We start from the raw sequence: 57,065 nt of genomic DNA on the forward strand, positions 1-57,065 counted from the left end.
CTTGTCAAAAAGTAAGCAAAAACCGCCTGCTCCTATCATCCGGCCCCTACGCTACGCTCCGGGGTTCCCTCGCTCCAGGCTTGCTCCCGGGAGGACCGCGCTGCAGGCCCCATCCTGGGGCCCAGCGCTTGACAGGCATCCATGCCTGTCACCTCCCTCCGCAAGCCCTGCGCTCGGCCTCCTGAAGTCGCGATCTGCGGCGCCTGGACGACCGCGCGCTTAGAAGCAAGAGCAAGAGCAAGAGCAAGAGCAAGAGCAAGAGCAAGAGCAGCGGCAGCGGCAGCGGCAGCGGCAGCGGCAGCGGCAGCGGCAGCGGCAGCGGCAAGGATTAAAAGCCACTTTGGCTACTTGATCAATGCCTCCGACTCTAGCTGCGGCAAACGCCGCCCGTCCGGCAACATGATCTCAACTGTCGTCTCGGTAACCCGCCGCTCAGGCTGCACCGCCTGTTGCTGCGCGTTGCGCGCTTCAACCCTGCGCTCGATCATGCTGGGATACCGAGACGCCAACATCATAAGCGCAGCAACAAACAGGAACACCAAAAGTATCGCACCTGCATCACCCTGAGCGCGACGCTTCTTCATCCTTGAACCACCGTGCAAATCCCTGCAAAACGCCCCCATCAACGATCCTTGAATTGCGCCTCACGCTTGGCGATGAACGCGGCCATGCCTTCTTTCTGATCTTCGGTAGAGAACGCCGCATGAAACACCCGCCGCTCGAATCGCACACCTTCGCTGAGGGTGACTTCGAACGCGCGGTTAACGCTCTCCTTGACCATCATGCTTACCGGAATGGACTTGGCAGCGATGGTGGTGGCCACTTTCAGCGCCTCCTGCAACAGCTCGTCCTGCGGCACGACACGCGCCACCAGCCCTGAGCGCTCCGCTTCCTCAGCACCCATCAGGCGACCGGTCAGGCACAACTCCATGGCTTTGGCCTTGCCCACCGCACGGGTCAAGCGCTGCGTGCCTCCCATGCCCGGCAACACCCCAAGGTTGATTTCAGGCTGACCGAACTTGGCATTATCGCCAGCCAAAATGAAGTCGCACATCATCGCCAGCTCACAACCACCGCCCAGCGCAAACCCCGACACGGCGGCAATGATCGGCTTGCGCCGGTTGGCGATGCGGTCGGCATCGCTGAACAGGTCGTCCACGTAGATTTGCGGGTACTTGAGCTCAGCCATTTCCTTGATGTCAGCGCCAGCGGCAAACGCCTTCGCCGAACCTGTGAGCACCACGCAGCCAATGCCAGGGTCGCGCTCGAGCTGATCCAAGGCCTGGTTCAGTTCGCTGACAATCTGCGCGTTCAAGGCGTTGAGCGCCTGCGGGCGATTGAGCGTGATCAGGCCAACCTTGCCATGAATGTCCAACAGGATGGTTTCAAATGCCATGTGGTCTGCTCCTTCAAAGATTGCGCGCAATGACCATGCGCTGAATATCGCTGGTGCCTTCGTAAATCTGGCAAACCCGCACATCGCGATAGATGCGCTCCAGCGGGAAGTCGCTCAGATAGCCATAACCGCCCAGGGTCTGCAAGGCGTTTGAGCACACCTTCTCTGCCATTTCCGAAGCAAAGAGCTTGGCCATGGACGCTTCCACCAGCGCAGGTTGCCCCGCATCGCGCAAGGCGGCAGCGTGCAACACCATCTGCCGGGCGACGGCGACCTGGGTTGCCATGTCCGCCAAGCGAAAAGCCACAGCCTGATGCTCGATCAGCGGCTTGCCAAAACTCTGCCGCTCCTTGGCATAGTCACGGGCCACTTCGAAGGCGGCGCGCGCCATGCCTACCGACTGGGCCGCGATGCCGATGCGCCCGCCCTCAAGGTTGGCCAAGGCAATCTTGTAGCCCTCACCTTCCTCACCCAGTCGGTTGGCCACAGGCACGCGCACGTTGTCGAACACGATCTGACAGGTATCGGAAGCATGCTGGCCGAGCTTGTCCTCGACACGGGCCACCTGATAACCCGGTGCGTCGGTCGGCACGATGAACGCGCTGATGCCGCGCTTGCCGGCCTGCGGATCCGTCACGGCGAACACGATCACCACCCCGGCATTCTGGCCGGAGGTGATGAACTGCTTGCTGCCATTGAGCACGTAGTGCTCGCCCTCACGGCGCGCGCGGGTTTTCAGGCTGCTGGCATCGGAGCCTGCCTGTGGCTCGGTCAGGGCGAATGCCCCGAGCATGGCGCCGGTTGCCAGGGGCGTTAGAAACGCACGCTTTTGCTGTTCAGAGCCAAAACGCAGAATAGGCACACACCCGACCGAGTTGTGCACGCTCATGATGGTCGAGCAGGCACCATCGCCGGCCGCGATCTCCTCCAGAGCCATAGCATAGGCCACATAACCGGTGTCGCTTCCGCCCCACTGTTCAGGCACCAGCATGCCGAACAGGCCGAGCGCTGCCATTTCCTCGATGGCTTCGCGAGGAAACCGATGCTCCTTGTCCCACTGTTCGGCAAAAGGGCGCAGCCGCTCCTGGGCAAAGCTGCGCACGGCATCGGCGATCTGTTGTTGTTCTTCGTTGACCAGCATGGTTTACCTCACTCCAGGCATTCGACAGCCATGGCCGTGGCTTCACCACCGCCAATGCAGATGGCCGCCACCCCACGACGCAGGTTGTTCTGGCGCAGGGCGTGCAGCAGCGTGACCAGGATGCGCGCCCCTGAAGCGCCGATCGGGTGGCCCAGTGCGCAGGCGCCGCCATGGATGTTGACCTTGCCGTGGGGCAGGTCCAGATGCTTCATGGCTGCCAGGGTCACCACGGCGAACGCTTCATTGATTTCAAACAGGTCGACATCGGCAAGCGCCCAACCCGTGCGTTTGATCAGCTTGTCGATTGCCCCGATAGGCGCGGTCGGGAACAGGGCCGGTGCATCGGCGAAGGCCGCATGGCCGTGGATAACGGCCATCGGTTTCAAACCTCGCTTGTGCGCCTCGGAGCGACGCATCAGCACGAGTGCCGCCGCGCCATCTGAAATGGAGCTGGCGTTGGCAGCCGTTACCGTACCGCCGTCTCGAAACGCCGGGCGCAATTGCGCGATCTTGTCCAGGCGCGCCTTGGGCGGCTGCTCGTCGTCCTTGACCAGACGGCGTTGCTTGCTTTCAGTCACCTCCACCGGGACGATTTCATCCGTAAAGCGACCATTGAGAATGGCCTGCTGGGCACGGGTAAGCGATGCGATGGCAAAATCGTCCTGGTCTTTACGGCTGAAACCATTGGCCTGGGCACAGTTTTCGGCAAACGTGCCCATCAAGCGACCCTTGTCATAGGCGTCCTCAAGACCATCCATGAACATGTGATCGATCACCTTGCCATGGCCCATGCGGTAACCGCCGCGCGCCTTGTCCAGCAGGTAAGGGGCGTTGCTCATGCTCTCCATGCCACCGGCGACCACCACGTCGGCGCTGCCTGCCGCCAGCAGGTCATGGGCAAGAATGGCAGCCTGCATGCCGGACCCACACATCTTGTTAAGCGTCGTACAGGTGGTGTGCTTGCCCAGGCCGGCGCCCAGTGCAGCCTGACGCGCCGGCGCCTGCCCAAGACCTGCCGGCAACACGCAGCCGAACAGCACCTGATCGACGCTGTGCACCTGCACACCAGCGCGCTCAATCGCGGCGCCAATGGCCGCACTGCCCAACTGCACGGCAGACAGGCTGCTAAGCTCGCCTTGCAACCCCCCCATCGGGGTGCGTACTGCGCTGACGATGACGATGGGATCTTCTCGGGTGTTCATGGGGGTTATCCTCACTTGGCTGCCATGCGCAAGGCACCGTCCAGACGGATGACCTCACCATTGAGCATGCTGTTCTCGATGATGTGGCGCGCCAGCGCCGCGTATTCCTCTGGACGCCCAAGGCGCGGAGGAAAAGGCACGCCCGCTGCGAGCGAGTCACGAACCTCGGGCGTCATCCCGGCCATCATCGGGGTTTCGAAAATGCCCGGCGCAATGGTCATCACACGAATACCGTAGCGCGCCAGCTCGCGCGCGGCGGGCAACGTCAGGCTGGCAACGGCCCCTTTGGACGCTGCATAGGCACATTGCCCGATCTGGCCGTCGTAGGCCGCGACGGAGGCCGTGTTGATGATCACGCCCCGTTCGCCTCCGTCGTCCGCCTCTGCGTCGGCCATCGCCTCGGCACATAACCTCAGCAAGTTGAAGCTGCCCACCAGGTTGATATTGATGACACGGGCAAAACTGGCCAGGCCGTGCGGGCCTTGTTTTCCCAATACCCTTTCAGCGCCCACGATGCCTGCGCAGTTCACCAGACCGTGCAGGCTACCGAACGCTGCAAGTGCTGCCGATACGGCCGCCTTTGCAGCTGCTTCGTCACTGATGTCGGCCACGCTGAAATGCGCGCGCTCGCCCAGCTCGCGGGCTTTGGCTTGCACGGCGTCGCCGTTGAGGTCCACAAGCATGACCGACGCGCCTGCCTCGATCAGCATGTGCGCGGTGGCGGCGCCTAGACCGGAGGCAGCGCCGCTGACGATGAAGTGTTTGTTGGCTATTTGCATGGTCGGTTTCCTTTCAAGCGCTGGCCGTGGTGGCGAGCTGCGCGTGTTGTCGAGCTATTTCCTGATTGCGCAGGATGAAGCGTTGCAGCTTGCCGCTGGGGGTCTTCGGCAACTCGCTGACGAACTCGACTTCTCTGGGGTAGGCATGGGCGTATAGGCGCTGGCGAACATGCTGGCGCAGCTGCTCTTCAAGCTCGGCGCTGGCGCCGTAACCCTTGGCCAGTACCACGAATGCCTTGATCACCTCGGTGCGCTCAGGATCAGGCTTGCCGATCACTGCAGCCTCAATAACGGCTGGGTGCTCGATCAATGCGCTCTCCACATCGAAAGGCCCAACCCGATACCCGGACGTGGTAATCACATCATCGCTGCGCCCGACGAAGCTGATGCTGCCGTCGGGGTTCAGTTCGACGGTATCGCCGCTCAGGTAGTACTTGCCGACAAAGGCCTTGGTCGGCAACCCGTGGTAACCGGCGAACCAGCATAAGGGCGATTGTTCGCGATCCACCGCCAGGATACCCGGCTGACCGGCGGGTAGTTCGCGTCCCTGCTCATCGAGCACCACAATCCGATGCCCCGGTATGGCAAAACCTGCAGATCCTACGTGCACCGGGTGGGCCAGGCCGTGATGGTTACACAGCACCATGCCCAGCTCCGTCTGCCCGTAGTGATCATGAATGGTTACCCCGGCATGCTCGGCGAACCAGCGGATCACTTCCGGGTTCAAGGGCTCCCCTGCACTGCTCACCACGCGCAGGCGTCCTTTGACTGGGGTACTGAACTGCTCACCGGCTGCAATGAGCATGCGAAAGGCCGTTGGCGAGCCGGCCAGGTTGTTGATGCCCAACTGGGTAATGACCTGCGTGCAGCTGTCGACACTGAAGGGGCCATTGTAGAAGGTGGTCGCGTGGCCCAATGAAAGCGGCCCGGTGACTGCGTAATACAAGCCATACGCCCAGCCCGGATCAGCCAGGTTCCAGAACCTGTCCTCGGGGCGCAGATCGATGGCATCACGCATGTAGCCTTGGAACGCTACGATGGCCCGTAGCGGTACTTCAAGGGGTTTTGCAGGCCCGGTGGTTCCAGATGTGAACATCAACAGGAAGGGATCGTCACCTGTGAGCATGACCGGCTCGCAATCAGGCGAGGCGCTTTCAAGACACCGCTGGAAGTCCGGTTCGCCATCGCGGGTATCGACCGTGATCGTGAGCGGGCAAGCTTTGACATCATCGAGCTTTATCCGATTACTGCGGTCAGTGACCACAACACGGGCCTGCGACTGGTGCAGTCGGTGCTCGATCGCAGCAGGCCCGAAGGCGGTGAACAACGGCTGATAAACGGCACCCAGGCGCCAGGTGGCGAGAATGGTGATCAGCAGTTGCGGGGTGCGAGGCAACAGCCCCGCTACGCGGTCGCCCACACTGACACCATGGGCACGCAGGACGCTGGCAAAGCGGGTGGCCAGCACTTGCAACCTATCGAAAGTCAGCTGCTCGTAGTTGCCTTCACTGTCCAGCCAGTGCAGGGCCACCTTGTCGACGCCCGTGTGGCGATCACAACACTCGACACAGGCGTTAAGGGCCTGCAGCTCGCCCTGCAAGGCCGCCTGCGCGGCACCAAGGTAATGGAACGAGCGAGCGGCCTCGGCGTAGTCACGCATCGTCAGACTCCTGCTTTTTTATTGTTGGAGTGCACGGTTAAGTCCGGACGATGTTCGCGCCGCTCAGGCGTAACCACAATGGCCAAACCATTCATTGTGGATGATCGGTTTGGCCACAACGGCGGTTAGCCCAATCCGCGTTCGCGCCCTAACAGCAATTGCCGGGTCAATTCAAATACTAGCGACTGGTCCTGAGCGGCCTGCTCGGTGTCCAGGCTGTCGAGCTGAAGCTGATAATCAACGGCATCCAGCGTTGATTGCCGCAAAGCCAATGCCGATCGACGTGCGGCGAACTGGGCCTGCAGTGCTTCAAACACCTCGGTATGCCGCTCGTGGATGTAACTGGCCCAAAACACACGTTGGGACAGGCTCATCGATAGCGCGTCAGGGGTCATCGCTGCCATCACCTCACGGTAGGCGTTCTCAAGCTGAATGCTGGTCAGCTCGGCAGCATCGGCGTAGAGCATGCTATGGGGCTGACACGGCAGGTTCAGGCGAGCCCGCAACCTCACACGGTAGGCCAGGCTGACGGCAGCTTGGTCCACCCTTTCCCGCGCGGCCAGGCGCTGCAATACATCGCGCCTGGCGACCTGCTCAAGCCGGTCCAGGCGAAACAGTTGCTGCCCGATACCCAATAGCTCATTGCCGCGCTCCGGCGCGACGTTGTGCTCAGCCCCATCGACGAGTGCTCTGAGTTGAAGCTCACTGAACCGATCAGCAACGCTGTTCATACAGGTCAATGGCAGACGAGCCAGGCTTTGAATTCGCTGCCTCAGTTGCTCGTTGCCATCAATGGCTTGGAGTAAAGCCCACACCCGCTCCGCCAACTGAAACGATGCAGTGTCGTAGTCACCGGTATCTTCAAGAAGCCCCAACAGCCGTACCAGGCCAGCGCTGTCCGAATCAGTCATCAGGCGCGCCCAGAGGGCCTGACGGCTTACACGCAATTGCGGATCGCCTGCATCGAGCCAAAGATCACAGGTCACCTGCGGGTCGATTACACGCCGCGGCTCGGGAAGATGAAAATGCTCGGCGATTGAATCAAGGGCAAAGAGCCGCTGCATCTCGACGCTGCTTAACCGGTTTCGCTCCACCATGAAGCTCATTCGGCGGGCGTGTGGCAACTGTAGAATTTCCGCAGGCACAATGTGCAGGAGGTTGTCACGCAGGTCGACGCGTTCTAAGGTGCTGCACAATTCCAACCCGTGAGGCCACCCACCCAACCTGCAGTGACGCAAGTTGAGTTCCACCAGGCGCGTCAACTGGTTATAGCGCATCCCAAATGCCCCCAGCGGGTTGTAGCTCAGATCCAGGTGAGTCAACTGCGGCAGGCGGGTCAGCGCGTTCAAGGCGTGATCGTCCAGCCGAATGCTGTTGCGTGCAAGGCGCAGGGTTCGCAACTCGACCAGGTAGGCAATTTCCGTAGGCACGCCCAGCAGACCGTTGCTGCTCAGGTTCAACTCTCTCAAACGGGTGAAGCATGAAAGGAATCCAGCGGGCATGTGCGTAATCGGCACGTCACTGATGACCAATGATCTTGTGAGTTCGAACTCGATATGGGCAGGCAGCTCGGGCAAGCTGCCCACATTCAGATTGACAAGGCTCAGCCGCTGACCGGCCGCCTCATCGCCCAGAGGTTCGCTCGTCTGTCGCCAGGCCCGGCGGATCTGGTCGGCGACCTGCCGACGGACCCGCTGACGAGCCGGATTGGACTCGAAGCCTGTCCAGCGGTTCAGGTGTCGCTCAAGATCAGCATGGTCCTCTTCCAGTTCCAGCAAGGCGTCATAGGCAGCCTGAGGGCCTTCGAGCAAACGCGCCAGGCGGTTGTCGATCGCACCATCGGCCAGACCAGGGTACAGATTGCGTAAGCGGTTCCTTAGCAGGCTGTCGGGGCTACGACGTCGAGCCGGACGACCGCTGAGTGGGTAGCCTACGCGACCGTCGGGCATACGCCGGCCTGGGTTGAACCAACGATCCTGTCGAGGCCAGCCAAGTAGTTGCTCGACCTCGGCATGCGTTTCAGGCATCTGTGCCACCAGGCGATCACGCAAGGTCGCGGCAGCGTGATCGCCATCCAGATTAAGCGCAGTGCGCTGGGCAGGCTCCAGCAATGCGAGCAGTGTCTGGTAGAAGTCGTGCGACTCGTCTATCAAAGCACCATAGCCTGCACTTGCCTCTTCGATGGCCCGGAAACGCCCCTCCTTGTGAACGATTTTGATCAGATTTGCATCCGGCGACTGATCACCTATCGTCGCAATCCGGTGCGCACCCGGGCCGTCTGTCCAGAGCTCTATGTGCAAGGCCGGCCATGCGTCCAATCGCTGCAGCAGGGCCAATGCGAGTTCGCCCGCTTCATCGCAGTAAGCGTTGGGCAGGTATACACCGCATATGGCCCGGGTCAACCTGGCAACACGCAGCAACGAAGCACCCTGGCGTAGGCACCGCAATGGCAGTTTTCCCGTGCTCAGGGCAAGATCACGCTCGGTTCGCCCAATGTCAGCGGCCAGACTTTGGACATAACGCTCGGGCAGACCCGGCATGTCGGATCTGATGACTGAGGACAATGGATCATCGCCCTTCGGTATCTGGCAGAGGTGCTTGAACATGAGCCCGCGTAAGCGACCTGCATCCTCAAGAAGGCGCTCATGCAACTGCGACCCTCCACCAGCAACGGTTTGCTCCAGGCACCACTGCATCAACGCTTCTTCGTTTCGTGGGCTTGCACCAGCTTGCAGGGTTGTAAAAAACCTGCTGACACGCGCATCGGCTTCGAAACGCTCCAGGCTGTCACGCAGACTGGCTGGAATGTCCCGCGCCTCTACCAGTAAACCCCGTAGCGCGGCAACATCGATTCCGGCGGCCTGTAACACTTTGCTCGCCTGCTGGTGAGTGAGCGGTCTTGCCTGAGGCCAAAGCTGTTCGAGCATGAGATCGGGCTGATCCGCTTCCAGTGGTCGACCATCGTTCAACCGCCAGCTTCGCTCGCCAAAGTGTTCGAGAACAGGCCCGAAGCCTTCCGGACGCTGAGCATGACGCAAGCGCCATGGCCCACTAGGATCAGGGCGATGCGCCTGGAAATAGCGTTTGCCACTACGGAAGAACGCTCGCCCCCAGTCCCTGTACAAACCGTCGCTCCCAAGTTGTGGGTCCTCCGGCAAGCTGGCGTAGACCTTGAGGTCGTTGGCCCATAGCCGCGACTTCCCATCGAACCCGCGCACCGGTTCCAGTCCTTCTACAAAATCAGTGGCTGCATATCCCCTGGCCAGTATGTTGGCTCCGGCGCCGACAACGGCAGTCACTGCTATCGTCTCGGCCACACCAAGCATGTGCTCCAGAGCTTCGTGCTGATGACCGTGATACCAGTCAGCTGCGCCCTCGAAGACTTCCGAAAGCGTTTGCACTACCAATTGTCCAAGCAGCATTGCGCCCATCACAGGTATGAAAAGTCCAGCCAGATTGACCAGATTCCAACCCAACGAGCGCCACTGGTTGCGTCGCACTTCAGAAGCGTGTCGGTCCACCTGCGCGGTTGGCACCAACAACAGACGCGCGTCGTCCTTGATTCGCTGAACCTGCTGGTCGACCAGCCTTGAGAAAATATCCTCCGTTCCTGTGACGCCTTCAAGCGACAGGTCAGGCACGGGGTCGCTCAAGCGCTTGTTCAATGTATCGAGAAAGGAAGCGCGCCCCTCCACAGAGACCAACTGACTGAAGTAAGCCCGGTAATTCTCTTTCTGCAGAGCGGTCGCGAGCACGGCGTTCATTTCCTGGATGGACGTGAAATGGCGCAATGCCTGGCCAGGATCGCTGGGCCTGTAGAGTATGCTCCCTCGATCCGTACCGTGCTCATCGCGCAACTGGACGAGCACGACATCGCACAGGGTATGCCCCAGCATGCTCAGCAAGCCTGGGTAGGCACGCAGCTCGCCGTGATCGACCTCATCGCTCGCCAAGCCCGCCAACGCAATCTGTTGCCCGGCCGTCAGATCGCCGCGCAGTGCTGCCACTTCGGTAGCTAACTCAAGCGCCGCTCGCTTGTCTGCAATCAGTGCGTTGCAGGTGTCGTCGGTGAACACCTGCGACAAGAGCTTCTGATAGCGCCCGCCAGCATTCAGGTCCCGGCATGCCTGCACCAGGGCATCGATGTCTGCGGTGAGCAAGCTGTCTTCACCTGTATTCACCAGACCAGTGCCCAGGTAGAAGCTAGCCTGCTCGTGAAAATTCTGCATCAGGCGCAAAACGGCAGGCTCTCTCAACTCGATTACCTCATCGATCGGGAGGCCGGTGCCTTGCGGGACTTTGAAATTGCGCCGTATCTCCCGCCACTGCAGCGCATCCAGGGCCGGGCTGCCCGGCAGATCTGCAACCAGCCTCTGCATATGCAACTCAGCGAAGCTTTGCAGTGGAATCAACCGCCGCGTAAAGGCGCGCACGCGTTCCTGGCTGGCCTGGTGCGCTTTGAAGCGGTCACGCAGCCGGTTGAGCTGAGCGGGAGAAGCGCGCTTGAGCCACTCAGGCAGGCGCGCGGCTATGAAGTCATGGGTAGCGCTTGCGACCTTGGCAGAGAACGCATTGAAGCCGGAAGCAGTCGTGAGGGAAGCTGACATCGTGTAGGTCCTGTCGATGCTGATTCAACCTGGACTGTGTGATGGGCGCTCAGCGAGTGGCAGACGGAAACCCGACCTAATCGACCTTCCCTGCACCCAGGACCAACGTTCGGTAGTGACCCGGATTGCAGCCAAACCACTTGCGGAAGGCCTTGTAGAACGAACTGCTGTCGGCAAAGCCCAAACGCGCTGCGATTTCCAGCATTCCAACCTGCTCCTGCGCCAACCAGCTGATAGCCAATTGGCGCCGCACGCTGTCCTTGAGGGCCTGATAGCTATGCCCCTCCTCTGCCAACCTGCGCCGCAGCGTGGAAGCCGACAGGCATAACCGGCGGGCGAGCCCATTCGCATCGGGCCACGACGCTGGGTCTTGCTCACTCAGCTCGCGTCGAATGCGTCGAGCGAGGCTGTCGGGATCTCGATACTTGACCAGGATGTTGGCAGGCGCCTGGGCCAGGAAACGGTGCAGCTCGTCATCGCTGCGCCGGATGGGCTGATCGAAGCAATCGGCGGCCAGGATCATACGGGTGCGCGGTCGAGAGAACTGTAGGTTTTCCGAAAACATGACACGGTAGTCATCGCAGAAGGCAGGTTCGGTACAGCGCAATTCGATGGCCAGAATCGGAATGCGACGCCCTGCCAACCAACACGCCACACCATGGACGATCATCCAGAATGTGAAGTAGGTGAAGGCTCGTCGAGGCTCATCAGTGGGCTCGACGATGACGATCTCGGCCAGGCTTTGCTGGCGAATCAAGTGAGGCTGTAGATAATCCAGGGTCAACGACAGGAAAGCCAGTGCGGTTTCGATGCCTGCCCCGACCGTTGGTTGCCCCCTGCTGGCACGGCAGAGAAATGCCAGGCTGCCGCTGCGTAGCCCGCGCGGGTCCATGGCAAAGAACTCATCGTTGCAGCGCCGCGCCAGCAGGCGCCAGAGGCGCGCGTAAGCAGTTGCCGGCACACGCGCACCTGGCAGCGAAAGCAGGTGCGGCTCGATGCCTGCCTTGCGTAGCACCAGAGGCGCGTGGCCTGCTTGAGGACAAGCCTGCAACAACGCCTCGCGTACCAATTCGATGGAGATAGTGTCCTTGTCGCTCATTGGCGGCCCAGTTTGCTCGAATGCAGCCATCTTAGGACCACTGGACAAAAACGCTAGCCTTCATGGCTATTGCTCTTGCGGTTGCCCACCCTCCCGCGCCAAGGATTGACGCGTCAGTTCAAGCGCCTTGGCTTTGACTGCCTCATCACTGGCCTTGGCAATCGATCTGGCCTGGGCATCGTAGTCGGCATCCGTGAGGCTTTCACGCCCTTCGTAGAGCGCTTCCATTTGTTGCACGAACGGCTCGCGCACCTGTTCAAACATGGCTTGATGTTGCCGTTGCAGATATTCGAACCAGAAGCCGCGCTCACTGATGTCAACGGCCAGTTCATCGCTGGCCTCGGCCTCGCGAACTGCGGCTTCGGCCTCTGCCAGGTGTTGCTCCGTCACACCTGCAATGGTCCTGAACTGCATGGTGATTGGCTGGCCTGGCAGCTCAAGTGTGCTCGCCAGCCCCACTCTGTATGCCAGGCTGACTTCGACCTGATCGACCTCCGAGCCACTGGCCCCGCGGCTGCTCATGTCCCGCCGCGCATAGGCCTCCACCCGGTCCAGACGAAAGAACCTTCGCGCCAAGTTCAATAATTGGCCTTCTGCTTGATCGCCAGCTCCGGCCTCAAGCGAGGCGCTGAGCAATCTGGTCTCCAGCCAGCCGAAACTGGATATGACATTGTCCACGCACGTTCGAGGTTCACTGGCCAGGGTGAACATAAGCTCCCGAAGGGCTGTATTGCTTTCAATCCTGTCCATCAGGGCCCACAGCCTAGCCTCAAGGTCATCTCTGGCCAGGCGAAAATCACTGGTGTCGGTCAGTTCGCCGACGAGCCTGAAGAAGTCTTCGCTACCCGACTCGTTCAGTAAACGGTTCCACTGAGCGGTACGAGAGGCGCGTTGCGTCGGGTCCAGACGCTCGAGCCACTGGTTGAAGTGGTAGGCGTCGCCGTCTGGGCTGCTATCGCTTGCAGAAGTGCGGCTGGCGTCGATCCACAGATCGCGGTAGAGCGCAGGGAGCGGATTGCCGACCAGTGCCAATCGGTTACGCCAGCGAGTGCGCTGGGCTCTCAAGCTCAGCGGCAACTCAGCGATATGGTTGTCACGCAGATCCACATACTCCAGCGAAACCGCTTGATCGAGGTGAGTCGGAACTTGGGTCAAGCCTGTTCTGCGCAGACCAAGTTGGCGTAGCCGGGGTAGTCGGTTCATCTCGATCGGGATGGCGCCGATGGTGTTATCGCTCAAGTCAAGAACGCTCAACCTCGGGATGCCGGCCAGCAACCGGAAACCAGCATCGCCGATGCTCAAACTGTTTCGTGAAAGGGTCAGTTCGGTCAACTCACGCAACTGAGACAGCCCCTGAGGAAGTTGAGTCAGCGCGTTGTTGTCCAGATTCAAGGTCAAGATGCCTCGAAACGGTGCGAGAAACTCTCCGGGAAGATCGGTAAGGCGCATGTTGACCAGAGAGAGCTCGCTGACGTGGCTGAAACCTTGCGCCGCGCTCAAGTCGGGCAGCTCGCCAACACCGATCCCCGATAGCGACAGCGCCATGCCTTGATCCCCATTGGCATGACGTCTGCCCGCGTACCCCTGAAAGCGCCAGCAGCGCCGTAGCTCGTCCGCGACCGTTCGCCGCAGCGCTACATCTGCTGCAGCTGCAGGTTGTGCTGTCCATTGCTCCAACGTCAGATCCAGGCGCGAATAATCGTTCTCGAGCTCAAGCAGAACCGTGAAAGGCGAACCAGGCTGCTCTTGGAGCACTTGCAGGAACCGCTCCAGATTCTGCGCGCTGAACCCAGGAAAAAGGCTACGGACGCGGTCCTGGAGCGTGCGTTCAGCCAAGTGATTCGCGCTGGCGCGACCACTCAACAGGTAACCGAAACGCCGGTCAGCCAGGCGCGCTGGAGCTCGGAAAGTGGGTTGGTGCACCTGCATGCCCATCAGTTCCTGCACAGCCTCCCTGCGTGCCGGTAGTCTCGACTGCAAGCTTGCCCGCATCTGTTGTACGCCATTGGGCCCTGACCAGCCAAACCGCTCAAGCTCGGCTTCAGGTAAAAGCTGCCAGAGCCTTTCCAATAGCCCGCCAGGCCCTGAAAGGCTGTCTGAAGACAATTGGCCATGCTCGTAGAGCGACACCTGTCCTTGCTTCCAAACTAGCATCTTCACCTGTGCAGAATCGTTGACCGGGTACAGCTCAGCCATCACCCGCCCGGTGGGGGAAGACTCACGAATCTGAACATTGCAAGCCAACGGCCATGCGGGCTCCGTTCGCAGCAGCCCGAAGACCAGCGACGGCATATCAGGGTGATAAGCATTGTTTAGATACAGGCTCTGCAATGCACGACAGGCGCGAGCCTCCTGCAATGCCAGGCGTGCCTTTTCGGCAAGTGCCAGATCAATACGACCGCGCTCGAGTAGTCGTTGGCGCTGGTCAGCAGAAGCATTGGCTATCACATCTTCGGCATAGCGCGCAGGCAAGCCAGGAAAAACACGTCTGATTGCCGCGGCTTCAGGAGAGAGGACAAGTTCGTCCGTCAGGTGGCTCATCAGCCCCTGGCGCAGGGTGGGTGCATGCGCGAGCATCGATGCGGTTAATGACGAAGGTTCACGCTGAGGCTCGGTCAACGCACCGACGCACCACTGCAATAGACGTGGGTCACCGCTACCGTGATCGTCCGTGAATGTGGCAAAGAAGCTGTCGATTCGCGCGTCGGCCTCGAAACGCTCCAGCGTGTCGCGCAAGCTAACAGGCAGCGCCCGTTGTTCACCCACCAGCCGACGTAACGACGTCTGATCCACATCAGCCACGTTGAGTATCTGCGTCAGGCGTGCCGAGTCCAGCTCGGCAGGTACGGGCCATAGATGCCCCAACAAGGCTCGCTCGCCCTCCCACATTTGCGGCCGCTGCCATTTCAGACGCCAGCCCTGCTCGCCGTTCCAGCTTAGCGCCGGCGCGAACCCTGGCTTACCGTCGTTGCGCACCAAGCGCCAGGAGTGGGACTCGGTTTTGCGGCTGACTTCGTAATAGTTGCCCTCGTGAAGCCACCAGTGAGTGTCGCCGTGCCTAAACAGCCCATCCCGACCACGCATGGCTTGGCGAGGCACTCCTACCGCCCGGTAGGGCTTGAGGTCTTCAGCCCATAATCGAGAAGCGCCATCCTCCTGTTCGACCGGCATCATCTCATCAACAAAAGCACTGCGCTTGAAGCCGCGTGCCACGGCCTCACCACCCGTTGCCATCAGCGCAGTGACGGCTACCGTTTCAGCCACGCCCAGCACATGCTCCAGCGCTTCATGCTGATGGCCCCGTGACCAGTCGTGTACCGCGGCCATGACTTCACTCAGCACCTCGGTCACCGTAGCGGCCAGCATCAGCGCCCCCAATTGAGGTACGAACAATGCTGCCATTTGAGTCAGGTTCAGCCCGACTTGCTCGAGCGTGCGCAGCCGCTCAAGCCTTTGCAGCCGATCCACGTCTGCAACCGGCACCAGAAGAAAACGGGCGTCTGCCTTGATACGGGCCACTTGCAACTCGGCCATCTCCGGAAAAAGCAAGGCACGGGCGACCTTGCCTGTCACTTCAAAATCGGGCACGGCGTCGCTCAGACGTTTTTTCAGTGCTGCCTGAAACGCTATCCGAGCGTCGGCCGCGACCTGGCCCAGCAGGCAAGATGCGTGCTCAGGTTGCCTGAACAAGCTCGCCAAGTGGGCGTTGAGACTTGTCAAGTTCGCGAACTGTCGCAAAGGTTGGTGAGGGAGATAGAGCAAGACCCCTCCAGCAGGATCCGCCGAGCCGCCCGACGAGTCATTCGAGCGCTCGAAGATCAGGCCTCCGACCATGGCGTGCCCAAGCACATGAAGATGCTTGGGTACGACCGTGGGATGCCGCGGATCGGGTACTGGCACCTCTCCCAGGGTGTATTCGAAGCTGGTGACATCCGACTCAGGGACCTCCCCCCGTATCACTGCAAGCTCCATAGCAAGCGCAACCCTTTTGCGCACACTCTGAGCAAGGAGCGTTACGGCGGCATCGTCGAAGAAGGTCTGCAGGTAGGCTTGGTAGCGCTTGCCTGCATCCACCGAACGGCAAACCCCCGCCAATTTCGCGCTGTCTACCAGGAGCGGCGCATTGGGTGACATCCCATGTGCCCCCGAGATGATGCCGCTGCGCGCATCGAAGCTCGATCCGGCCGGAAAATTCTGCATCAGATGGGTGATGGCCGGATGAAACGTGTAATGGTCACGAAGCCCTTCACCACCAAGCATGCTGTAGTAGTCGAGGCGCTCACGCCAGAGGGTATGGGCTAGCTCGACAGATACTCCGAGCTTCTGCTTTATCGCTGTGGTCAGCGTCTGGCGCGCGAACGAATCTGGGGAAAGCAGGCGCTTGAACATGGCTTCCAGCCGCTGCTCGACCCAGCGATTTTCCTCTACGCGCTTGCGTAGACTCTGTATCTGCTCTAAAGAGGCTGCGTGCAGCCAGGAAGGAAGCTGTTTGTCAATAAAACTATCGGTATGGTTTGAGGGCGTAACGAGGCTGACCATCATCGGCTCCAGGTAGGTGACTACACCGCACCTTTGCCGAGTTTTCGAGATTAAAGCAGTTGGAAGTCAGCCAGTGGGAATCCTGCCTTGCGCCCGCCTTGACCCAGCTTTTCAGGGGTGACCGCCAGGGCCAATCCCTTCTTTGCGACGGCCGAGCCCCTGGCGAGTCATTGCGGAAGTTGAACCCGAGGCTTGCTCGAGGCAAAAATCGCCCAACTGGAAATGAACAGTGCTGCGATCAGCGGGCCAATAACGAAACCGTTAAGACCGAATACCGACAGGCCGCCCAAGGTGGAGACCAGGATCAGGTAATCTGGCATACGGGTATCCTTGCCGACCAGAATAGGCCTAAGCACGTTGTCGACAAGGCCGATCACCAGCACGCCAAATGCGGTCAGGATCACACCTTGCAAGATCGCCCCGGTCATCAGGAAGTAGATCGCCACCGGCCCCCAGACGATGCCTGCACCAACGGCGGGCAGCAGCGAAAGGAACGCCATCATCACCGCCCAGACCAGCGCGCTGGGGATCCCCAGTATCCAGAAAATCAAGCCGCCCAGCGCTCCTTGAGTGATGGCCACTAGCACGTTGCCCTTGACCGTGGCGCGCACTACACGCTTGAACTTCAACTGCAGGCGGCGCTTCTGGTGTTCGGGCAGCGGCACGGCCATGCGCACCTTGCGCACCACCTCGGCACCTTCGCGCAGGAAGAAGAACAGCAGGTACATCATGATGCCGAAGCCCACCACGAAATCGAATGTGCCCTGGCCAAAGCTGAAGGCCTGGGTAGCCAGGACCTGGCTACCTTGGGAGGCCCAGGTGGTGATCTTGTCACGCAGGGCTTCCAGGTTGCCCATGCCCAGGTTGTCCAGCGCGTTCTGGGCAAACGTTGGCAGCATGTCCTTGCCCCGCTCAACATACCCTGCGATGTCCAGCTGGCCGCTCTGGATGCGTTGATACAGCGTTGCCCCCTCCTGCACCAGCAGGCCGCTGATGATGATCACCGGCAATACCGCCACCAGTAAGCAGATCAGCGTGGTCACGGCAGCGGCCACGTTGCGGCGGCGCCCGAAACGCATGAGCAGGTTGCGTTGCAACGGCGCGAACAGGATGCCCAGGATTACCGCCCAGAAGATGGCGCCGTAGTAAGGCAGCAAGATCCAGACGAAGGCAACGGTCACCAGTGCCAGGAGCACCGCCAGCGCCTTGTTCTGCAAAGCAGTTTCGTTCATTTCCGGTCCTCGGATGGGTTCTGGGGTATTAGTGCGTGGCGCTGGGGTAAAAGTGCCACCTGCCCCTTGATTCAGATCAATAAGGCCGAACCGCAAGCGGCTTAGCATCCGCGCCCTTTACCCGGTGTATTCATGAATTCTGTTGCCAAGCCCGAATTGCTGGCGCCTGCCGGCACGCTCCACACCATGCGCTATGCCTTCGCCTACGGTGCTGACGCGGTCTATGCCGGTCAGCCCCGCTACAGCCTGCGGGTGCGCAACAATGCCTTCGACCATGCCAATCTGGCGTTGGGCATCCAGGAGGCTCATGCGCTGGGCAAGCGCTTCTATGTGGTGGTCAACATCGCGCCTCACAATGCCAAGCTCAAGACCTTCCTCAAGGACCTGGCGCCTGTGATCGCCATGGCACCGGACGCGTTGATCATGTCCGACCCGGGCCTGATCATGCTGGTACGCCAGCACTACCCGCAGATGCCGGTGCACCTCTCGGTGCAGGCCAACACGGTGAACTGGGCCAGCGTGCAGTTCTGGCAGCAGCAAGGCATCAGCCGCGTGATCCTGTCGCGGGAGCTGTCACTTGAAGAGATCGAGGAAATTGGTCAGCAAGTACCTGGCATGGAGCTGGAAGTCTTCGTGCATGGGGCGCTGTGCATGGCCTATTCAGGCCGCTGCCTACTGTCGGGCTACCTGAACAAGCGTGATGCCAATCAGGGCACCTGTACCAACGCCTGCCGCTGGAAGTATGACGTCACGCCGGCGACCGAGAGCGTCACCGGCGATATCGTGCACCACGTGCAGCCGACGCTGGGCCAGGGTGCGCCCACCGACCAGGTGTTCCTGTTGCAGGAAAGCGAGCGTCCCGGTACCGAAATGCCCGCGTTCGAAGACGAGCACGGCACCTACATCATGAACGCCAAGGACCTGCGGGCCATCCAGCACGTCGAGCGACTGGCGCGCATGGGCGTGCACTCGCTCAAGATCGAGGGCCGCACCAAATCGCATTTCTACTGCGCACGGGCCGTGCAGTCCTACCGCAAGGCCATCGACGATGCGGCCAATGGGCAGCCTTTCGACCGCACCTTGATGGACAACCTCGAGTCCCTGGCGCAACGGGGCTACACCGAAGGTTTTTTGCGCCGTCATGTGCACGATGAGTACCAGAATTACCAGCGCGGCAGCTCGGTGTCCGAGCGCCAGCAGTTCGTGGGTGAACTGACTGGGCTGCGGGTAAATGGTTGGGCCGAGGTCAAGGTCAAGAACCGCTTCGCCCTGGGCGACCATCTGGAGCTGATGACACCTCGCGGCAACTACCACTTCGACCTGAATCAGCTGCACAACCGGCAACAGCAGCCCATCGAAGTCGCACCCGGGGATGGCCATGTGGTGTATCTGCCAGTCCCTGAACAGGTGTCGTTGGCGTTCGGGCTACTGATGCGCGACCTGCGCAATGACCAAGCCACTGGCTGACGAAACTGTAATGCGCCGGTCAGCAGGTTGAAAGCCAGAGGGGGCGACCCTGCCGCCTTGCACGTTTGGACCAGGCCGTGCGCTATGCTGGCCGCAGGTCACACGTTTATAAGGAACTTGTCCATGCTGCGTTCAAATTGCCTGGCCCTTGGCCTGTTGACCTTCACCGCCCTTGCACAGGCCACCGACACCATCGACGTCTACCGCGACCCCCACTGTGGTTGTTGCAAAGCCTGGATCAGTCACCTCCAAGAGAACGGCTTTACCGTGAACGACCATGTCGAACCAGACATGAGCGCCGTCAAGCAACGCCTGCAAGTCCCGCCGCGCCATGCGTCGTGTCATACCGGGGTCATCGCTGGCAAGTTCGTCGAAGGCCATGTCCCCGCTACCCACGTGCGTGAACTGGTTAGCCGCAGTGATCTCAAGGGCATGGCCGTTCCAGGCATGCCAGCCGGTTCACCGGGCATGGAAATGGGTGAGCGCAGGGATGCCTATCGGGTGATCGGTATCGACTCGGAGGGGAAAGATACAGTAGTCGCCGATTACTGACGTGGCGCCGGTTTCACGGTTGGTAACACCTTGGGCCTCTATGGCCACTGTCCTGCTGCTACAGTCGAGTCTTCCTACTTGATCTGACATGGAGTGCCTCATGCTGCGTGCATCCGCCCTGGCCATGGTGTGCCTGGCCAGCGGCCCGGCCATTGCCGGCCAATCGCCTACCTACGGCGCACAGCTCGAAGGGTTTGACTACCCGCATACGCTCAAGCACTTCGACTTCGAATCACAGCGCCAATCGCTGCAAATGGGTTACATGGACGTCCCGGCGTCGGGCAATGCCAACGGCCGCACGGTCGTGCTCATGCACGGCAAGAATTTTTGCGCAGCCACCTGGGAAACCAGCATCGATGCCTTGAGCAAGGCAGGCTACCGCGTTATCGCCCCAGACCAGATCGGTTTCTGCACATCCAGTAAACCTGCGCACTACCAGTACAGCTTCCAGCAACTGGCCAGCAACACCCATGCACTGCTCGAGCACCTGGGGGTGAAGCAGAGCATCGTGCTGGGGCATTCGACCGGGGGGATGCTAGCCACCCGCTACGCCTTGATGTACCCGCAGCAGGTCACGCGCCTGGCCATGGTCAACCCCATCGGCCTGGAGGACTGGAAGGCCCTGGGGGTGCCCTACCGCACCGTTGACCAGTGGTATGCCCGCGAACTCAAGCTCGATGCGGCCGGGGTGCGTGACTATGAGCGCAAAACCTACTATGCCGGCCGCTGGAAACCTGAATATGAGCGCTGGGTGCAGATGCTGGTGGGCCTGAACCAGGGCCCAGGGCACGAGCGGGTGGCGTGGAACTCTGCCTTGATTTACGACATGATCTTCACCCAACCGGTTTATCACGAGTTCAAGGACCTGCAGATGCCAACCCTTTTGTTGATCGGTGACAAGGACACCACGGCAATCGGCAGTGACATCGCACCACCGCAAGTCAAGGCCAGGCTGGGCAACTACGCCTTGCTCGGCCCGCAGGTGGCCAAGCTCATTCCCAAAGGCGAACTGATCACTTTCGAAGGCATGGGCCACGCGCCGCAGATCGAAGAACCCAAGCGTTTCAATCGCACACTGATCCAGTGGCTGGATCGCTAATCGTGCGTGGCTGCATCAGGCGAAGCGCTGCAGCTGCATTTCACGCAGCCGGCTGAGGGTGCGCTGGTAGGGGAAGGCGAGATACCCCTGCGTGTACAGCGCCTCGAGCGGCACCTGCGCCTCCAGGTACAGCGCCACACGGCGGTCGTAGCACTCATCGACCAAGGCGATGAAGCGGCGCACGGCATCGTCCTTGGGCGAGAGTGCCGGCAAGTCGCGGTCGCCCGCTAGCACGCGGGAGGCGCCGTCCTCTGTGCCACGGGCGATACGCCCGGCCTGTTGCTGACCACTCAGCGCCGGTATGTCCGCGACCAGGATCGCCGCGAAACGGTCGCACAGCGCCATGAATTCCTGGGTAGCCATCGGCTGTTCGCACAACGCGTCGAAACGGCACCAGATGGCCTTCGCACTTCGGCGCACCACCTGCACCTGCCGACTGCCCAGCATGAGGGGCTGGTCGGTGCCTGGGTCGTCCGGGCTCAGTCGCTCGAAGACCGCGGCAAGGTGACTGCCCCGGTCGTCGGTGACCCAGTAGCGCTGGCACGGCAGGCCCGGGTGTTGCCGATGGTCTTGCTCGCCCGCTACCGGCAGCACACGCATGTGCCGCTCGATGGCAGCGATGGCGGGCAGGAAGCGTTCGCGGTTGAAGCCATCGCGGTACAGTTGCCCTGGCGGCTGGTTGGACGTGGCAACCACCACCACGCCCAGGTTGAACAGTACCTGGAACAAACGGCCGAGAATGATTGCGTCGGCAATGTCACTGACGAACAACTCATCGAAGCACAGCACGCGGATTTCGCTTCCTAGCTCCTGCGCCAGCGCCATAAGGGGATCCGCCGTGCCATTGAGCTGAAACAACCGACGGTGCACCCAAGCCATGAAGTGGTGAAAATGCTGGCGGCGACTCGGCACGGTCAGGCACCGGTGAAACTGATCCATCAACCAGGTCTTGCCCCGCCCCACTGGCCCCCACAGGTAGAGGCCCTGGCTGGATCGTCCACGTTCGACAGCCTCGAAGCAGGCCTGCAGCGCCTCGATGGCGAGGCGCTGTGCGGGGTCAACGACAAAGCCCTCGGTTTCCAGGGCTTGCTGGTAGCGTTGCAAGGGTTCGATGGTCATGGCGCATTGTACCTGTCGCCTCCTTGCCGACGACAGCGCGGCTTCAGTCAGGCCGCGCCAGGCCCACCTTCAGCAGCTCGCCATCCTTGGCATCGGTCAACACGTACAGGTAACCGTCCGGCCCTACCCGAACATCACGAATGCGCGCTTTCAAGTCGCCCAGCAGGCGCTCCTCGTGCACCACCTTGTCGCCCTTGAGCTGCAAGCGGATCAGCTCCTGCGTGGCCAATGCGCCGATGAACACGTTGTGATCCCATGCGGTGAATACGGGGCTGTCATAGAACGCCATGCCGCTGACACCGGGCGACTTCTCCCACACGTGGTGCGGATCGACCATGCCATCTACATGTTTCCCCTTGGCCTCTGGTATGGGCAGCATCGAATAGTTGATGCCGTGGGTTGCGATGGGCCAACCGTAGTTCTTGCCCGGCTTCGGGATGTTGATTTCGTCACCGCCACGGGGGCCGTGTTCGTTGGTCCACAACGCGCCCGTCCAAGGATTCAACGCAGCGCCCTGCTGGTTACGGTGGCCAAACGACCAGATTTCGGGGCGCACGTTCTTCTGGCCATAAAATGGGTTGTCCTTGGGAACCTCGCCATCTGGCAGGATGCGCACGACCTTGCCCTGCAGCTTATCCAGGTCCTGAGCCGTCGGGCGCTGATTGTTCTCACCCAGGGCGATGAACAGATACCCGTTGCGGTCGAACACCAGGCGCGACCCAAAATGATTGCCCTCCGACAACTTGGGTTGCTGGCGGAAGATAACGGTGAAGTTTTCCAGGCGGGCACGATCGGTCGACAGCTGGCCACGGCCCACAGCGGTCCCGGCCTTGCCGTCGCTGCCCTCCTCGGCATAGGACAGGTACACCGTACGGTCCTTGTCGAACTCGGGCGACAAGGCCACATCCAGCAGGCCGCCCTGGCCCTCGGCCCAGACTTTGGGCACGCCACTGATGGGCGGGCCGACCTTGCCCTCGGCATTGATCACGCGCAGGTTGCCGATGCGTTCGGTGACCAGCATGTCCTGGCCGCCAGGCAGGAACGCCAGCGCCCACGGCGTACGCAGACCGTTGGCCACGGTATCTACGGTAAGGGTGCCTTCTTCACTTTTGAACGTCTGCTGGGCAGCGGCATGGGTTAACAGAGGCGCTAGTGCAGCAGCGGCCAGGGTAACCAGCCAGGTTGCTCGGGACATGCGAAGTTCCTTTGACAGATACGGGATGCTGGAGTCAGGGCGCGCGCGGGTTGTCCCGCGGGGGCCGCGTAGGTTCCAGATTGGGCGTTCGCTGCTGACGGCGCAGGTTCTCACCGTTGCCGATGCCGCGGTTCTCTACCGTCGGGGTGCGCGGCACGGGCTGGGTAGACGGGCCGCGCACAGGCGGCGTCGCCGGGACGCTGCCCTGACGGCTGTTGGGGTTGGCGCGTTGCACGGGGCTGTTGTAGGGGTTGTTGCCATTGGCGGCAATGTGCAGCCACGGCTGCGCGGTCGCATGGGTAGGTAACCAAACCGCCATACCTATTACCAACAACGGTAGTGTCAGTTTCATGCTTCACCTCCGTACGAAAACGCCTGGCCTGGTGGCTTTGATAGCCTATGGCCCAAAGGGTTCGAGTCAAAAGGCTTGGCGACGCCGCAGGTGATTCACGATGTTTCAACCAGCGCCCCTTGATCGGGGCGCCGGCGTTGCCTGGGCCGAGCGCATAAGCCTTAGTACGCAAGGCTCCAGGTCAGCGTGTAGGTCCTGCCTCGCCCTTGGTAATCGTAGAGGTAGGCAGGCCCGTAGGTGGGCGAGTAGAACAGCGTCGCCCGCTGGCCCCACACAGTGCTGTACTGCTTGTCCAGCAAGTTCTGGATACCTGCGCTGAAGGTGCCGTAGTCGGTGTCCTGGCTGCCCAGTAAATCGAGCGTGGTATAGCCATCGATCTTGTGTTGGGCATCGTCCTTCAAGCTGAAGGCCCGATTGGCCTGCAACCGCGCACTGCGCCCGTCATCCTTCCAGCCAACGAACGCGGTGGCTTTGGACAAGGAAGCATAACGCGCATCACGCTTGCGCCACCCGCCGCCGTCTGCCTCTTCCTCGGAACGGGTGAGGTGCAGCGTGCCGCCGGCTTCCCAACCTCGGTCGAAGTGGCGGGTGAGTGCCCCTTCGAAGCCAAAGTCGCGACTTTTCTGGTCTTCGACGTCAATGGTGAGGGTTTGCGAATCCACATTGATGATCTTGTCCGACCAGATGTAGTACAGCGCGGCTTGAGCGTCCCACTGCACGTCGGCATAGCGCCAGCCTAGCTCCACCTGGCGGCTCTTGATCCCGGCCAGCGGGTTGTCCCCGACACTAAGACCAGGTTTGCCGTAATACTTGGCCGGATCGGGCAGGTCAAAGCCTTCGCCGTAGTTGGCCCACAGCTGGTGGCCGTTCTTGAAGTCGTAGATCGCCCCCAGGTTGTAGAGATTGACCTGATAGTCGTTACTCCCACCTGGAACGCCCTTGTAGTCACCCACCTCCACATCCATCTGCTGGCGCCGGGCGCCGCCGGAGAACGTCAGGTTGTCGGTGGCGCGCCATTCAAGCTGGCCATACAGCGAGACCCCATCGATCACGTAGCTGGGGTAGCGCGCAGCCTTGCTGGCCTTGTCCAGGTCCAGCCCGCCGCTTTCAGAGGACACCCGCGCATCGAACACGGTCTGGTCAGCGTTGAAACGTTCGCGGTCAATGTCCACGCCATAGGTGAATTTCAGCGTGTCCCACTGCTTGGCGAACAGCCATTTGAGGCTGGTGACCTCGAAGTTCTGCTGCGAGGCTGCAAAATACACACCGCGCGAGCCGGTCGGTGTACCACGGTTGTAGTACGGGAACGGGTAGAAGTTGTTGTTTTCCTTGCGGTAGGAAGCCTGCAGGTAGAAATCCTGGCCCAGCACATCATTGTGGTGGTAATTGGCATTGAGCAGCACGCGCCGGGTGCGCGGGTTCAGGTCGGACGAGTACCCGCTGCGCAACTGGGCCTCTTCGAGGTCGGAGGGGCCATTGTAATTGAGGTTGGGAAACCAGATGCCGGTGCTGCCATGGTTGCCGGAATCGTAGTACTGGGCCAGCAGGTCAAGGCTCTGTTGATCATCGAACTGCATGCCCAGGCTGCCAAGCAGGTCCAGGGTGCGGTTGTATTGCAGGTCGGTCTGGGTATTGTCGATGAAGATCTGATCGCCTGCTCCATCGTAGAACGCCTCGTTCTGCTCGCCGGACACACCAAGACGCGCATTGAACCGCTCGTTGCCACCGCTGATCGACTGGGCGAAGCGGGTCGCCAGATCATCGCTGTTGTTGAAACCGCTGCTGGCGCCGAGCTGGGTTTCGAAACGCGCAGGGCCTGCCTCGCCCTTTTTTGTCACGATGTTGATGATGCCCCCGGTCGCACCGCCCCCGTAGATGGCGCTGGCGCCGGACAGCACTTCGACGCGCTGCACGTTGAAAGGCGAGATACTGTCGAACTGGCGCGACAGGCCTCGCGAGCTGTTCTGGCTGACGCCATCGATCATCACCAGCACGCTGCGCCCACGCATGTTCTGCCCGTAATTGGTGCGCCCCTCCGGCGCCAGGTCAAGGCCAGGCACCAGTTTGCCGATGGCTTCCTTGAGGCTTACGCCACTGTCGATCTGCTCGCGCAGTTGCTGCTGATCGACCACCCACACGGTGCCTGGGATCTCGCTGATGGCAGTACTGGTGCGCGAGGCCACGCTTACTTCAATCGGCTTGAGGTTGATGGCCTGCAGGGAGGTATCGTGCTTGCGCAGCGTCACCGTCCGCGCATCGGTGAACTGCCAGCTCAAGCCGGTGCCTTCGAGCAACCGCTGCAAGGCTTGCTCGACACTGTAGGCGCCCTGCAGGGTCGGGCTCTGCAGGCCAGCCACGTCAGCGGTGGTGTACAGCAAATGCAGGCCGGCCTGATCAGCAAAGCGCGTCAACGCCTGGTCCAGCGGCTGCACCGGGACATCCAGCTGTACCTGCGCGGTCTGCACATATCCCTGCTGTGTTGCAGCAGCGACGTGAGCGGGCAGCGCGCCGGCCAATACGGCCAACGCGCCGCACGACATCAACACAGGTGGCAGAAAACGGCAGCGGCTATTCGAGAGCGTGGGCATGAGAGGCACGAGAAAGCTTCCAGGCGAGTCGTGAATGGGAATGGTTTGCGGCTTAGCCCCACTACGACGATCCAGCCCACGAGAACTTGCAGTGCCGATGAAAAGTTTTTTCGGTAGGTTTCGACAGGGCCGCTTTGAAGATCAATACACCACGGCGAGCCACGGCAGGTAGGTGACTTTCAGGCCATACCGCTGCTCCAGGGTGCGCAGCATGGCATGCGGATCATCCAGGTCGAACACGCCACTGACCTCAAGGCCCGCTAGCTGTTGATCCGACAACACGATACGCCCAAGGCGATAGCGCTCAAGCTCAGCCAGCACTTGGCCTAGAGGCTTGCCATTGAAGATCAACTTGCCCCGTTGCCAGGCCAGCTGCGCATCGGCATCGGCCGCTACGCTCAAGGCTTGAGCGCCCTGCCGCGCAGCACCCTGGCCAAGGACCACATGCCCGTCGCGCCGCACGCTGAACCTCGCCCCGGTGCCGTTTACCGGCAGCCCTGCCGTTTCGACCACGAAAGGACGGGCCTCGGCGGACGTCTCGAACAGCGCCTCGCCAGCCATCACCACCACCCGACGTGCGTGCGCGTCGAATTCCACCTTTATGGCACTGGCGCTGTTGAGGGTGACGCGGGTGCCATCGGGCAAGGTGAGCATGCGCCGCTCGCCGGTACCGGTGTGATAGTCGGACAACCATACAGGTGCCTGCTGCCACGCCAACCAACTGCCCAGCATCAACGCCATGCACGCCGCGACACCGGCCTTCTGCAGCCATCCCCGGCAATGCCGCAGCGCCTGTCCGATGTACTTGGCCACCATGCTTTCGGACACGCCGAGCCTTTGCGCGACCTGCCTTTGCGTCAACCCTTCCACGCGATTGAGCAACAGCGCCTGGCGCGCTTTGGGGGGCAGTTGCAGCAGAGCCTGATCGAGAATCTGCAGGCGCTCGCTGGCCAGTAACGCCGCCTCCGGTGCCGGCGCGCCACAGGCCACGTGTACCATGCCCTCACTGTCGTCGTGGCAGGCGGCAAGGCGCTGGTCACGACGCAGGGCATCGATCGCAATGTTTCCCGCCACGCGAAAGATGAAGCTACGCGGGTGCAGCACCGGCACAGCGTGCGCATCGATCTGCGCAAGCCTCAAGTAGGTTTCGTGGGCAACGTCCGCAGCGCGCTGGCGATCACGCATGCGCCGGGTCAGAAACTGCAACAAGTCGTCATAGTGTTCCTGGAAACTTGCCAGCAGGCCCGGCACGTGAGACGTCAGCATGGTTAGGCAACTACACAGTAAGAGAAATTATCGGGCGTTAATGAGAAACAGTATCTTTCATCTCTACCGACACTTTCAACGCTGCCGAGCATTTGCCACACTGCCGGACGATTCTTTCCAAGGCCTTGCCCCATGACTCTTCGCCCTTTGTTCATCACCCGTCTGCTCACTGTCCTGCTGATGTCAGCGACCTTGGGCGCGTGCGCGCTGTTGCAACCCCGGGATCCGGTTTCGATCAGCGTGATCGGCTTGGAGCCCTTGCCTGGACAGGACCTGGAGTTGCGCATGGCGGTAAAGCTACGGGTGCAGAACCCCAATGAGACGCCGATCGAGTACAACGGTATTGCAGTGAACCTGGAGGTCAACGGCCAGCCATTGGCAGCGGGCGTCAGCGACCAGGCCGGACAGATTGGCCGGTATGGCGAGGCGGTGGTCCAAGTGCCGGTGAGCATCACCGCATTTGCGTTTCTGCGCCAGGCCTATGGGCTAGGCAAGCTGAACGCGCTGCAAGGCCTGCCCTACACGCTGCGCGGCAAACTGGCCAGCGGCCCTTTCGGCACGGTGCGGTTCAGTGACAAAGGCACGCTGGACCTCCCCAAGGGCGACGAGTGGTAAGACGGCACATGCACCCGCTCAGCGAGCGGCGCTGGCAGCGGCCATCAGCTTGTTGACTTCGCTGCGCACCATGCTGGCGTATTCGGGCGGGGTCATGTTGTCCAGCTCATTGCGCACCCATTCGGCCCACTTGCCCTTGCGCCGAGGTTTTTCGGCGATAAGCCGGGCCGCCTCGCCCTTGGCCTTACCCAGGTTAGCCTGCCACATCTCGAACAGCCGGGCTTTCTCGGCCTCGATCTGTGCCCGTTCCTCGTAGCTCATGTTGGCCAGATTGAAACTCATGAATCACCTGCCTGATGGAAATGACCGGTATCTTACACCAAGGCGCCAGCGCCCACTGCGAGGCAACTTTTCTGGCGCACGAGTATCCATTGTTCTAACGACCCGTCCAGGAGGAGCATGGCATGGCCCGTAAAAATGCCGCAGTACCCGACAGCGACCAGATCAAGGACCAGGTATTCAGCGAGCTGCAGGCGCTGATCGAGGAATCCGAGCGGTTGCTCAACGACAGCGCTGCGCTGGTTGGCGAAGAGGCCGAAACCCTGCGCACCCAGATCAGCCTCAAGCTGCGTCAGGCCCGGGAAGCGGCCAGCAACCTGCGTGACAAGGCAAAGCCCATGGTCGCGGCCAGCCAGGACTACATTGGCGGCCACCCGTGGCAGACCGTGGCACTTTCAGCGGGCGTTGGCCTGGTGGTGGGCCTGCTGCTGGGCCGGCGCGACTGACACCTATCCTGCCGCCTGCTGTGCTCAGGCGGCCAGTGCCAGCGGTATACCGCTGTGAAAACGCAGCTCTTGATCCGGTGAGGCGATGAGTTCCGCTTCAGCGGCGCGTACCAGTTCAACCCGGCGCGCAATGTCCGCCTCATCGCCATAGTGGTGCGCCAACTTCAGGTAGCCCTGATAGTGGCGCGCTTCACTCTTGAGCAGGCCGTGATAGAAACGGCCCAGTTCTTCATCCAGGTGCGGCGCCAGGGCCGCGAAGCGTTCGCAGCTGCGTGCCTCGATAAATGCCCCGACCACCAGCGTATCTACCAGCTTGACCGGCTCGTGGGCACGCACCAGACGACGCAGGCCCGAGGCGTAGCGACCCGCCGACACAGGGCGCAGGGGTATGCCTCGGCGCTTCATCAGCCTCAAGACCTGCTCGTGATGAACCAGCTCCTCGCGCGCCAGGCGCGACATCATGTTGATCAGGTCAACATGGGTGTTGTACTTGGCGATCAGGCTCAATGCCGTGCTGGCCGCCTTGAACTCGCAATTCTTATGGTCGATCAGCAGTGTTTCCTGATCGGCCAGCGCCGCCTCGATCCAGGCATCGGGTGTAGGGCAGCCCAGGAAGGCGTCGATTTCAGGGATCAGGGACATAAACGATACGACCATACAGAGACAGACAGGGGCGGCGATTATAGCGGCGGCAGGCAACGGCGTCAGTGGCTATGCTTGATGTGCATCAAGCGTCAGCGCCACGCGCGCGGCCTATAGTCTGGCACCGCCTGCCCACGTTCCAGGGAGTACACGCCCATGCAAGCCGTCCGCAGCATTCTCGTCGTCCTTGACCCTGAGCACGCCCACAGCCGGGCGCTGACGCGCGCCAAGCTGATCGCCAGCGTCACTGACGCGCGCCTGCACTTGTTGATGTGTGACAAGCGCCGCGACCACAGTACGCTGTTGAGCCTGCTGGGCAAGCAGTTGCAGGAAGACGGCTTTGACCACGTCACCCATGAAGCGGCGTGGCGAGACAACCTGCATGACACCATCATCCACGTGCAGCAGCGCGAAGGCTGCGAGTTGGTGATCAAGGAGCATCGCCCCGACAATCCGCTCAAAAGGGCCCTGCTCACCCCTGCCGACTGGAAGCTGCTGCGCGCCTGTCCGTGCGCGGTGCTGATGGTCAAGAGCGAGCGCCCATGGACCGGCGGCAACGTACTGGCGGCGGTGGATGTGGGCAACCAGGACGAAGACCACCAGCGCCTGCATGCCAGTATCGTCGACCACGGCTACGAGATTGCCAGGCTGGCCAAGGGGGCGCTGCATGTGATCAGCGCCCACCCATCGCCGATGCTGTCGGCGGCCGACCCTGTCTATCAACTGAGCGACACCATCGAACAGCGTTATCGCCAGGCGTGCGCGGCTTTCCAGGCACAGTACGGTATCGCCGACGATTGCCTGCACGTGGCCGAAGGCCCGGCCGATGTGCTGATTCCCCATACCGAAAAACAGCTGGATGCGGTGGTGACGGTGATCGGTACCGTGTGCCGCACAGGGCTTACCGGCGCGTTGATTGGCAACACCTGCGAGGTAGTACTCGATGCACTGGAGGGGGATGTACTGGTGTTGAAAAGCGAGGAGGCGATGGCGCATCTGGCGGATGCAGCACGATAGTGAGCCGCATGCAGCCCCCTGTAGGAGCGGCCTAGTGCCGCGATGGGCCGCAGCGCGGCCCCGGCAATATGCGCTGCGAAGCTGAAATTCTGGGGCTGCTGCGCAGCCTATCGCGGCCGGTCCGGTGCCCCAGCAAGGCTGCCAAACGGCACCTCGCCAGCCGTGTACTAGATGACAGCTAACACCTTCTAACCCAACGCCTCCTTAACCTTAGGATCCAACCCCTCCCCCGCATTGGCCTCGATCCATTCTCCCAGCTGCCGGCGCATGGCCGGCGTCCAGAAGTTGTGTAGATGCTGGCGAACGCCCTGCACAGCCAGGTCCCGATTCGGCTCGCTGTCGAAGTAATGGGCAATCTGGTTGGCCATTTTCACCAAGCTGTCCTGGCTCATTGGCGCACCTCGGCTTTCTCGGCGGATCGGCGCTCCTGCAACAGCCGACGCTGTTCGTCGCTGAAATCCTGGTAACGCTTTTGCCACTCAGACGGCTGGAACACTTTGACCACCTCCACTGCCGTTACCTTGTATTCGGGGCAGTTGGTCGCCCAGTCGGAATTGTCGGTGGTGATCACGTTCGCGCCCGACTCCGGGAAGTGGAAGGTGGTGTAAACGACGCCTGGCGCCACGCGGCTGCTGACCTTGGCGCGCAGCACGGTCTGCCCGGCACGGCTGCCGATACCGACCCAGTCACCGTCCTGGATGCCACGGCTTTCGGCATCGGTCGGATGGATCTCGAGGCGATCGGCATCGTGCCAGGCGACGTTGCCCGTGCGCCGGGTCTGGGCACCGACGTTGTACTGGCTGAGAATGCGCCCGGTGGTCAGCAGCAGCGGATAGCGGCTGTTGACCTTCTCGTCGGTCGGTACGTACCCGGTCAGCATGAACCGCCCCTTGCCCCTGACGAACTGATCGATGTGCATAGTGGGCGTGCCATCGGGCGCTGCATCGTTGCACGGCCACTGCAGGCTGCCGTGACGCTCGATCTCGGCGTAGCTCACCCGGCGGAAGGTCGGCGTCAAGCGGGCGATCTCATCCATGATCTCGGAGGGGTGACGGTAATTCATCGGGTAGCCCAGCGCATTGGCCAATGCCACGGTCGCTTCCCAGTCGGCCTTGCCCGCCAGTGGCTCCATGACCTTGCGAACCCGCGAGATACGGCGCTCGGCGTTGGTGAACGTGCCGTCCTTTTCCAGGAACGAGCTACCCGGCAGGAACACATGGGCGAACTTGGCGGTTTCGTTGAGGAAAATGTCCTGCACCACCACGCACTCCATGGCCAGCAGGGCGGCGGTAACGTGCTGGGTGTTCGGATCGCTCTGGGCGATATCCTCGCCTTGGCAGTACAACGCCTTGAAGCTGCCATCAAGGGCCGCTTCGAACATGTTGGGGATGCGCAGGCCCGGATCAGGGTGCAGCGTCACACCCCAGGCCTGCTCGAACTCGGCCCGTACACCTTCGTTGGAAATGTGCCGGTAACCCGGCAGCTCGTGAGGGAACGAGCCCATGTCACAGGAACCCTGGACGTTGTTCTGCCCACGCAGCGGGTTGACCCCTACCCCTTCACGGCCAATGTTGCCGGTGGCCATGGCCAGGTTGGCAATGCCCATTACAGCGGTGCTGCCTTGGCTGTGCTCGGTCACGCCCAAGCCATAGTAGATGGCCGCGTTGCCGCCGGTGGCATACAACCGGGCCGCGGCGCGAATCTGCTGCGCTGCAACGCCACACACTTGGCCCAGCACTTCGGGGGCATTTTCCGGCAGGCTGACGAAGTCGCGCCAGCGGGCGAATTCTGCGGTTTCGCAGCGCTCGTCGATGAAGTTCTGGGCCAGTAGCCCCTCGGTCACGATCACATGGGCCAGGGCGTTGAGCATGGCCACGTTGGTGCCGGGACGAAGTTGCAGGTGCAGCTCGGCCCGGGCATGGGGCGAATCCACCAGGTCGATGCGGCGAGGGTCGATCACGATCAGGCGAGCGCCTTCGCGCAGACGGCGCTTGAGCTGTGAACCGAACACCGGGTGCGCATCGGTCGGGTTGGCGCCGATAACCAGCACCACATCGGCCTTCATCACCGAATCGAAGCTCTGGGTACCGGCCGACTCGCCCAGCGTCTGTTTCAAGCCGTAGCCGGTGGGGGAATGGCAGACACGCGCGCAGGTGTCGACGTTGTTGTTGCCGAAGGCCGTGCGCACCAGCTTCTGAACCAGGTAGGCCTCTTCGTTGGTGCAGCGGCTGGAGGTGATACCGCCAATGGATTCCCGACCATACTTGAGCTGGATGCGGCGCAACTCGCTGGCGGCGTAGGCCACCGCCTCGTCCCAGCTCACTTCCTGCCACGGATCTTCCAGGCGCTTGCGAATCATGGGTTTGGTGATGCGGTCCGGGTGCGTGGCGTAGCCCCAGGCGAAACGGCCCTTGACACAGGCATGGCCGTGGTTGGCCCCGCCGTTCTTGTCCGGGACCATGCGCACCAGTTGGTCGCCCTTCATTTCGGCACGGAACGAGCAGCCAACCCCGCAATAGGCGCAAGTGGTGATCACCGCACGTTCCGGCTGGCCCAGTTGCACCAGGCTTTTCTCGGTCAGCGTCGCGGTCGGACAGGCCTGCACGCAGGCGCCGCACGACACGCACTCGGACGTCAGGAAATTATCGCCGCCTGCCGCCGCCACCCGGGATTCGAAGCCACGTCCGGTGATGGTCAGGGCAAAGGTGCCCTGGATGTCTTCGCAGGCACGCACGCATCGGCTGCAGACGATGCACTTGCTGGGCTCGTAGTCGAAGTACGGGTTGGAACTGTCCTTCTTTTCGGCCAGATGGTTGGCACCGTCATAGCCGTAGCGCACCTCGCGCAGCCCCACCTGCCCGGCCACGGTCTGCAGTTCACAGTTGCCGTTGGCCGAACAGGTCAGGCAATCGAGGGGGTGATCGGAGATGTACAGTTCCATCACGTTACGGCGCAAGCCCGCCAGGCGCGGCGTTTCGGTGCGCACGACCATGCCTTCGGTGACCGGCGTGGTGCAGGAGGCCGGGTAACCGCGCATGCCCTCGATTTCCACCATGCACATGCGGCAGGAGCCGAAGGCTTCGAGGCTATCGGTGGCGCACAGCTTTGGAATGGTCGTGCCAAGCATGGCGGCTGCACGCATCACCGACGTGCCAGCAGGAACGCTGATCGCGCGGCCGTCGATGTTCAGGCTGACCTGCACTTCGCTGTCACGGGCTGGCGTGCCCAGGTCGGTTTGCGGATCGAAGATATGGATCATTGCGCGGCCTCCGCTTGGGTCAGCCCGAAATCGGCAGGGAAATACTTGAGGGCGCTGGCGACCGGGTAAGCGGTCATACCGCCCATGGCACACAGCGAGCCGTATTGCATGGTGTCGCACAAATCGCGAAGCAGCAGTGCCTGGTCATGGCGCTCGGTGATGTCATCGCTGGCAATCAGCCGGTCCACCACTTCCATGCCACGGGTCGAGCCGATACGGCACGGGGTGCACTTGCCGCAGGACTCCTCGGCACAGAACTGCAAGGCGAAGCGGGCCATGCTGGCCATGTTCAAGGTGTCGTCGGCCACCACCACACCGCCGTGGCCGAGCATGGCGCCCACGGCCGCGAAGGCCTCGTAGTCCAGCGGCGTGTCGAAATGGCTGGGGGGTACCCAGGCGCCCAACGGCCCACCCACCTGGGCGGCCTTCAGCGGCCGGCCACTGGCCGTGCCGCCGCCGTAGCCCTCCACCAGTTCACGCAGTGTCAAGCCGAAGGCGCGCTCCACCAGGCCGCCGTGGCGAACATTGCCGGCCAGCTGGAACGGCATGGTGCCCAGCGAGCGGCCCATGCCGAAATCGCGGTAGAACGGTGCTCCCTTGGCCAGGATGACAGGCACCGAGGCCAGGGTCAGCACGTTGTGCACCAAGGTCGGCAGGCCGAACAGGCCTTCCAGCGCCGGGAGCGGCGGCTTGGCGCGAACGATGCCGCGCTTGCCTTCGATGGATTCGAGCAGCGCGGTTTCTTCACCGCAAATGTAGGCGCCTGCGCCCACGCGCACTTCGAGGTCGAACGCCTTGCCGCTACCGGCCACATTGGTACCCAGGTAGCCTGCCTGGCGTGCGATGACAAATGCCTGGTCGAGTGTGGCGATGGCGTCCGGGTACTCCGAGCGCACATAGATGTAGCCCTTGTCGGCACCCACCGCCAGGCCAGCGATGATCATGCCCTCGATCAACAGGTACGGGTCGCCTTCCATCAACATGCGGTCGGCGAAGGTGCCGGAGTCGCCTTCGTCGGCGTTGCATACCACGTACTTCTGGGCAGGCTTGGCGTCGCGCACGGTGCGCCACTTGATGCCGGCAGGAAACGCAGCCCCGCCACGACCACGCAGGCCGGAATCGAGCACGGCAGCCACCACCTCGGCGCCGTCCATGGCAACGGCCGCTTCCAAGCCGGCAAAGCCGCCATGGGCGCGGTAATCATCCAAGGACAAGGGGCGGGTAATGCCAGCACGCGCGAACAGCAGGCGCTGCTGGGTCTTGAGGTAAGGCATGTCTTCCACAGGCCCCACCGCCAGCGGATGGTTTGCCTGCGAACCGATCATGGCGTCCAGCAGGCCGGGTACATCCTGCGGCGTCACCGGCCCGAAACCCTGGCGGCCCTGCTCGCTGTCGCACTCGAGCAGCGGCTCGAGCCAATAGAGGCCACGGGAACTGGTGCGCCGAATGTCCAGCTGCACATTGCGCCGCTCGGCCTCGCGCTGCAACGCCTCGACCACCTGGTCTGCGCCGACGGCTCGGGCCACCGAATCGCGGGGGACATGGACCTTCAGCATGTGGCGCCCTCCTGGCAACCCTTGACCAACTCGCGTAGCCGCTCAGGCGTGAGCCGGGCGTGCACCTGACCGTCCAGTTCAAGGGCTGGCGAACAGGCACAGGCGCCCAGGCAATAGACCGGGCGCAGGCTGATGGCACCGTCGGCGCTGGTGCCATGGTCATCGAGCGCCAATTGCTCGCGCAGCTGCGCGGCCAGGGCCTCGGCGCCACGGCTCTGGCACGACTCGGCCCGGCACAGGCGCAGGGTGTGCCGGGCTGGCGCGGCAGTGCGGAAATCATGATAGAAGCTGATGACGCCCTGGACCTCGGCCCGGCTCAGGTTGAGTGCGTGGGCGACCTCGCCGACGGCGGCATCGGGAATGTAGCCGACAGCATGCTGGATGGCGTGCAGTATCGGTAGCAGCGCACCAGGCGTTTCTTGGTGATCGGCCACGATACGTTGGACAGCGGGCAGGTGGAGCATTTGATCAGGCATACAGCGGACCTCGGCATCACGGCCCGCCCCTGTTGTTGTACTGGCGGGTTCCGGCGTGTTCTGCTGCGGCGCGCCAGCCACGTCACGGTTGCGTGGAGCAGGCGGCCTCCTTGCCATCGTCCATGCGTCTGCGCGCGGGTCCAATGGCATCCTGCAAGCATGGCACTTGCTGCACCGGAAGGTTGCGCGCGAACGACCAGCCGCATTCTGAAACCGACGTCCCACGGCTTTACGGGCTGATCGAGCTTCGGGCTCGCCAGCACGCGCTTGTGCACCCTGACGGTCAAGGACGTGCGAAAACCGCTTCCCAGGCATCTGCCACCGACACGTGTGGCCAGAACCGGCTCGACTCCCCTTGGCGCTACGTTTAAGCTGGCGCCTTTTCCTACGCATGGAATCGCGTTTGTCTAGCACATACCAGGGAAGCTGCCTTTGCGCGGCAATCGGTTATGAACTGCTCGGCCCGCCCAAGGCCGTGAGCCACTGTCATTGCAGCCAGTGCCGTAAAGGCCACGGCGCTGCCTATGCCTCATACGGCAGTGTGCCGCGTGAGGCGCTGCGCATGCTGCGCGGCGCTGACCAGCTTGCGGCCTATGCCTCGTCCCCCACGGTCCTACGGCAATTCTGTGCAGCCTGCGGCTCGAGCCTGTTCTGGTCACGCAATGCAGGCCAATACGCCGATTGGATCTCAATCGCCCTTGGCACGCTCGATACCCCCTTCGTACCCACACGTGATACCCACCTGCATCTCGACGCCGCGGCGCCCTGGCACCTGCCATCAACCCTGTCGAACGAGATTGACTCACTGAAAAGGAAGCTCAATGCGTAAACTCAAACTCGCCCTCGCCGCCCTGCCGTTTTTCGTCATCGCCGGTTGTGGCAACGACGCCCTAGAAGGCACCTACGAGCAAACCACAACCGTGATGGGTATCCAGAGCCCGAAACAGACCTGGGAGTTTTCCAAGGACTCCATCATCACCAACGGCAACAAGTTGAAGGTGGATGAATGGGAGCGCAAGGATGACGTGGTCACCGCGCGCAACAAAGATGGCATGGCGCTGATCAACGTACGCGTGCTCGACGGCGGCAAGCGCCTGGAGGCCGTCGGCGGTAGCGACATGGCCAAGAACGTCTTCGTGCGCGTCGACTGAAAGCCCTCGCGCCGCCCTCCGCAGGTAAGTGCACCACTGCAGTGGGCGGGGCATGACACGCTACAGATCGTCTACGCCCTGTTCAGAGCTTGAAGGTGCTGACCATGTCGTTGAACGAGATGGCTAGGCGGGACAGCTCCTGGCTGGATGCGCTGGTTTGATGCGCACCGGCCGAGGTCTGGGTCGACAGGTCCTGGATGTTGATCAGGTTGCGGTCCACCTCGCGGGCCACATTGGCCTGCTCTTCGGACGCCGTGGCGATCAGCAGGTTGCGGTCGTTGATCTGGGCGATGTTCCGGGCGATCCGCTCCAGCGATTCCCCGGTCGCCTGGGCCAAGGCCTGGGTGCTGTCGGCCAGGTTTCGGCTGTTGCCCATGGCCTTGACTGCATCGTCGGCACGGGCCTGAACGCCTGTGATCATGGCTTCGATCTCGCCCGTTGAGGCCTGGGTACGCGCCGCCAATGCCCGCACTTCGTCTGCCACCACCGCAAAACCTCGACCCTGCTCGCCAGCCCGCGCCGCCTCGATGGCCGCGTTGAGCGCCAGCAGATTGGTCTGTTCGGCAATGCCGCGGATCACATCGACCACCTTGGCGATGTCGCGCACGCTACCGGCCAACTCCCCAACGATAACCGTGGACTGTCCGATTTCGCTGTTCACGCTGGTTATGGCCTGCACGGCTTCGCGCGCCTGGTCACGGCCACTGGCCGCTTCCGCGGACGTCTGCCGGGAGGCTTCGGAGGTGGAGGTGGCGTTGCGTGCCACTTCCTCGACCGCCGCACTCATTTGCGTGACGGCCGTGGCGGCCAGCTGAATTTCATCATTCTGGCGCGTGAGCCCGCGGGTGCTTTCATCGGTGACGGCGTTGAGCTCTTCGGCCGCAGAGGCGAGCTGATCCGCTGCGTTGGCGATTTGCTCCAGGGTGCGCTTGAGGCCTTGCTGCATGACCCCCAGGGCGTTTAGCAGTTGGCCGGTCTCGTCGGCGTGACCTGTCGCCACGGGTTTGCTCAGGTCGCCGCCTGCGATGCGCTCGGCCGTATTCACCGCCAGCGCGATCGGTTTGCTGATGACCCGGCTGATGAACATACCCAGCAAAATGGCGGCTACGAACGCCGCACCGATACCCAAGTACAGGTTGAACTTGGCCGCCGCCTCGTTGTGTTTTGCAGCTCGCGCACCTTCATCGATCTGCCGGTTATTGGACTCGACCATGGTGGTCAAGTCGTCGAGCACGGTACGAAATGCCTGGTGCAATTCGCCGGCCATCAATTGCCTGGCTTCGGCCAAGTCACCTCGTGCGATGGTGGCTACCGTCCGATCCATGATGGCCTGGTAGGCTGGCCAGTCTTTTTCCATGCGATCGCCGGCAAGGCGTTCATCGTCGGACAACGGCGTTGCTCGATAGATCGCGAATGCCTGCTCGCTGCTCTGCCGGTTTTCTTTCATGGACGCAAGAATGGCAGCGCGTTCAGCTTCGGGCGCATTGATTGCGGTAGCCGCTACAAGCCGGTAAAGGTCCTGGCTCTGGGCAATGGCACTGGAACGCGCCTCTGCAACCTGGGCCACCGACACGAGATTGTTGGCAAATACACTTTGCAAACTAGACGAAAGCGAGCCGATTCCTTGGCTACCGACAACTCCTACACTCAAGGTGATCAGCGCGCACAGCGCGAAAGCGAGGTACAGCTTGACCGACAACCTGGCATCGTAGAACCAATTCATGAGTTAAACCCTGGAACGAAGTGAGAGAAAAACCAGCTGTCAGCCGCGCATCATGTCGGCCGCCTGCTCGGTAGCCTCCGTCGTGCGCGTGGCCAACTTGCGTACTTCATCGGCCACCACCGCAAACCCCCTGCCCGCCTCCCCGGCACGTGCTGCCTCGATAGCGGCATTGAGCGCCAGCAGGTTGGTCTGGCTGGCAATGCTCTGAATGGTGCCGACGATCTGGGTAAGCTTGGTGATGTTGGATTCCAGGGTGCGCTGGTGGGCTGCTTCCGTCTCACGCATGGCAGACTGCTGGTGCTCCAGATCAACGTCCACCAATGCCCCGACCACACGTAACGGCGCGCCGTAGGAATCGCGTTTGGTCTGGCCACGGGCGCGGAACCAGCGGTACTCCCCGCTTTTCATTTTCAATCGGTACTCGATGTCGAACGGCGTCTTGCCCGTACGGTCGTTCAGGTGCGCCTGGAAGGCTTCCAGGCTGTAGGCCTTGTCCTCCGGGTGCAGGCGTGAGGCCCAGCTGTCCAACACGTCCGGGAATTCTTCGACGGTTTCGAAGCCCAGCAAACGGCGGAACTGCGGCGACCACCAGAAGGGGTTCTTGGGATTGACGGGGTCACCGGCGATCACTTCCATGTCCCACAGCCCGTCCGAGAGCATTTCCCGCGCCAGTTCGAAACGGGTGATGATCACGTCGTGCTCATGTTCGCGCTGCAACTCGTCGTGGATGTCGCGCAAGGCGCCGGCAACGCGCAAAGGCACGCCCCGTGCATCGCGCAGGGTTTCACCCTGGGCGAAGAACCAGCGGTAGCTGCCGTCTTTCATGGCCAGACGGTTGCGCACCCGGTAGGGGGTCATGCCTGATTTGTCGTTCAGGTGGCGAGCGAAGGCGTCCAGGGTGGCGGCCTTGTCTTCCGGGTGTAGGCGGTCAGCCCAGCTGGCCAGGACATTGGGAAAATCGCGCTCGTCGCGAAACCCCAGCATTTCGCGAAATTGCTGCGACCACCAGAAGCGGTTGCGCGGGTTGACCGGGTCACCAGCCACCACTTCCATGTCCCACAAGCCTTCGCTAGATGCACGATTGACCAGGTCGAATCGGGTTTCCGAGGCCCGCGCATTGGCGTCGGCCTCGGCCAGCATCAACCGGGCGTTTTCCAGCTCGCGCTCAAGCTCGGCTATACGGCTTTCACGCTCAGTGGCATGCAACTCACGCGAGGTCCATTCACGTTGCACGTCTGTCCAACTGGCGGCAGTGCGGCCACCGTCGGTGTGTGTTTGCGGGAGGGAGGCAGCCAGCTGCGTGAGCGCCTGGCGCTCGCCGCGGTTACGAAAAAGATGAAGCATGGGTCGGTACTCGGAGGAAGACAAAAAAGACCAATCCCTGGCTTCGTTACCGGCTCACGCATGGCCATCGCAGGATGCGACCCCTGCTGCCTGACCGGTAGTGCGAACTACGACAGCGGCACAACGACAAAGGTTGCGCGACAATGACATCATTACGATATCAGTTATGGAAGGGTACGGGCACGTCCCTCGCCCAACAGCACGAAAGAAGATCCTACTGGCACTCCTTGAAATGAAACTGTAACTCCTGACTTCAGATTCCCTTCAGATAAGCCCCCGACACTGTCCCCCATCGAACCTGTTGGGAGACGTTTCATGACCCACCGTGACTGGAGCCATCTGCTTCCATTGGCCATCGGCAACCAGGCCGATCGTCAGGCAACATTGTCGCTACACCTGCAAGACGACCCGGGACGAATGCCACTCGAGCGGTTCATCCATCAGTGCTTTGCGTTGAGCCATCAGGCCGATATTCAGCATTTCCTGCCGCAGTTACTGGCGTTTCACGACAGCCAAGGCCGGTTGACAGCCGCCGCGGGCATTCGCCCAGCCGATGACGGGTCCCTGTTTCTGGAGCGCTACCTCGACATGCCTCTGGAAGACGCCGTGTCCCGTGTGGTCGGGACAACCCTGCCGCGCAGTTGCATGGTCGAGGTGGGCAACCTGGCCTCGCTCAGCGCCGGCAGCGCGCGCCTGATGATCGCTGCGGTCACGTGGTTGCTGGCCTCACGCGGCCTGCACTGGGTCGCGTTCACCGGCGCGGCGACGCTGATCAACAGCTTCCAGCGACTGGGGCTGATGCCCGTCGTCCTGGCGCCAGCCGATCCTGCTCGCCTTGAGGACCAGGCTGAAAAATGGGGCACCTACTACAGCCATTGCCCTCAGGTGTTTGCCGGAAATATCCGTTACGGCTTCGATGCCTTGACGCGCACAGGCGTCTTTCAGCGCCTTGGCTTGCCGGTCCTGAGAGAGGAATCCGGTCATGCGGCATGAACTGAACCGCTTCAAGGCCTTGCTGAAGGAACACGCCCTACGTCAGCCTGACGCCATCGCCGTGCAAGGTGCCGACCAGCACCTGACCTATCGCGCCTTGTTCGAGGCGGTCGAGGTACGTGCCGCCTGGCTTGGGAGCCAACCTCAGGGTGCATTCGCACTGGCCTTGGACAATGGCCCGCAACTGTTGCTGTGGGACCTTGCAGCGCTGTTCGCCGAACGCCCATGCGTGATCATTCCCCCGTTTTTCACCTGCGCTCAAATGTCCCACTGTCTCAGCCAAAGCGGCGTCACCCTGGTGCTGAGCGAAACCGGGTGGGACTCACGTCTTGTCGAGCTGGGCTACGTGCCACAGGCTCGGCCGGGGTTCTGGCTATGCAAGTCGCTCGCAGGGGTGGCCATTGCGCCGGAAACGGCAAAAATCACCTACACCTCCGGCAGTACGGGATCCCCGAAAGGTGTCTGCCTGAGTGCCGAGGCATTGCTTGGCGTGGCCCGTGAGCTTGAGGCAGCTAGCCGAGCCAGCGCACCCGAGCATCACCTGGCGGTGCTGCCACTGGGCGTTCTGCTGGAAAACCTGGGCGTGTATGCCGCGCTGATCGCCGGAGCCTGCGTGCACCTGCTCAGTCAACAGCAACTGGGGATCAGTGGCGCCACCCAGGTGGACTTCAAGCGACTGGTGGGTGCAATCGTCCAGAGTCAGGCCCAGAGCCTGATCCTTGTGCCGCAGTTGCTGCTAGGGCTGGTCACTGCTGTTGAACAAGGGGCGATGTCAGCTGAGCAGTTGAGGTTCGTCGCCGTAGGCGGCGCTCGGGTGTCGCCCAGCTTGCTGGCTCGCGCCGAGGCTGTCGGGCTTGCGGTGTACGAGGGCTATGGGCTGTCTGAATGCGCCTCGGTGGTCGCCCTCAACCGTCCGGGCAGCGTACGCCGGGGCAGTGTGGGCAAGCCGCTACCCCATGTGCAGGTGCGCATCGCGGAAGATGGCGAGGTGCTGGTGGCCGGTTGCACGCTGCTGGGCTACCTCGATACCGCGCTTTTCCACGGTCCATGGTGGGCCACCGGGGATCTGGGCCATTTGGATGACGATGGTTTCCTGTACCTCGATGGGCGCAAGAAGCACCAATTCATCACCAGTTTCGGTCGAAACGTCAGCCCTGAATGGGTAGAGGCCGAACTTACCCAGAGCGGCATCATCGCCCAAGCATTCGTACATGGCGAGAGCCTGCCCAGCAATGTGGCGTTGATCTGGCCGATGGACCCAAGCCTGAGCGACGACCAGATCGATCAAGTGGTGAGCCAGTGCAATGCACGGCTGCCCGACTACGCACGTGCCCACCACTGGCGACGCCTGACGGCGCCGCTGAGCCTCACCGATCAAACCCTGACAGCCAACGGCCGCCCTCGGCGCGAGGCAATTCTTGAACGCTATCAATCCCTGATCTGCATACCCCAGGAGTGAGCTGACCATGTCCTTCTTTGAAACGTTGCAACTGCAAACCACCCACGAGCGCCAGGCGTTGTTCGGCGTGCCGGTGATCCGCGAGGCCATGGCTGGACAGGTCAGTCTCGATAGCTACATCGCATTTCTCACCCAGGCCTATTACCACGTGCGCCACACTGTCCCGCTGATGATGGCATGCGGGGCGCGCCTGCCTGCCCGGCTCGAATGGCTGCGCGGTGCAGTGTGCGAGTACATCGAGGAAGAGTACGGCCATGAGCAGTGGATCCTCAACGACATCGAGGCCTGTGGGGGCGACTGGGAAGCGGTACGCGACGGCCGACCCGCACCGTCGATCGAGCTCATGGTCGCCTATCTTTACGACTTGATCGCACGGGGCAATCCGGTAGGGCTATTCGGTATGGTCAACGTCCTGGAAGGCACCAGCATTGCCTTGGCCACACAGGCCGCCGGCGCCATAGCACAGAGCCTGTCGCTGCCAGACCGGGCCATGAGCTACCTCAAGTCCCACGGCGCGCTCGACCAGGACCATATGGTGACCTACAGGCAGTTGATGGACCGCCTGGACAACGCCGAAGACCAGCAGGCGGTCATCCAGGCAGCCAAGATGGTCTACCGCCTGTACACCGAGATGTTCCAGGGGCTGCCCCGCGCGGACCAGCCAGAGGTGCGCCATGCGGTTGCATGAGTCGGTCGTGGTGCTCACCGGCGCCAGCGGCGGGATTGGCCTTGAGCTGGCCGAGCAGCTGTGCCATGCCGGCGCGCAGGTCCTGGCCGTCAGTCGGCACATGGGCAAACTGGCAAGCCTGATGAACCGCTACCCAGGCAGCCTGCGCTGGCAATCGGCGGACTTGCGTACACAGGAAGGCCGAGCACAGGTCGTGTCGCGCGCGCGCGAACTGAGCGGCTTCAATGTGCTGATCAACGCTGCCGGGGTCAATCGCTTCGCCTTGCTCGAACAGCTAGACGAACAGGCCCTCGATGAGCTGCTGGACATCAACCTGAAGGCACCTTTGCAACTGACCCGGGCTTGCTTGCCACTTCTGCGCGAGCAGTCCAAGGCGCTAATCGTCAACGTCGGCTCGACGTATGGCTCGATCGGCTACCCCGGCTATGCCAGCTACTGCGCCAGCAAGTTCGCGCTGCGCGGGTTCTGTGAAGCACTGCGCCGTGAATTGGCCGACACCCCGGTCAACGTGCTGTACGTCGCGCCGCGCGCAACCCGCACCAGCATGAACAGCAGCGCCGCTACCGCCCTCAACCAGGCGCTGAAAGTAGGCATGGACGACCCGGTCTACGTTGCACGGGCTGTACTCCAGGCGGTCCAGTCCGAGCGCAGCGAGCTCTACCTGGGCTGGCCGGAGAAAATGTTCGTGCGCCTGAACAGCATCCTGCCAGGGCTGGTGGATCGAGCCTTGCGTAAACAACTGCCATTGATTCGGCGCCATATCGGCAGCCCCATGAAGGAACCGAGCAAATGAAGCCTATCGTATTGGCCAGCTTGCTGGCATTTACCCCGCTTGGCTGGGCGCTTGATCAGACAGGGGCCCAACACCTGTACGACTTGCAGCAGCAATGGGCGCATATCCAATATCAATTGCCCAAGGATCAACGCGCAGGCGCGTTCGAGAAGCTGGCGAACGAGGCGGCCGTTTTCGTCCGCCAGAACCCCAATGCCCCGGAGCCTCTGATCTGGGACGGCATCATCAACAGCAGTTGGGCTGGCGCGACCGGTGGGCTGAGTGCGCTTGGCAAGGTCAAGGCCGCCAAGGCCAGCCTGGAAAAGGCCATCACCCTCGACCCTCAAGCCCTGCAAGGCTCGGCCTACACCAGCCTGGGCACTTTGTATGACCAGGTTCCAGGCTGGCCCGTTGGCTTCGGGGATGACGACAAAGCCGACACGCTGCTCAGGCAGGCCTTGAAAATCAACCCCGCAGGCATCGACAGCAACTACTTCTGGGGCGATCATCTGGTGCGTCAGAAACGCTACAGTGAGGCCAGAGTTGCGCTGCGCAAGGCCTTGCAGGCGCCGCCCAGACCCGGCCGAGAATTGGCCGATGAGGGCCGACGTGCCGATATCAATGCTTTACTCGACACCATCAAGGACAAACAGGACTAAACATGCGCCTGCTGCTGGTTGAGGACGATAGCGCGTTGGGTGAAGGCATCTGCGATGGTTTGCGCCAGGAGGGCTACACCCTTGACTGGTTGCAGGACGGCGTCAGCGGCTTGCACGCCCTGCAGCATGAAGCATTCGACGTGTTGATACTGGACCTGGGCCTCCCACGCCTGGACGGTATCGAATTGCTGCGCCGGCTTCGAGCAGGAGGCAACAGCCTGCCGGTGCTGATTCTCACCGCACGCGATGCCCTGGAGGACCGCATCGCGGGGCTTGATGCCGGGGCGGATGACTATCTGGTCAAACCCTTCGACCTCAACGAACTCAAGGCACGCCTGCGTGCCCTGCTGCGCCGCAGCGCTGGCCGGGCCACGGTGCTGATCGAGCACGGTGGTGTCAGCTTGGACCCGGCAACCCAGCAGGTGCATTTCAAGGGTGCCGAAGTGGTGCTGACGCCCAAGGAGTACCGACTGCTGCATGAGCTACTCGCCCAGCCCGGCAAGGTCTTCACCCGCGAACGCCTGACGCAGTTGCTCTATGGCTGGGACGAGGAGCCGGAAAGCAACACCCTGGAAGTGAACATCTACCAACTGCGCAAGAAACTGTTCAATGGCCTGATACGCACTGTGCGCGGCATCGGCTACCTGGTCGAGGCCAAGGTATGAGGTCGCTACGCCAGCGCACGCTGTGGCGCGTCATGCTCTTGCTGCTGATCGGCACCGGCTTGCTGGCGTTGTACAACTACCATGACAGCCGCCATGAAATTAACGAAGTGTACGACGCGCACCTTGCCCAGAACGCACGCCTGCTGCAGGGGGTAATGAGCATGCCGGTTCAAGGCGGCGCGCGTGACGAGCTGTACCGTGCCTTCAACACCGCGCTGGCCCAGGCGGGCCGACACCGGGTGGGGCATCCCTACGAGAGCAAGCTGGCCTTCCAGGTCTGGGACGAAAACGCCGCACTGATGGTGCAAACGCCCAGCGCACCTCGCCTGGATCCGCGGCCCATGCGGCCTGGGTTTTACGATTTCACCAGCGACGACGAGCAATGGCGCGGTTTCGTGCTACCGGTGCCCGACAAAGGCTGGGTGATCTGGGTGGGTGAGCGCGATGACGTGCGCTATGACTTGATCGACCGTATCGTTCGTCACACCCTGATGCCATTTCTGGTGGGCGGCCTGGCGCTTGCCGTGCTGGTATGGGCCGCCATCGGCTGGGGGCTCAAGCCGTTGAAGAACATGGCCGACGTCATTCGCGCGCGGCATGCCGAATCACTCGAACCGCTACAACTGGTGCCGCTGCCCTCGGAGCTCGAACCCATGCAGGCTGCCCTCAATCGCTTGCTGGCCCAGATCAAAGACCTGCTGCGCCGTGAACATCGCTTCATTGCCGACGCTGCTCACGAAATGCGAACACCCTTGGCAGTGCTGCGCCTGCATGCGCAGAACGCACTGGCTGCCAGCAACGAAGCCGAACGCACCAAGGCCTTGACGTTCCTGATGGGCGGCGTTGATCGATTGACGCGGGTGGTCAACCAACTGCTGACACTGGCCCGGGTGGAGCCTCGAATCGGCCAGCGCCCCCATGAGCACGTCGACCTTGCCGAGGTGGTCACTGACATCCTGGCCGAGCTTACCCCCTGGATACTGGACAAAGGCCTGGAACCCTCCCTGGAAATAGAGGGCGGCGAGCACCGTGTAGCCGTCGATGCCAGCGCGTTGGGCATTGCGCTGCAGAACCTGATGTCCAATGCAGTCGAGCACTCGCCCCTTGGGGGGCGCATCACCGTCTCGCTGCGGGGCAACGATGAGCGTGTCGAATTGGTGGTGCAGGACGAAGGGCCAGGTATCGACGAGGCGAGCCTCTCGCGGGTGTTCGAACGTTTCTACAGCCGCAACAGCCCCAACGGCGCTGGCCTTGGGCTGTCGATCGTGGCAGCCATCATGGGGCACCTGGGTGGCCGGGTGGTCCTGAAAAACCGGGCGGCAGGTGGGCTTGAGGCTGCGCTGCTCCTACCGAGGGAATAAGCCGCGGTACCGAGCCTACGTCCCAAGGCCTACGGTACATGCCTGCGCCGCCTCCCCCAACATCTCCCCCGCCAACACCCGAAACCGTCGAGTCAGCACGTTCTCAGGCCGGTCGGATGACAGGAGCAGATACGTGTAGAACCGCAACTGCGGGGTAAACGGCCGTATGTCGATACCGGTGTGCAAGTATTCTGCCGCCACCAGCGGACTGACCACGCTCACGCCCAGCCCTAGCCCGACCAGTGAGCACACGGTAGCGGCATGGGTGGCGTCCAGGTTGAGCACCCGCGGGTCATCCTCGGCGAACAGCCGGTCGAGCCGCGTGCGGGAGCCGTCGGTATGCGAAAGCGAAATGAATTCTTCGCCCTTGAGGTCAGCAGGCGTCACGGCTTGCAAGGCACCGAGCCGGTGGCCCTTGGGGAAGATGCACACGCCAGGGACATCGCAGATGATCTGGGACTGCACGCCCGCCATGTCCTCGGCCACATAGGACACCAGGCACACATCGCAGAACCGGGTCGCGGCCCAGTGCGCCACGTTCGGCGAGTCATTGGTGTGGATGGAAATATGAACGTGCGGGTTCTGCTGGCGAAAGCGCTGGATGATCTTTGGCAGCAGACCATGGGTCAGGGAGGGCACCGCGCCGATACGCAACTGCCCGGTACCGCCGCGCTTGAGGTGCTCGGCGGAGGTTTCCAGGCTGTGCAGCCCAATGAAGGCGCGCTCTACGTCGGCGAAAAACTGCGCGCCCTCATCGGTTGGCAGCAAACGCCCCCCTACCCGTTCGAACAACTTGAACCCATTGGCCCGTTCCAGTTGCGCAATCAGCCGGCTGACATTGGGCTGGGAGGTATGCAGCGCCTGCGCCGCTGCTGTCATGGAGCCGCTGAGCATGACCGCGCGGAAGGTTTCGATCTGCTTGAAATTGATGGCCATATCATTTCTGCATGACGGGTTGATGTATTGTCATTTGATTGCATGACGCGCAGATTTTATAACTACAACCACATCGACGTCTGCTCCGATGCAGCGCGATACCCCCGAGCGCATACCGGCAACAACACACATAACACCGGTGCTCCAGCGTCACTTCAGCTCTGCCCTTGTACTCACGCATCGCCCCCGCACAGTGGCGCGGTGCAGCCCGGTAATCAGGAGGCATCATGTCGTTCTCGTATAAGAAACTAAGCGCTGCACTGGCCCTGACGTGCGTGTCGTTGGCGGCGGTACCCACCGTTCAGGCCGCCGACCTGCCCGCCGTCCCCGCAGCCATCAGGGAGGCGGACCACCTGCGCGCTGGCGTGCGCTGCGACCAGCCACCGTATGGCTACCAGGACAATAAGGGTGAATTCGCCGGCGTCGAGGTCGAGATGGCCAAGCAGATTTCGCTATGGGCCCTGGGCTCGAAGGACAAGGTCAGCTTCACCTGCGTGACCGCCGAAAACCGTGTGCCGCAGTTGCTGGGGCGCAAGGTGGACTTGCTGATCGCCACCCTGGGCGTCACCCCGGAACGCCAACGGGTGATCGACTTCACCACGCCCTACCGGTGGGGCGCCAGTGACGTGGTGGTAAAGAAGGACAGCCCGGCCCGCGCGATCGCCGACCTCAAGGGCAAGACCCTCGCCACGCTCAAAGGGTCGGTGCAAGCCAAATGGTTCGAAGACCACATGCCCGACGTCAAGACCCTGCGCATGAACAGCGCCGCCGATGCCTTGCAAGCCTTTCGCCAGGGCCGCGCCGACGCCTACACCCACGATGCCGCCACCCTCGTGGTGGTCGCCGACAACGACCAGGATGCCCGCCTGATAGGTCAACCGTTCCAGATCTCCGATGCCGCCATCGGCGTGCGCAAGAACGAAGCGCAGTGGCGCGACTTCCTGAGCGCGGCGGTATTGCGCATGCGCGAGGAACACCTGTTCCGAGGCTGGGTGCAGCAGTTCGTACCCGAAAACATCCAAAGCTACTACATCAGCGTCTTCGAGCAGGCCAAGCCTGCCGAAGCGCTTTGATCGGCCGCCATCATGGAGTTCGACGTCCATTATCTGGTCGAGCAATGGCCTGCCCTGCTCGACGGTGTGCTGATGACACTGCGCATCACAGCCCTGGCCATCCTCTGCTCGCTGTTGATCGGGGTGCTGGGCGGGGCGGTGCGCGTCATGAAGATCCCGGTGCTGTCCCAGGCAGTGGCGCTGTACGTGGAGCTGATCCGCAATACGCCGATCCTGGTGCAGTTGTTCTTCATCTTCTACGGCCTGCCGGCCATTGGGCTTGGGTTATCGCTGTTCTGGTCGGGTGTGGTGTGCCTGTCGCTGTGGGCCGGTGCGTACCAGATCGAGAACATCCGCGGCGGGCTAGCCACGGTGGAGCGTGGCATGCGCGAGGCGAGCCTGGCACTGAGCCTCAAGCCCGTGCAGTACTTTGCCCTGATCGCCATGCCCATCGCCTTTCGCACCAGCCTGCCGGCGATGCTCAACACCGCGATCTCACTGCTGAAGAACTCTTCCTACCTACAGGCCATCGGCCTTGCGGAATTGACCTTCGTCGCAGTGGACCGCATCGCCACGGACTTTCGCGCCATCGAGATGTTCACGGCCATCTGCGTCATGTACCTGGTGCTGGTGGGGGTACTCGCGTTGATGACTGCGCGGCTGTCCGCCCACCTGCAACGCCCTTTCCGGCAGTGAGGCGACCATGAATTTCCTACTCGAAAACTGGAGCTTCGTGTGCAAAGGGTTGTTGATGACCCTGTACCTGGCATTGGTGGTGTTGCTGTTCACCACGCTGATCTCGGCCGTGCTCGGCGTGCTGGCCACGGTCAAGAACCGCCTGTTGGGGTGGACGATCCATGGCTACGTGGAGCTGTTTCGCTCCATTCCGCTGATCGTCAACGTGTTCTTCATCTTCTTCGGTGCGCCGATGTTCGGTGTGGACCTGAGCCCTTTCGCCGCCGTTACCGTGGGCCTGACCTTGTGGGGAAGCGCCAACGGCATCGAGATCGTGCGTGGCGGGCTGGAGTCGGTGTCCAGGCATCAGTGGAAAAGTGCCTGGGCCCTGGGCCTGCGCCCCTGGCAGATCTACCTGCATGTGGTTGTGCCGCAGTCGATGAAAGCCATCCTGCCGGCCTACACCGGGTTGCTGACGATCCTGGTGCAAGCCACGTCCCTGGGCGCCCTTGTGGGTGTGGGGGAGTTTCTCAAGGTCGGTCAGATCATCATCGAGCGGGAAACCGTCATGACCGGCGTGAGCCCCGCCTTCGCAGTCTACGGCGTGGTGCTGTTGGTGTACTTCGTCATCTGTTCGGCGCTGACCTGGCTCAGCCGTTATCTCGAACGTCGTCTGGGTCGTCCGGCGGCACGTACTTCCACTGAAGAGGTTCCAGCATGCAAGCATCCAAAGTCAGTCGGCGCCTGAAGGAAAGCACCGCGCCGCAAGTGAACGAGTACATCTACCGCCCGCGCCTGGAAGGCTTTGCCAGCGGCTTCGCGAACCTGGGTAACGTCAACAAGGCGCACATTCTGATGCTGGCCGAACAAGGCCTGATCCGCGGCGACCATGCCAGCGTGCTGGCCAAGGGTGTGCTGGACATGGAGCAGGCAGGCGCGGATGCGGTCGAGCTGGACCCTTCGCGTGAGGACGCCTACTTCAACTACGAGGCGCACCTGATCGAGCAGATTGGCGCTGACATTGGCGGGCGCCTGCACACCGGTCGCAGCCGCAACGACATCCTGGCCACCCTCGACCGCCTGCGCTGCCGCGACCTGCTGATGGACCTGATCGACGAGTTGGCAACGGTACGCGCCACGGCCCTTGACTGCGCCGAGCGGTACGCCGAAGTGGTGATGCCTGGCTACACGCACCTTCAGCCGGCGCAGCCGATCACCTACGGCTATTACCTGAGTGCGGTGGAACAGGCCCTGGAGCGCGACAGCAAACGCCTGACCCAGACCCTGGAATCGATGAACCAGTGCCCGCTTGGAGCAGCCGCCTTCGCCGGCACGCCGTTCGACATCGACCGCGCCCGCACCGCCGAGCTGCTGGGCTTCGACGGCTACCTGGACAATGCCCTGGATGCCATAGGCTCGCGGGATTTTCTGCTCGAAAGCCTGTCGCACCTGAGCAACCTGGCGGTGTTCTGGAGCCGCGTGGCGCAGGACTACTTCGTGTGGAGTACCCATGAGTTCAACCTCATCGACTTCCCCGACAGCGTCGCTGCCACTTCCAGCATCATGCCGCAAAAGAAGAACCCCACCGTGCTGGAGTACCTCAAGGGCCGCAGTGGCCATATCGTCGGCCTGCTGATGGGTGCGAGCGTGACCATCAAAGGCACCAATTTTTCCCATACCGGCGACGGCAATCGCGAAGGGACACGGGGCTTCTGGGAGGCTGCCGAAGAAAGCCTGCGCTGCCTGAAACTGCTGGACCTGGTGCTGCGCACCGCCACCCCCAACAGTGACCTGGCGGCACGCCGCGCCGGTGAGGATTTTTCCACCGCCACCGGCTTGGCCGACCTGATGGTGCGCGAGGTCGACCTGTCGTTCCGCGAAGCCCACCATGTGGTCGGGGGCGTAGTGCGCCTGGCCATGGACCAGGGCCTGCCGGCCAATCAGATCACCACCCGGATGATCGACGCCTGCGCCCTGGAGCAACTGGGCCATGCCCTGCACCTACCCGAGCAGAAGGTGCGTGATTGCCTGGACCCGGCCAGCAACGTGCAGGGCCGCAGCTCTGCCGGCGGCCCCTCGCTTGGGTCCTTGATGCCAAGCCTGGCGCGCGCCAGCAAGCGCCTGGGCGCAGAGCGTGCGGCCAACCAGCAGCGCCGCGAGCGCATGAGCGCGGCCGACCTCAACCTGCAAGCCCTGACCCGGGCACAGGCGGGCCTATGAGCACAATCCTGACGGTTCGCGACCTGCACAAAAGTTTCGGCCCCCATGAAGTGGTCAAGGGCGTCGACATGGACGTGCGCCAAGGCGAGGTGGTGGTCATCATCGGCCCCAGCGGCTCGGGCAAGTCCACCTTCATCCGCTGCCTGAACAGCCTGGAACCGCCCTCCAAGGGCACCGTGGTGGTGGGCGATGGCGATCAGACGCGTGCGGCAGACCGCAAGGCCTTGGCCCGGCTGCGCGAGGACGTGGGCATGGTGTTCCAGGACTACACGCTGTTCCCGCACATGACGGTGCTGGCCAACATGATGCTTGCCCCGGTCAAGCTCAAGCGCGCGACCAAAGCGCAAGCCCAGGCTCACGCCCTGGCGTTGCTCGAGCGCGTCGGCCTGCGGCACAAGGCCGCGCATTACCCGGCCGAGCTGTCAGGCGGCCAGCAGCAGCGGGTGGCGATCGTTCGCGCCTTGGCGATGAAACCCAAGCTGATGCTGTTCGACGAGCCCACCTCTGCGCTCGACCCGGAAACCGTCGGCGACGTACTCAATGTCATGAAGGGCCTGGCGGCCGAGGGCATGACCATGATCGTCGTCACCCACGAAATGGGCTTCGCCCGCGAGGTGGCCGACCGCGTGGTGTTCTTCGACGCCGGCAAGGTCATCGAGACCGGGCCGCCGTCGCAGCTGTTCAGCGCCCCGCAACAGGCCCGCACCCGGCAGTTTCTGCAAAGCGTTCTGCACTGAACGAACAGCGTGTACAACCCTTCTTTGCGCAGCCAGCGCCCGCTTGCACCGGCCAAGCGTGTCTGCGCGCCAGCCAGGAGTATTTCAGATGAACGAAGCGACCCAATCCCTGGATACACCGGGCATCCAACCCATGATCCAGATGGAGAACGTCAACAAGTGGTACGGCAACTTCCAGGTGCTCAAGAACATCAACCTCAGCGTGCAGCCAGGTGAGCGCATCGTGCTGTGCGGCCCGTCCGGCTCAGGCAAGTCGACCACCATTCGCTGCCTGAACCGCCTCGAAGAACACCAGCAGGGCCGCATCGTGGTCGAGGGCGTCGAGCTGACCCACGACGCGAGGCAAGTCGAGACCATCCGCCGCGAAATCGGCATGGTGTTCCAGCACTTCAACCTGTTTCCCCACCTGACCATCCTGCAGAACTGCACCCTGGCGCCCATGTGGGCGCGCAAGATGCCGCGCCACGAAGCGCAAGCCTTGGCGATGCATTACCTGGAGCGGGTGCGTATTCCCGAACAGGCGCACAAGTACCCCGGCCAATTGTCCGGCGGCCAGCAGCAGCGCGTGGCGATTGCCCGGGCGCTGTGCATGAAACCCAAGATCATGCTGTTTGACGAACCCACCTCGGCACTGGACCCGGAAATGGTCAAGGAGGTGCTCGACACCATGGTCAGCCTGGCCGAGGACGGCATGACCATGGTGTGCGTGACCCATGAAATGGGCTTCGCCAGGACCGTGGCGCACCGGGTGGTGTTCATGGACCAGGGCGAGGTGGTCGAGCAAGCCGCGCCGGCGGTGTTTTTCGAACGGCCTCAGAGTGAGCGAGGGCGGTTGTTCTTGAGTCAGGTGCTGCATTGAACAGGGGCGCCCCTTGGGCGCCAACCGTGCTGCATTCGAGAATTACAGCGACGACCTGCTTTCGTTCTCAGCGATTGGACCGAGCCGCGCTTTTCCCGCAGGCATGCCCCGCACGTATTGGATGTTGGAGCAGCTTAACCTGCTGCTTCAACGTTTTTGAATACTGCCTCTACTTCACTTTCCAGTTGATTGATCGCGCCGAGGTACTCGATCAATTCCGCCGCCCGGCTGCCGCGCAGCCCGGCCGTGGTCATTTCCCCATCGACCACGTAGCTGTACACGCCACTGACCGCGAACGCCTTCAAACTTCCAATGTGCCGGGCCTGATCCGCCAGCGTATCCTTGAACGCCTGCCCCTCGAAAAACCGGCGCCGGGCCACAGGGTTTCCGAAGGCGACTTCCATGATTACCAGTTCGGCACGCGCTGGCGTGGCCGTGTGCGCAACGTCTGGTGCCGGCGGATGATTCCCATCGTTCTGGAAGGGGGCACACAGGTGCACTTGCACTTTCAATACCGAGGCATCCTGCGCTAGGGTCGGCGCGAGTTTGTCGCGCACATACGCTTGCAGATCTTCAAGGCTTTGTCGCGGGCTCATGTGCACATGAATCCGGTCGGAATGATCGAGCCCATTGAGGCGCTCGTCCGCCAGCCGATTGACCACCATCGTTGACCCTTGCGGGAGATCGTACGCCAGCGTTTCGTCGAACATGTTCTGTTCGTCAGAAAACAGGATAGGGCTGGCTTGCTTGAAGCGCGCCTGCTGGTCGGCGGACTTGAAGCCGATCTCTACACCGCCATCGAGTTCGTAGTCTGCGATCTCTCCCACGCCCTCAGCCAATGGCCAGAGGTGTGCGTCCTGAGTGCGCGAGAAGTGGTGCTGGATGTACAAGCCCAGCCCTGGCAGCCGTGAGCACAACGGGCCGTGCACGTCGCGCCAGTAGTGGGCGAAGATCGCGTGAGGGACACGTTCGCGTCTTTTGACGGTGGTGTAGCTGTTGAGGGTGATTGTCATGGTCTGACCTTGTTGAGCTTACAGTGTGTTCAAGGTCAGAACCGCCTGTGGGGATAGCGTTCAGTTGAAAGTGCTGGCGATCTGGCGTTGGAGTATTTTGGCTAGTCGTTCGAGCGGTTCCTCCGGCCGAGAGGTGCTGTCGATGGTGACTCTCTGAACTGAAGACCCGACAGAATTCAGCCCTTTGAGTTTTAATTGACCCGAACTTCAGACTTGGCTAGCTAGCCCTCACTCCTGAGAGGAGACGACGGTGAGGGGTTAGATGTGACCCTGGTAGTTGTGCTGGATATCAGTTGTAGCGGATCGAGAGTCAACAAAAAGCGGTAAACGACAGAAACCGAACGATTTCCAAATGCTCCCCGACACGCCAGAAAACGCGGCCAGCTCAAAAGCCGCTGTAAGCAATGCAGCTATTCGGGATCCTCCGATCAAGTCAGCACGGAGCATCTGACCTGTGCTGAAACGGCTCTCAGTCCAACTGCCTCCAACAAGCCCGCCATCCCATGAGCCAGCTGAGCTTTTCCGATTTTAAGTCTGCCGGTAAACGCGAGATTAAGCCTCACTACTTAAAGACTGGCGGTGGCCGCAAGCCGTGTCCACGGTAAACTGAATCAATCCCGCGTGATAAAGCGCCAATTCGGCTATGTGAGACCCCGATGCCATTGCTTGGCCAAGAACACGGCGCAAATGGCCACGCTGTTTGCCCTGTCGAAGCGGTGGATGGTGAGCCGACAACTATTGCCTGTTGCAAAAGGAGGGCGTCCAGGAGGGCAAACAACCAAGGCTATGCTTTGGCTATCCAATTATTAGCGGCTGAAAATCGGGCTTTCGGCATCCTTAAGCCGTCCATTTCCAGCTGATGGGCAACGTGCTCGGAGTTTCCCTGATCGCAGGACTCACTGAGAGATTACACGATAAGGAGTTCCGAACAAGTTAATCACAGGCAGGAAATGGGCGGCTGACGGGAAAGCTGTTCGAAGCTCCCCTAATGGACTTTAACCGGCATTGGCTTCAAACCCATCTCCCGAATTTTTTCTACCATAGGGTTGAGATCGGAGTACTTAGGCCGGTAATGCCCCGAAACGTTATAAATGTGTATTTTACGCTCCACCCCAACAATGAGCGTGCCTGCACTGACTACCCGCTTATCGTTCAGAAGTTTCGCCAACAGAGGGTGACTAACGTAATCAGGCTCTCCCTTCCTACCTGACAAGGCAATCACCAGCTCATTATCAGCACCTAAAACAAACTTCCTCGGCCTCGAATTTTCGTTAATGAGATCGGCCACGTCACGCACCCGCCTTCTAGGATCATTAGCGCGGCGTGATTCGAGTATGTCGGATTCCTTCGCCAGTTTTCGTTTTTTGTGATTTCTCAAGACCCTTGCTCCATCAGGCAGCGGCGGGGATTCTCCGAAACTAGCCAAGAGCTCCCGAAAATAACGCCACATATATCCTGAAGGATCCACACGGTTTACTGGATCACCGGCGCAGTATCCGTAGGTGCTGATTCCCGCCCCAGCGAAAGGTGCATAAGGATCAGGGCTAAAAAATCTCATGAGTATCGGTGAGTAGACACGAACACCGCTCCCAAGAAAATAAGAGCTTAGATGGCGATCTTGCATCTCGCCATTGAAAGCCACATGCGCAGACGTGAAACCAACAGCGGGAGAATAACCATAGCACGAATACCAGGGCATAATTTACCCCTCCACCGCAAAGCAGTCACAACAGTACTATGCAAGCTCAGCCCTTTCAACTAGCAAAAATACCAGTCTATTGAAAAATACCGGCCTATTGAAAATTCATTTAAGTATTAGGGAAACCTCCAAAAACCTGCCCATCAGCTGGAGATGGACGGCTCAGATTCTGTATGAAATTGGTATAAACCCAATTATCGCCCCGGTATCGTCAAGAATCTTACAACCTCCCCAGTCACCACGGGAAAAGGTGCTGGAAGTGCCGTGTGACGAGCCTGCCGATCACGCTCTAGACCGCAGCCATAGTGGCCTAATGAACAAAATTCACGTGCTCGGCGATGCCAACAGAGTACCGTTACGCTTCCATCATCTCTGGCGGTCAAGCCGTTGACATCAGCTATGCGAAGTAGCTGCTTGAGGGCGTTTGTAGTGGCCAGCTAATCCCGGACACCGGATTACGCTTAGACCAACTCACTGTCCGGTTTAGGTGAAAACGCCCATCCCACCATGCGTCGTGCAAACAGGTCGATAACTGCCGCCACATAGTGCCACTGACCTCGGACCCACACGTACGTGATGCCGCCGCACCATACTTGATTCGGTGGAGTGACATCTAATGCGCGCTCCAGCACGTTAGGTGAGCCAGGGCGCTCCACTGTTGCTTTCTTGTAGGCATGTGAACCCGGTTGCTTCCTGATCAGCTTCGACTTCCTGCAGCACTGCGGCTCTGTGTAAACAGCTCGTCAACCCGAACTCGCAGTGCCAGTAGCGCAACGTCCGGAGATCACTGCTTATGGCAACGCGCGTAGTAACACGAGCGAGTGACTTCAAACACCGAGCAGAGTAATTCGACAGGCTCCTCGCGGCGGAGCTGATCGATCAACGCAAGCGCTCGTGTTCCTCGGCCATCAAGAGCGCGGTAGCCTTTTTCTAAAATAGATTTCTCCCGCTTCAGCCGGTTGATCCGAGCTTCCAACTCTTAGATCTTCTGCTGCCCACAGGTCAGCGCCTTGCTTGATGGCGTAGCACCGCCCCGTTCTGACTGGAGTTGATTCACCCAACGGCGCAGCGCCGATTCAACCAAGTCGAGCGACGGGGCGGCCTCAGTAAGGCTATGGCTCTGGTAGAGCAACAGGCAGGCTGCCTCGCGCTTGAATTCGGGGGCGAAGGTACGTCGTTGTCTGCTCATCGAACACCTCTGTATGGCGATCATTTTCGCCTAAAAAGATGTCCGGGGTTAGTGGACCACTGCAGATGGCGCAATACAACGGATTAGCCATAATTATTATCGAGAAAGTTTGCACTGACTACTTCATCCATCTAACACCGTAAATGTTTCTGCGGAAGGTATTCTCAGGCCAGATCAAGCTTCCTAATCACACGACTGAAACACAGTCAAAAGAGCGCTGAAAGCATACACCTTACCAACTTCATACTCTATCTAGACCATCAAAAAGAAAGCACTAGGAAAGAATA

Annotated in this window: 46 protein-coding genes and 4 pseudogenes; 22 read left to right on the forward strand and 28 right to left on the reverse strand. The window is 61.5% G+C overall.

Annotation, left to right across the window (positions count from 1 at the left end):
* Positions 1-344 precede the first annotated feature (344 nt).
* From ACF8E5_RS11785 to ACF8E5_RS11830, 10 genes are all read right to left on the reverse strand, one after another.
* On the reverse strand, positions 345-584 hold the full coding sequence (locus tag ACF8E5_RS11785; RefSeq protein ID WP_392475316.1) for a hypothetical protein: 240 nt from the start codon (positions 582-584) through the stop codon (positions 345-347).
* 38 nt (positions 585-622) lie between these two features.
* A complete protein-coding gene (locus ACF8E5_RS11790; protein WP_392475317.1) occupies positions 623-1,396 on the reverse strand; it encodes an enoyl-CoA hydratase in 774 nt (257 codons plus the stop codon).
* Positions 1,397-1,409: 13 nt separating this feature from the next.
* A complete protein-coding gene (locus ACF8E5_RS11795; RefSeq protein ID WP_197844284.1) occupies positions 1,410-2,537 on the reverse strand; it encodes an acyl-CoA dehydrogenase family protein in 1,128 nt (375 codons plus the stop codon).
* 8 nt (positions 2,538-2,545) lie between these two features.
* On the reverse strand, positions 2,546-3,739 hold the full coding sequence (locus ACF8E5_RS11800; RefSeq protein WP_392475318.1) for an acetyl-CoA C-acyltransferase: 1,194 nt from the start codon (positions 3,737-3,739) through the stop codon (positions 2,546-2,548).
* Positions 3,740-3,750: 11 nt separating this feature from the next.
* A complete protein-coding gene (locus ACF8E5_RS11805) occupies positions 3,751-4,518 on the reverse strand; it encodes an SDR family NAD(P)-dependent oxidoreductase (protein ID WP_058639404.1) in 768 nt (255 codons plus the stop codon).
* A gap of 13 nt (positions 4,519-4,531) precedes the next feature.
* Positions 4,532-6,178 carry an AMP-binding protein gene (locus ACF8E5_RS11810; RefSeq protein WP_392475319.1) on the reverse strand — a complete coding sequence of 549 codons (1,647 nt, stop codon included), beginning with the start codon at positions 6,176-6,178 and terminating at the stop codon, positions 4,532-4,534.
* Between the two features lie 125 nt (positions 6,179-6,303).
* Positions 6,304-10,785 (reverse strand): NEL-type E3 ubiquitin ligase domain-containing protein, encoded by a 4,482-nt coding sequence (locus ACF8E5_RS11815; RefSeq protein ID WP_392475321.1) that lies wholly within the window; start codon positions 10,783-10,785, stop codon positions 6,304-6,306.
* 76 nt (positions 10,786-10,861) lie between these two features.
* Positions 10,862-11,884, reverse strand: coding sequence for an AraC family transcriptional regulator (locus tag ACF8E5_RS11820; protein WP_058639409.1), 1,023 nt, complete (start codon positions 11,882-11,884; stop codon positions 10,862-10,864).
* Positions 11,885-11,950: 66 nt separating this feature from the next.
* A complete protein-coding gene (locus ACF8E5_RS11825) occupies positions 11,951-16,426 on the reverse strand; it encodes an NEL-type E3 ubiquitin ligase domain-containing protein (protein WP_392475322.1) in 4,476 nt (1,491 codons plus the stop codon).
* Positions 16,427-16,590: 164 nt separating this feature from the next.
* Positions 16,591-17,655 (reverse strand): AI-2E family transporter, encoded by a 1,065-nt coding sequence (locus ACF8E5_RS11830; RefSeq protein WP_058639400.1) that lies wholly within the window; start codon positions 17,653-17,655, stop codon positions 16,591-16,593.
* A 132-nt stretch (positions 17,656-17,787) separates the two neighbouring features.
* On the opposite strand from ACF8E5_RS11830, the gene yegQ reads away from it, so the two are divergent.
* The 3 genes from yegQ to ACF8E5_RS11845 all read left to right on the forward strand — a co-directional run bounded on the left by yegQ (position 17,788) and on the right by ACF8E5_RS11845 (position 20,773).
* Entirely contained in the window at positions 17,788-19,122 is a 1,335-nt protein-coding gene (gene yegQ, locus ACF8E5_RS11835) for a tRNA 5-hydroxyuridine modification protein YegQ (protein ID WP_392475323.1), read from the forward strand.
* Positions 19,123-19,245: 123 nt separating this feature from the next.
* On the forward strand, positions 19,246-19,674 hold the full coding sequence (locus ACF8E5_RS11840; RefSeq protein ID WP_058639398.1) for a DUF411 domain-containing protein: 429 nt from the start codon (positions 19,246-19,248) through the stop codon (positions 19,672-19,674).
* A 100-nt stretch (positions 19,675-19,774) separates the two neighbouring features.
* Positions 19,775-20,773, forward strand: a complete 999-nt coding sequence (locus ACF8E5_RS11845; RefSeq protein WP_058605657.1) for an alpha/beta fold hydrolase — start codon at positions 19,775-19,777, stop codon at positions 20,771-20,773.
* 15 nt (positions 20,774-20,788) lie between these two features.
* On the opposite strand, the gene zapE is transcribed toward ACF8E5_RS11845, so the two are convergent.
* From zapE to ACF8E5_RS11870, 5 genes are all read right to left on the reverse strand, one after another.
* Positions 20,789-21,892, reverse strand: coding sequence for a cell division protein ZapE (gene zapE / locus ACF8E5_RS11850; protein ID WP_058639397.1), 1,104 nt, complete (start codon positions 21,890-21,892; stop codon positions 20,789-20,791).
* A 43-nt stretch (positions 21,893-21,935) separates the two neighbouring features.
* Positions 21,936-23,087 (reverse strand): PQQ-dependent sugar dehydrogenase, encoded by a 1,152-nt coding sequence (locus ACF8E5_RS11855; RefSeq protein ID WP_197844277.1) that lies wholly within the window; start codon positions 23,085-23,087, stop codon positions 21,936-21,938.
* Between the two features lie 34 nt (positions 23,088-23,121).
* Positions 23,122-23,439, reverse strand: coding sequence for a hypothetical protein (locus ACF8E5_RS11860; RefSeq protein ID WP_058639395.1), 318 nt, complete (start codon positions 23,437-23,439; stop codon positions 23,122-23,124).
* 161 nt (positions 23,440-23,600) lie between these two features.
* Positions 23,601-26,027, reverse strand: a complete 2,427-nt coding sequence (locus ACF8E5_RS11865; protein ID WP_392475324.1) for a TonB-dependent receptor — start codon at positions 26,025-26,027, stop codon at positions 23,601-23,603.
* A gap of 141 nt (positions 26,028-26,168) precedes the next feature.
* A complete protein-coding gene (locus tag ACF8E5_RS11870) occupies positions 26,169-27,293 on the reverse strand; it encodes a sigma-70 family RNA polymerase sigma factor (RefSeq protein WP_392475326.1) in 1,125 nt (374 codons plus the stop codon).
* A gap of 132 nt (positions 27,294-27,425) precedes the next feature.
* On the opposite strand from ACF8E5_RS11870, the gene ACF8E5_RS11875 reads away from it, so the two are divergent.
* Complete coding sequence (locus ACF8E5_RS11875) at positions 27,426-27,908, forward strand: LEA type 2 family protein (protein ID WP_196121792.1); 483 nt, start codon at positions 27,426-27,428, stop codon at positions 27,906-27,908.
* Between the two features lie 18 nt (positions 27,909-27,926).
* Here ACF8E5_RS11875 and ACF8E5_RS11880 read toward each other — a convergent pair whose 3' ends face one another.
* Entirely contained in the window at positions 27,927-28,190 is a 264-nt protein-coding gene (locus ACF8E5_RS11880; protein ID WP_058605664.1) for a hypothetical protein, read from the reverse strand.
* A gap of 122 nt (positions 28,191-28,312) precedes the next feature.
* Here ACF8E5_RS11880 and ACF8E5_RS11885 point away from each other — a divergent pair, with 122 nt between their 5' ends.
* On the forward strand, positions 28,313-28,633 hold the full coding sequence (locus ACF8E5_RS11885) for a YqjD family protein (RefSeq protein ID WP_392475327.1): 321 nt from the start codon (positions 28,313-28,315) through the stop codon (positions 28,631-28,633).
* A 24-nt stretch (positions 28,634-28,657) separates the two neighbouring features.
* Here the strand turns inward: ACF8E5_RS11885 and ACF8E5_RS11890 are convergent, their stop codons facing one another.
* Positions 28,658-29,275 carry a tRNA-(ms[2]io[6]A)-hydroxylase gene (locus ACF8E5_RS11890; protein WP_058639390.1) on the reverse strand — a complete coding sequence of 206 codons (618 nt, stop codon included), beginning with the start codon at positions 29,273-29,275 and terminating at the stop codon, positions 28,658-28,660.
* 156 nt (positions 29,276-29,431) lie between these two features.
* On the opposite strand from ACF8E5_RS11890, the gene ACF8E5_RS11895 reads away from it, so the two are divergent.
* Positions 29,432-30,292 carry a universal stress protein gene (locus ACF8E5_RS11895; RefSeq protein ID WP_058639389.1) on the forward strand — a complete coding sequence of 287 codons (861 nt, stop codon included), beginning with the start codon at positions 29,432-29,434 and terminating at the stop codon, positions 30,290-30,292.
* A gap of 188 nt (positions 30,293-30,480) precedes the next feature.
* Here ACF8E5_RS11895 and ACF8E5_RS11900 read toward each other — a convergent pair whose 3' ends face one another.
* The 4 genes from ACF8E5_RS11900 to ACF8E5_RS11915 are packed head-to-tail and all read right to left on the reverse strand — an operon-like array spanning position 30,481 to position 35,583.
* A complete protein-coding gene (locus ACF8E5_RS11900) occupies positions 30,481-30,684 on the reverse strand; it encodes a formate dehydrogenase subunit delta (RefSeq protein WP_058639388.1) in 204 nt (67 codons plus the stop codon).
* Entirely contained in the window at positions 30,681-33,551 is a 2,871-nt protein-coding gene (fdhF, locus tag ACF8E5_RS11905) for a formate dehydrogenase subunit alpha (protein WP_392475328.1), read from the reverse strand. Before fdhF ends, ACF8E5_RS11900 begins: the two co-directional genes overlap by 4 nt.
* A complete protein-coding gene (locus ACF8E5_RS11910; RefSeq protein WP_196185754.1) occupies positions 33,548-35,107 on the reverse strand; it encodes an NADH-quinone oxidoreductase subunit NuoF in 1,560 nt (519 codons plus the stop codon). Before ACF8E5_RS11910 ends, fdhF begins: the two co-directional genes overlap by 4 nt.
* A complete protein-coding gene (locus tag ACF8E5_RS11915) occupies positions 35,101-35,583 on the reverse strand; it encodes a formate dehydrogenase subunit gamma (RefSeq protein WP_144968065.1) in 483 nt (160 codons plus the stop codon). Before ACF8E5_RS11915 ends, ACF8E5_RS11910 begins: the two co-directional genes overlap by 7 nt.
* Before the next feature lie 403 nt (positions 35,584-35,986).
* On the opposite strand from ACF8E5_RS11915, the gene ACF8E5_RS11920 reads away from it, so the two are divergent.
* Together ACF8E5_RS11920 and ACF8E5_RS11925 are read left to right on the forward strand one after the other, a co-directional pair.
* On the forward strand, positions 35,987-36,412 hold the full coding sequence (locus ACF8E5_RS11920) for a GFA family protein (protein ID WP_058639408.1): 426 nt from the start codon (positions 35,987-35,989) through the stop codon (positions 36,410-36,412).
* Positions 36,405-36,734 (forward strand): hypothetical protein, encoded by a 330-nt coding sequence (locus ACF8E5_RS11925; RefSeq protein WP_078478290.1) that lies wholly within the window; start codon positions 36,405-36,407, stop codon positions 36,732-36,734. Before ACF8E5_RS11920 ends, ACF8E5_RS11925 begins: the two co-directional genes overlap by 8 nt.
* 82 nt (positions 36,735-36,816) lie before the next feature.
* Here the strand turns inward: ACF8E5_RS11925 and ACF8E5_RS11930 are convergent, their stop codons facing one another.
* The 3 genes and pseudogenes from ACF8E5_RS11930 to ACF8E5_RS11940 all read right to left on the reverse strand — a co-directional run.
* The gene (locus tag ACF8E5_RS11930) at positions 36,817-38,457 is read right to left on the reverse strand and encodes a methyl-accepting chemotaxis protein (RefSeq protein ID WP_145257481.1); all 1,641 of its coding nucleotides are present in this window, start codon (positions 38,455-38,457) and stop codon (positions 36,817-36,819) included.
* Between the two features lie 63 nt (positions 38,458-38,520).
* Positions 38,521-38,709, reverse strand: a pseudogene (locus ACF8E5_RS11935) (methyl-accepting chemotaxis protein); the annotation flags it as partial.
* A 129-nt stretch (positions 38,710-38,838) separates the two neighbouring features.
* Positions 38,839-39,801: pseudogene (locus ACF8E5_RS11940) on the reverse strand (PAS domain-containing protein); the annotation flags it as partial.
* Between the two features lie 315 nt (positions 39,802-40,116).
* Here ACF8E5_RS11940 and ACF8E5_RS11945 point away from each other — a divergent pair.
* Genes ACF8E5_RS11945 through ACF8E5_RS11975 form a run of 7 tightly spaced genes read left to right on the forward strand, consistent with a single transcriptional unit; the run spans position 40,117 to position 46,398 of the window.
* Positions 40,117-40,794, forward strand: a complete 678-nt coding sequence (locus ACF8E5_RS11945; protein WP_058639382.1) for a thermostable hemolysin — start codon at positions 40,117-40,119, stop codon at positions 40,792-40,794.
* Positions 40,784-42,253 (forward strand): AMP-binding protein, encoded by a 1,470-nt coding sequence (locus tag ACF8E5_RS11950; RefSeq protein ID WP_078478287.1) that lies wholly within the window; start codon positions 40,784-40,786, stop codon positions 42,251-42,253. Before ACF8E5_RS11945 ends, ACF8E5_RS11950 begins: the two co-directional genes overlap by 11 nt.
* A 7-nt stretch (positions 42,254-42,260) precedes the next feature.
* The gene (locus tag ACF8E5_RS11955; RefSeq protein WP_058639380.1) at positions 42,261-42,941 is read left to right on the forward strand and encodes a TenA family transcriptional regulator; all 681 of its coding nucleotides are present in this window, start codon (positions 42,261-42,263) and stop codon (positions 42,939-42,941) included.
* Positions 42,928-43,734, forward strand: coding sequence for an SDR family oxidoreductase (locus tag ACF8E5_RS11960; protein WP_392475329.1), 807 nt, complete (start codon positions 42,928-42,930; stop codon positions 43,732-43,734). The genes ACF8E5_RS11955 and ACF8E5_RS11960 overlap by 14 nt, the downstream gene beginning before the upstream one ends.
* A complete protein-coding gene (locus ACF8E5_RS11965; RefSeq protein WP_392475330.1) occupies positions 43,731-44,372 on the forward strand; it encodes a hypothetical protein in 642 nt (213 codons plus the stop codon). Before ACF8E5_RS11960 ends, ACF8E5_RS11965 begins: the two co-directional genes overlap by 4 nt.
* A 2-nt stretch (positions 44,373-44,374) precedes the next feature.
* On the forward strand, positions 44,375-45,037 hold the full coding sequence (locus ACF8E5_RS11970; protein ID WP_058639377.1) for a response regulator: 663 nt from the start codon (positions 44,375-44,377) through the stop codon (positions 45,035-45,037).
* On the forward strand, positions 45,034-46,398 hold the full coding sequence (locus tag ACF8E5_RS11975) for an ATP-binding protein (RefSeq protein WP_392475331.1): 1,365 nt from the start codon (positions 45,034-45,036) through the stop codon (positions 46,396-46,398). The genes ACF8E5_RS11970 and ACF8E5_RS11975 overlap by 4 nt, the downstream gene beginning before the upstream one ends.
* Before the next feature lie 15 nt (positions 46,399-46,413).
* Here the strand turns inward: ACF8E5_RS11975 and ACF8E5_RS11980 are convergent, their stop codons facing one another.
* Positions 46,414-47,334: a LysR substrate-binding domain-containing protein gene (locus tag ACF8E5_RS11980; protein ID WP_230376709.1), complete on the reverse strand. Its 921-nt coding sequence runs from the start codon at positions 47,332-47,334 to the stop codon at positions 46,414-46,416.
* 227 nt (positions 47,335-47,561) lie between these two features.
* On the opposite strand from ACF8E5_RS11980, the gene ACF8E5_RS11985 reads away from it, so the two are divergent.
* The 6 genes from ACF8E5_RS11985 to ACF8E5_RS12010 all read left to right on the forward strand — a co-directional run bounded on the left by ACF8E5_RS11985 (position 47,562) and on the right by ACF8E5_RS12010 (position 52,877).
* Entirely contained in the window at positions 47,562-48,407 is an 846-nt protein-coding gene (locus ACF8E5_RS11985; protein ID WP_392475333.1) for a transporter substrate-binding domain-containing protein, read from the forward strand.
* A 12-nt stretch (positions 48,408-48,419) separates the two neighbouring features.
* Positions 48,420-49,082: an amino acid ABC transporter permease gene (locus ACF8E5_RS11990; protein WP_023534227.1), complete on the forward strand. Its 663-nt coding sequence runs from the start codon at positions 48,420-48,422 to the stop codon at positions 49,080-49,082.
* A gap of 7 nt (positions 49,083-49,089) precedes the next feature.
* Complete coding sequence (locus ACF8E5_RS11995; RefSeq protein ID WP_058605676.1) at positions 49,090-49,809, forward strand: amino acid ABC transporter permease; 720 nt, start codon at positions 49,090-49,092, stop codon at positions 49,807-49,809.
* Positions 49,779-51,281 (forward strand): argininosuccinate lyase, encoded by a 1,503-nt coding sequence (gene argH / locus ACF8E5_RS12000; protein WP_392475335.1) that lies wholly within the window; start codon positions 49,779-49,781, stop codon positions 51,279-51,281. Before ACF8E5_RS11995 ends, argH begins: the two co-directional genes overlap by 31 nt.
* Entirely contained in the window at positions 51,278-52,018 is a 741-nt protein-coding gene (locus ACF8E5_RS12005; protein WP_326384295.1) for an amino acid ABC transporter ATP-binding protein, read from the forward strand. The genes argH and ACF8E5_RS12005 overlap by 4 nt, the downstream gene beginning before the upstream one ends.
* An 88-nt stretch (positions 52,019-52,106) precedes the next feature.
* Positions 52,107-52,877 (forward strand): amino acid ABC transporter ATP-binding protein, encoded by a 771-nt coding sequence (locus tag ACF8E5_RS12010; RefSeq protein WP_392475336.1) that lies wholly within the window; start codon positions 52,107-52,109, stop codon positions 52,875-52,877.
* 134 nt (positions 52,878-53,011) lie between these two features.
* Here the strand turns inward: ACF8E5_RS12010 and ACF8E5_RS12015 are convergent, their stop codons facing one another.
* A complete protein-coding gene (locus tag ACF8E5_RS12015) occupies positions 53,012-53,890 on the reverse strand; it encodes an EthD domain-containing protein (protein WP_392475337.1) in 879 nt (292 codons plus the stop codon).
* A gap of 618 nt (positions 53,891-54,508) precedes the next feature.
* Between ACF8E5_RS12015 and ACF8E5_RS12020 the strand changes: the two are divergent.
* Positions 54,509-54,700, forward strand: a pseudogene (locus tag ACF8E5_RS12020) (hypothetical protein); the annotation flags it as partial.
* Positions 54,701-54,875: 175 nt separating this feature from the next.
* On the opposite strand, the gene ACF8E5_RS12025 reads toward ACF8E5_RS12020, so the two are convergent.
* Complete coding sequence (locus tag ACF8E5_RS12025) at positions 54,876-55,589, reverse strand: RHS repeat-associated core domain-containing protein (RefSeq protein WP_392475338.1); 714 nt, start codon at positions 55,587-55,589, stop codon at positions 54,876-54,878.
* Positions 55,590-56,053: 464 nt separating this feature from the next.
* Positions 56,054-56,778 (reverse strand): annotated as a pseudogene (locus ACF8E5_RS12030) (transposase); the annotation flags it as partial.
* Positions 56,779-57,065 lie beyond the last annotated feature (287 nt).

This window comes from Pseudomonas sp. WSY_20 (assembly GCF_043104335.1).
Lineage (GTDB): Bacteria > Pseudomonadota > Gammaproteobacteria > Pseudomonadales > Pseudomonadaceae > Aquipseudomonas > Aquipseudomonas parafulva_B.

Excerpts from the sequence above, each read along its gene's own strand:
- ACF8E5_RS11890 (WP_058639390.1), bottom strand. The coding sequence starts at position 29,275 with ATGTCCCTGATCCCTGAAATCGACGCCTTCCTGGGCTGCCCTACACCC.
- ACF8E5_RS11825 (WP_392475322.1), bottom strand. The coding sequence starts at position 16,426 with ATGATGGTCAGCCTCGTTACGCCCTCAAACCATACCGATAGTTTTATT.
- ACF8E5_RS11985 (WP_392475333.1), top strand. The coding sequence starts at position 47,562 with ATGTCGTTCTCGTATAAGAAACTAAGCGCTGCACTGGCCCTGACGTGC.
- ACF8E5_RS11830 (WP_058639400.1), bottom strand. The coding sequence starts at position 17,655 with ATGAACGAAACTGCTTTGCAGAACAAGGCGCTGGCGGTGCTCCTGGCA.
- ACF8E5_RS11855 (WP_197844277.1), bottom strand. The coding sequence starts at position 23,087 with ATGTCCCGAGCAACCTGGCTGGTTACCCTGGCCGCTGCTGCACTAGCG.
- ACF8E5_RS12015 (WP_392475337.1), bottom strand. The coding sequence starts at position 53,890 with ATGACAATCACCCTCAACAGCTACACCACCGTCAAAAGACGCGAACGT.
- ACF8E5_RS11900 (WP_058639388.1), bottom strand. The coding sequence starts at position 30,684 with ATGAGCCAGGACAGCTTGGTGAAAATGGCCAACCAGATTGCCCATTAC.
- ACF8E5_RS11875 (WP_196121792.1), top strand. The coding sequence starts at position 27,426 with ATGACTCTTCGCCCTTTGTTCATCACCCGTCTGCTCACTGTCCTGCTG.
- ACF8E5_RS11980 (WP_230376709.1), bottom strand. The coding sequence starts at position 47,334 with ATGGCCATCAATTTCAAGCAGATCGAAACCTTCCGCGCGGTCATGCTC.
- ACF8E5_RS11820 (WP_058639409.1), bottom strand. The coding sequence starts at position 11,884 with ATGAGCGACAAGGACACTATCTCCATCGAATTGGTACGCGAGGCGTTG.
- ACF8E5_RS11960 (WP_392475329.1), top strand. The coding sequence starts at position 42,928 with ATGCGGTTGCATGAGTCGGTCGTGGTGCTCACCGGCGCCAGCGGCGGG.
- ACF8E5_RS11965 (WP_392475330.1), top strand. The coding sequence starts at position 43,731 with ATGAAGCCTATCGTATTGGCCAGCTTGCTGGCATTTACCCCGCTTGGC.
- ACF8E5_RS11885 (WP_392475327.1), top strand. The coding sequence starts at position 28,313 with ATGGCCCGTAAAAATGCCGCAGTACCCGACAGCGACCAGATCAAGGAC.
- ACF8E5_RS11970 (WP_058639377.1), top strand. The coding sequence starts at position 44,375 with ATGCGCCTGCTGCTGGTTGAGGACGATAGCGCGTTGGGTGAAGGCATC.
- ACF8E5_RS11805 (WP_058639404.1), bottom strand. The coding sequence starts at position 4,518 with ATGCAAATAGCCAACAAACACTTCATCGTCAGCGGCGCTGCCTCCGGT.
- ACF8E5_RS11990 (WP_023534227.1), top strand. The coding sequence starts at position 48,420 with ATGGAGTTCGACGTCCATTATCTGGTCGAGCAATGGCCTGCCCTGCTC.
- ACF8E5_RS11955 (WP_058639380.1), top strand. The coding sequence starts at position 42,261 with ATGTCCTTCTTTGAAACGTTGCAACTGCAAACCACCCACGAGCGCCAG.
- ACF8E5_RS11995 (WP_058605676.1), top strand. The coding sequence starts at position 49,090 with ATGAATTTCCTACTCGAAAACTGGAGCTTCGTGTGCAAAGGGTTGTTG.
- ACF8E5_RS11790 (WP_392475317.1), bottom strand. The coding sequence starts at position 1,396 with ATGGCATTTGAAACCATCCTGTTGGACATTCATGGCAAGGTTGGCCTG.
- zapE (WP_058639397.1), bottom strand. The coding sequence starts at position 21,892 with ATGACCATCGAACCCTTGCAACGCTACCAGCAAGCCCTGGAAACCGAG.
- ACF8E5_RS11910 (WP_196185754.1), bottom strand. The coding sequence starts at position 35,107 with ATGCTGAAGGTCCATGTCCCCCGCGATTCGGTGGCCCGAGCCGTCGGC.
- fdhF (WP_392475328.1), bottom strand. The coding sequence starts at position 33,551 with ATGATCCATATCTTCGATCCGCAAACCGACCTGGGCACGCCAGCCCGT.
- ACF8E5_RS11810 (WP_392475319.1), bottom strand. The coding sequence starts at position 6,178 with ATGCGTGACTACGCCGAGGCCGCTCGCTCGTTCCATTACCTTGGTGCC.
- ACF8E5_RS12005 (WP_326384295.1), top strand. The coding sequence starts at position 51,278 with ATGAGCACAATCCTGACGGTTCGCGACCTGCACAAAAGTTTCGGCCCC.
- ACF8E5_RS11895 (WP_058639389.1), top strand. The coding sequence starts at position 29,432 with ATGCAAGCCGTCCGCAGCATTCTCGTCGTCCTTGACCCTGAGCACGCC.
- ACF8E5_RS11785 (WP_392475316.1), bottom strand. The coding sequence starts at position 584 with ATGAAGAAGCGTCGCGCTCAGGGTGATGCAGGTGCGATACTTTTGGTG.
- ACF8E5_RS11815 (WP_392475321.1), bottom strand. The coding sequence starts at position 10,785 with ATGTCAGCTTCCCTCACGACTGCTTCCGGCTTCAATGCGTTCTCTGCC.
- ACF8E5_RS11795 (WP_197844284.1), bottom strand. The coding sequence starts at position 2,537 with ATGCTGGTCAACGAAGAACAACAACAGATCGCCGATGCCGTGCGCAGC.
- ACF8E5_RS11865 (WP_392475324.1), bottom strand. The coding sequence starts at position 26,027 with ATGCCCACGCTCTCGAATAGCCGCTGCCGTTTTCTGCCACCTGTGTTG.
- ACF8E5_RS12010 (WP_392475336.1), top strand. The coding sequence starts at position 52,107 with ATGAACGAAGCGACCCAATCCCTGGATACACCGGGCATCCAACCCATG.
- ACF8E5_RS11870 (WP_392475326.1), bottom strand. The coding sequence starts at position 27,293 with ATGCTGACGTCTCACGTGCCGGGCCTGCTGGCAAGTTTCCAGGAACAC.
- ACF8E5_RS11975 (WP_392475331.1), top strand. The coding sequence starts at position 45,034 with ATGAGGTCGCTACGCCAGCGCACGCTGTGGCGCGTCATGCTCTTGCTG.
- ACF8E5_RS11945 (WP_058639382.1), top strand. The coding sequence starts at position 40,117 with ATGACCCACCGTGACTGGAGCCATCTGCTTCCATTGGCCATCGGCAAC.
- ACF8E5_RS11880 (WP_058605664.1), bottom strand. The coding sequence starts at position 28,190 with ATGAGTTTCAATCTGGCCAACATGAGCTACGAGGAACGGGCACAGATC.
- ACF8E5_RS11800 (WP_392475318.1), bottom strand. The coding sequence starts at position 3,739 with ATGAACACCCGAGAAGATCCCATCGTCATCGTCAGCGCAGTACGCACC.
- ACF8E5_RS12025 (WP_392475338.1), bottom strand. The coding sequence starts at position 55,589 with ATGCCCTGGTATTCGTGCTATGGTTATTCTCCCGCTGTTGGTTTCACG.
- ACF8E5_RS11950 (WP_078478287.1), top strand. The coding sequence starts at position 40,784 with ATGCGGCATGAACTGAACCGCTTCAAGGCCTTGCTGAAGGAACACGCC.
- ACF8E5_RS11860 (WP_058639395.1), bottom strand. The coding sequence starts at position 23,439 with ATGAAACTGACACTACCGTTGTTGGTAATAGGTATGGCGGTTTGGTTA.
- ACF8E5_RS11915 (WP_144968065.1), bottom strand. The coding sequence starts at position 35,583 with ATGCCTGATCAAATGCTCCACCTGCCCGCTGTCCAACGTATCGTGGCC.
- ACF8E5_RS11845 (WP_058605657.1), top strand. The coding sequence starts at position 19,775 with ATGCTGCGTGCATCCGCCCTGGCCATGGTGTGCCTGGCCAGCGGCCCG.
- argH (WP_392475335.1), top strand. The coding sequence starts at position 49,779 with ATGCAAGCATCCAAAGTCAGTCGGCGCCTGAAGGAAAGCACCGCGCCG.
- ACF8E5_RS11840 (WP_058639398.1), top strand. The coding sequence starts at position 19,246 with ATGCTGCGTTCAAATTGCCTGGCCCTTGGCCTGTTGACCTTCACCGCC.
- ACF8E5_RS11925 (WP_078478290.1), top strand. The coding sequence starts at position 36,405 with ATGCGTAAACTCAAACTCGCCCTCGCCGCCCTGCCGTTTTTCGTCATC.
- yegQ (WP_392475323.1), top strand. The coding sequence starts at position 17,788 with ATGAATTCTGTTGCCAAGCCCGAATTGCTGGCGCCTGCCGGCACGCTC.
- ACF8E5_RS11930 (WP_145257481.1), bottom strand. The coding sequence starts at position 38,457 with ATGAATTGGTTCTACGATGCCAGGTTGTCGGTCAAGCTGTACCTCGCT.